The 57,671-nt window shown below is 74.5% G+C and carries 51 protein-coding genes (1 of these 51 running past the window's edge); 36 read left to right on the top strand and 15 right to left on the bottom strand.

The genetic code is table 11. The features are described 5' to 3' along the window. The 3 genes from ACI79C_RS17130 to ACI79C_RS17140 form a co-directional block, all read right to left on the bottom strand. Nucleotides 1-427, bottom strand: a 427-nt coding sequence (locus ACI79C_RS17130) for a CoA transferase subunit A (RefSeq protein ID WP_456946875.1), incomplete at its 3' end; no start/stop codon positions are given. A 42-nt stretch (nt 428-469) separates the two neighbouring features. Then, the gene (locus ACI79C_RS17135) at nt 470-1,261 is read right to left on the bottom strand and encodes a TIGR03089 family protein (RefSeq protein WP_456946876.1); all 792 of its coding nucleotides are present in this window, start codon (nt 1,259-1,261) and stop codon (nt 470-472) included. Further along, entirely contained in the window at nt 1,261-2,829 is a 1,569-nt protein-coding gene (locus ACI79C_RS17140; RefSeq protein ID WP_456946877.1) for an LCP family protein, read from the bottom strand. The genes ACI79C_RS17135 and ACI79C_RS17140 overlap by 1 nt, the downstream gene beginning before the upstream one ends. Before the next feature lie 207 nt (nt 2,830-3,036). Here ACI79C_RS17140 and rfbB point away from each other — a divergent pair, with 207 nt between their 5' ends. The 9 genes from rfbB (at nt 3,037) to glfT1 (ending at nt 16,291) form a co-directional block, all read left to right on the top strand. Next, nucleotides 3,037-4,032 (top strand): dTDP-glucose 4,6-dehydratase, encoded by a 996-nt coding sequence (gene rfbB / locus ACI79C_RS17145; RefSeq protein WP_456946878.1) that lies wholly within the window; start codon nt 3,037-3,039, stop codon nt 4,030-4,032. Beyond that, nucleotides 4,029-4,937, top strand: a complete 909-nt coding sequence (rfbD, locus tag ACI79C_RS17150) for a dTDP-4-dehydrorhamnose reductase (RefSeq protein WP_456946879.1) — start codon at nt 4,029-4,031, stop codon at nt 4,935-4,937. The genes rfbB and rfbD overlap by 4 nt, the downstream gene beginning before the upstream one ends. Nucleotides 4,938-5,112: 175 nt before the next feature. Then, nucleotides 5,113-7,893, top strand: a complete 2,781-nt coding sequence (locus tag ACI79C_RS17155) for an N-acetylmuramoyl-L-alanine amidase (protein ID WP_456946880.1) — start codon at nt 5,113-5,115, stop codon at nt 7,891-7,893. Nucleotides 7,894-8,062: 169 nt separating this feature from the next. Beyond that, the gene (locus ACI79C_RS17160) at nt 8,063-8,680 is read left to right on the top strand and encodes a hypothetical protein (RefSeq protein ID WP_456946881.1); all 618 of its coding nucleotides are present in this window, start codon (nt 8,063-8,065) and stop codon (nt 8,678-8,680) included. Beyond that, nucleotides 8,677-11,550: a hypothetical protein gene (locus tag ACI79C_RS17165; RefSeq protein WP_456946882.1), complete on the top strand. Its 2,874-nt coding sequence runs from the start codon at nt 8,677-8,679 to the stop codon at nt 11,548-11,550. Before ACI79C_RS17160 ends, ACI79C_RS17165 begins: the two co-directional genes overlap by 4 nt. A 298-nt stretch (nt 11,551-11,848) precedes the next feature. Continuing rightward, nucleotides 11,849-13,711, top strand: a complete 1,863-nt coding sequence (locus ACI79C_RS17170) for a glycosyltransferase (RefSeq protein ID WP_456946883.1) — start codon at nt 11,849-11,851, stop codon at nt 13,709-13,711. An 8-nt stretch (nt 13,712-13,719) separates the two neighbouring features. Further along, entirely contained in the window at nt 13,720-14,592 is an 873-nt protein-coding gene (gene wzm, locus ACI79C_RS17175; RefSeq protein WP_456946884.1) for a galactan export ABC transporter permease subunit Wzm/RfbD, read from the top strand. A 13-nt stretch (nt 14,593-14,605) separates the two neighbouring features. Continuing rightward, nucleotides 14,606-15,367 (top strand): galactan export ABC transporter ATP-binding subunit Wzt/RfbE, encoded by a 762-nt coding sequence (gene wzt / locus ACI79C_RS17180; RefSeq protein WP_456946885.1) that lies wholly within the window; start codon nt 14,606-14,608, stop codon nt 15,365-15,367. Then, a complete protein-coding gene (gene glfT1 / locus ACI79C_RS17185; RefSeq protein WP_456946886.1) occupies nt 15,368-16,291 on the top strand; it encodes a galactofuranosyltransferase GlfT1 in 924 nt (307 codons plus the stop codon). Nucleotides 16,292-16,362: 71 nt separating this feature from the next. Here glfT1 and glf read toward each other — a convergent pair whose 3' ends face one another. Beyond that, nucleotides 16,363-17,550 (bottom strand): UDP-galactopyranose mutase, encoded by a 1,188-nt coding sequence (gene glf / locus ACI79C_RS17190; RefSeq protein WP_456946887.1) that lies wholly within the window; start codon nt 17,548-17,550, stop codon nt 16,363-16,365. Between the two features lie 179 nt (nt 17,551-17,729). On the opposite strand from glf, the gene ACI79C_RS17195 reads away from it, so the two are divergent. From ACI79C_RS17195 to ACI79C_RS17210, 4 genes are all read left to right on the top strand, one after another. Then, nucleotides 17,730-18,659: a glycosyltransferase family 2 protein gene (locus tag ACI79C_RS17195; protein WP_456946888.1), complete on the top strand. Its 930-nt coding sequence runs from the start codon at nt 17,730-17,732 to the stop codon at nt 18,657-18,659. Then, nucleotides 18,656-19,753, top strand: a complete 1,098-nt coding sequence (locus tag ACI79C_RS17200; RefSeq protein WP_456946889.1) for a mannose-1-phosphate guanylyltransferase — start codon at nt 18,656-18,658, stop codon at nt 19,751-19,753. The genes ACI79C_RS17195 and ACI79C_RS17200 overlap by 4 nt, the downstream gene beginning before the upstream one ends. Nucleotides 19,754-19,800: 47 nt before the next feature. After that, nucleotides 19,801-20,571, top strand: a complete 771-nt coding sequence (locus ACI79C_RS17205) for an SDR family NAD(P)-dependent oxidoreductase (protein WP_456946890.1) — start codon at nt 19,801-19,803, stop codon at nt 20,569-20,571. 199 nt (nt 20,572-20,770) lie between these two features. Beyond that, a complete protein-coding gene (locus ACI79C_RS17210; protein ID WP_456946891.1) occupies nt 20,771-21,532 on the top strand; it encodes a DNA-3-methyladenine glycosylase family protein in 762 nt (253 codons plus the stop codon). A gap of 115 nt (nt 21,533-21,647) precedes the next feature. Here the strand turns inward: ACI79C_RS17210 and rfbA are convergent, their stop codons facing one another. From rfbA to cofD, 3 genes are read right to left on the bottom strand one after another with little or no spacing between them, the layout of a single operon-like run. After that, nucleotides 21,648-22,520 carry a glucose-1-phosphate thymidylyltransferase RfbA gene (gene rfbA, locus ACI79C_RS17215; RefSeq protein WP_456946892.1) on the bottom strand — a complete coding sequence of 291 codons (873 nt, stop codon included), beginning with the start codon at nt 22,518-22,520 and terminating at the stop codon, nt 21,648-21,650. A 28-nt stretch (nt 22,521-22,548) separates the two neighbouring features. Then, nucleotides 22,549-23,661 (bottom strand): coenzyme F420-0:L-glutamate ligase, encoded by a 1,113-nt coding sequence (locus tag ACI79C_RS17220; RefSeq protein WP_456946893.1) that lies wholly within the window; start codon nt 23,659-23,661, stop codon nt 22,549-22,551. After that, nucleotides 23,654-24,604, bottom strand: a complete 951-nt coding sequence (gene cofD / locus ACI79C_RS17225; RefSeq protein ID WP_456946894.1) for a 2-phospho-L-lactate transferase — start codon at nt 24,602-24,604, stop codon at nt 23,654-23,656. The genes ACI79C_RS17220 and cofD overlap by 8 nt, the downstream gene beginning before the upstream one ends. Nucleotides 24,605-24,947: 343 nt before the next feature. Between cofD and ACI79C_RS17230 the strand changes: the two genes are divergently transcribed. After that, on the top strand, nt 24,948-25,184 hold the full coding sequence (locus tag ACI79C_RS17230) for a WhiB family transcriptional regulator (protein WP_456946961.1): 237 nt from the start codon (nt 24,948-24,950) through the stop codon (nt 25,182-25,184). 171 nt (nt 25,185-25,355) lie between these two features. Continuing rightward, nucleotides 25,356-26,195, top strand: a complete 840-nt coding sequence (locus ACI79C_RS17235) for a hypothetical protein (RefSeq protein WP_456946895.1) — start codon at nt 25,356-25,358, stop codon at nt 26,193-26,195. Here ACI79C_RS17235 and ACI79C_RS17240 read toward each other — a convergent pair. Further along, entirely contained in the window at nt 26,170-27,189 is a 1,020-nt protein-coding gene (locus ACI79C_RS17240; RefSeq protein WP_456946896.1) for a hypothetical protein, read from the bottom strand. The two genes, ACI79C_RS17235 and ACI79C_RS17240, sit on opposite strands and share 26 nt — an antisense overlap. 103 nt (nt 27,190-27,292) lie before the next feature. On the opposite strand from ACI79C_RS17240, the gene ACI79C_RS17245 reads away from it, so the two are divergent. Then, a complete protein-coding gene (locus ACI79C_RS17245; RefSeq protein WP_456946897.1) occupies nt 27,293-28,177 on the top strand; it encodes a phosphotransferase in 885 nt (294 codons plus the stop codon). Between the two features lie 63 nt (nt 28,178-28,240). On the opposite strand, the gene ACI79C_RS17250 is transcribed toward ACI79C_RS17245, so the two are convergent. After that, nucleotides 28,241-28,696, bottom strand: coding sequence for a metallopeptidase family protein (locus tag ACI79C_RS17250; RefSeq protein WP_456946898.1), 456 nt, complete (start codon nt 28,694-28,696; stop codon nt 28,241-28,243). Nucleotides 28,697-28,858: 162 nt separating this feature from the next. Between ACI79C_RS17250 and ACI79C_RS17255 the strand changes: the two genes are divergently transcribed. From ACI79C_RS17255 to ACI79C_RS17295, 9 genes are all read left to right on the top strand, one after another. Continuing rightward, nucleotides 28,859-29,260 carry a DUF3499 domain-containing protein gene (locus ACI79C_RS17255; protein WP_456946899.1) on the top strand — a complete coding sequence of 134 codons (402 nt, stop codon included), beginning with the start codon at nt 28,859-28,861 and terminating at the stop codon, nt 29,258-29,260. A 143-nt stretch (nt 29,261-29,403) separates the two neighbouring features. Continuing rightward, nucleotides 29,404-30,768 (top strand): phosphomannomutase/phosphoglucomutase, encoded by a 1,365-nt coding sequence (locus ACI79C_RS17260; RefSeq protein ID WP_456946900.1) that lies wholly within the window; start codon nt 29,404-29,406, stop codon nt 30,766-30,768. Between the two features lie 55 nt (nt 30,769-30,823). After that, on the top strand, nt 30,824-31,033 hold the full coding sequence (locus ACI79C_RS17265) for a Trm112 family protein (protein WP_456946901.1): 210 nt from the start codon (nt 30,824-30,826) through the stop codon (nt 31,031-31,033). Then, nucleotides 31,030-32,175 carry an SIS domain-containing protein gene (locus ACI79C_RS17270; protein ID WP_456946902.1) on the top strand — a complete coding sequence of 382 codons (1,146 nt, stop codon included), beginning with the start codon at nt 31,030-31,032 and terminating at the stop codon, nt 32,173-32,175. The genes ACI79C_RS17265 and ACI79C_RS17270 overlap by 4 nt, the downstream gene beginning before the upstream one ends. 243 nt (nt 32,176-32,418) lie before the next feature. Beyond that, nucleotides 32,419-33,375, top strand: coding sequence for a DUF808 domain-containing protein (locus ACI79C_RS17275; RefSeq protein WP_456946903.1), 957 nt, complete (start codon nt 32,419-32,421; stop codon nt 33,373-33,375). Between the two features lie 211 nt (nt 33,376-33,586). Next, entirely contained in the window at nt 33,587-35,329 is a 1,743-nt protein-coding gene (locus tag ACI79C_RS17280) for a glycerol-3-phosphate dehydrogenase/oxidase (protein ID WP_456946904.1), read from the top strand. A 113-nt stretch (nt 35,330-35,442) separates the two neighbouring features. Continuing rightward, nucleotides 35,443-36,618: a mannose-6-phosphate isomerase, class I gene (manA, locus tag ACI79C_RS17285; RefSeq protein ID WP_456946905.1), complete on the top strand. Its 1,176-nt coding sequence runs from the start codon at nt 35,443-35,445 to the stop codon at nt 36,616-36,618. A gap of 217 nt (nt 36,619-36,835) precedes the next feature. Next, a complete protein-coding gene (locus ACI79C_RS17290) occupies nt 36,836-37,561 on the top strand; it encodes a class I SAM-dependent methyltransferase (RefSeq protein ID WP_456946906.1) in 726 nt (241 codons plus the stop codon). 55 nt (nt 37,562-37,616) lie between these two features. Continuing rightward, a complete protein-coding gene (locus ACI79C_RS17295) occupies nt 37,617-38,528 on the top strand; it encodes a GmrSD restriction endonuclease domain-containing protein (protein ID WP_456946907.1) in 912 nt (303 codons plus the stop codon). Between the two features lie 36 nt (nt 38,529-38,564). Here the strand turns inward: ACI79C_RS17295 and ACI79C_RS17300 are convergent, their stop codons facing one another. Next, nucleotides 38,565-40,961 (bottom strand): hypothetical protein, encoded by a 2,397-nt coding sequence (locus ACI79C_RS17300; protein WP_456946908.1) that lies wholly within the window; start codon nt 40,959-40,961, stop codon nt 38,565-38,567. Between the two features lie 260 nt (nt 40,962-41,221). Here ACI79C_RS17300 and ACI79C_RS17305 point away from each other — a divergent pair, with 260 nt between their 5' ends. The 9 genes from ACI79C_RS17305 to hpf all read left to right on the top strand — a co-directional run bounded on the left by ACI79C_RS17305 (nt 41,222) and on the right by hpf (nt 51,037). Next, nucleotides 41,222-42,208 (top strand): glycosyltransferase, encoded by a 987-nt coding sequence (locus ACI79C_RS17305; RefSeq protein WP_456946909.1) that lies wholly within the window; start codon nt 41,222-41,224, stop codon nt 42,206-42,208. Then, on the top strand, nt 42,195-42,896 hold the full coding sequence (locus ACI79C_RS17310; RefSeq protein WP_456946910.1) for a class I SAM-dependent methyltransferase: 702 nt from the start codon (nt 42,195-42,197) through the stop codon (nt 42,894-42,896). The genes ACI79C_RS17305 and ACI79C_RS17310 overlap by 14 nt, the downstream gene beginning before the upstream one ends. 2 nt (nt 42,897-42,898) lie before the next feature. Continuing rightward, nucleotides 42,899-43,273 (top strand): DMT family transporter, encoded by a 375-nt coding sequence (locus ACI79C_RS17315; protein ID WP_456946911.1) that lies wholly within the window; start codon nt 42,899-42,901, stop codon nt 43,271-43,273. Between the two features lie 175 nt (nt 43,274-43,448). Continuing rightward, nucleotides 43,449-44,933: an adenosylhomocysteinase gene (ahcY, locus tag ACI79C_RS17320; RefSeq protein ID WP_456946912.1), complete on the top strand. Its 1,485-nt coding sequence runs from the start codon at nt 43,449-43,451 to the stop codon at nt 44,931-44,933. Between the two features lie 272 nt (nt 44,934-45,205). Beyond that, on the top strand, nt 45,206-45,922 hold the full coding sequence (gene mtrA / locus ACI79C_RS17325) for an MtrAB system response regulator MtrA (RefSeq protein ID WP_456946913.1): 717 nt from the start codon (nt 45,206-45,208) through the stop codon (nt 45,920-45,922). Nucleotides 45,923-46,001: 79 nt separating this feature from the next. Then, the gene (gene mtrB, locus ACI79C_RS17330; protein ID WP_456946914.1) at nt 46,002-47,771 is read left to right on the top strand and encodes an MtrAB system histidine kinase MtrB; all 1,770 of its coding nucleotides are present in this window, start codon (nt 46,002-46,004) and stop codon (nt 47,769-47,771) included. Beyond that, nucleotides 47,768-49,492, top strand: a complete 1,725-nt coding sequence (locus tag ACI79C_RS17335; protein ID WP_456946915.1) for an LpqB family beta-propeller domain-containing protein — start codon at nt 47,768-47,770, stop codon at nt 49,490-49,492. Before mtrB ends, ACI79C_RS17335 begins: the two co-directional genes overlap by 4 nt. A gap of 64 nt (nt 49,493-49,556) precedes the next feature. Next, complete coding sequence (locus tag ACI79C_RS17340) at nt 49,557-50,324, top strand: ComF family protein (protein ID WP_456946916.1); 768 nt, start codon at nt 49,557-49,559, stop codon at nt 50,322-50,324. 38 nt (nt 50,325-50,362) lie between these two features. Further along, on the top strand, nt 50,363-51,037 hold the full coding sequence (gene hpf / locus ACI79C_RS17345) for a ribosome hibernation-promoting factor, HPF/YfiA family (protein WP_456946917.1): 675 nt from the start codon (nt 50,363-50,365) through the stop codon (nt 51,035-51,037). A gap of 39 nt (nt 51,038-51,076) precedes the next feature. Here the strand turns inward: hpf and ACI79C_RS17350 are convergent, their stop codons facing one another. Both ACI79C_RS17350 and ACI79C_RS17355 read right to left on the bottom strand, forming a co-directional pair. Further along, complete coding sequence (locus tag ACI79C_RS17350; protein WP_456946918.1) at nt 51,077-51,697, bottom strand: GNAT family N-acetyltransferase; 621 nt, start codon at nt 51,695-51,697, stop codon at nt 51,077-51,079. Nucleotides 51,698-51,707: 10 nt separating this feature from the next. Then, complete coding sequence (locus ACI79C_RS17355) at nt 51,708-52,100, bottom strand: pyridoxamine 5'-phosphate oxidase family protein (RefSeq protein ID WP_456946919.1); 393 nt, start codon at nt 52,098-52,100, stop codon at nt 51,708-51,710. 58 nt (nt 52,101-52,158) lie between these two features. Here ACI79C_RS17355 and secA point away from each other — a divergent pair, with 58 nt between their 5' ends. Beyond that, a complete protein-coding gene (gene secA / locus ACI79C_RS17360) occupies nt 52,159-55,302 on the top strand; it encodes a preprotein translocase subunit SecA (protein ID WP_456946920.1) in 3,144 nt (1,047 codons plus the stop codon). Nucleotides 55,303-55,413: 111 nt separating this feature from the next. Here secA and ACI79C_RS17365 read toward each other — a convergent pair whose 3' ends face one another. Then, nucleotides 55,414-55,968, bottom strand: a complete 555-nt coding sequence (locus ACI79C_RS17365; RefSeq protein ID WP_456946921.1) for an Rv3235 family protein — start codon at nt 55,966-55,968, stop codon at nt 55,414-55,416. A gap of 43 nt (nt 55,969-56,011) precedes the next feature. Beyond that, nucleotides 56,012-56,833 carry a LysM peptidoglycan-binding domain-containing protein gene (locus ACI79C_RS17370; RefSeq protein ID WP_456946922.1) on the bottom strand — a complete coding sequence of 274 codons (822 nt, stop codon included), beginning with the start codon at nt 56,831-56,833 and terminating at the stop codon, nt 56,012-56,014. A 99-nt stretch (nt 56,834-56,932) separates the two neighbouring features. Between ACI79C_RS17370 and ACI79C_RS17375 the strand changes: the two genes are divergently transcribed. Continuing rightward, complete coding sequence (locus ACI79C_RS17375; protein WP_456946923.1) at nt 56,933-57,502, top strand: hypothetical protein; 570 nt, start codon at nt 56,933-56,935, stop codon at nt 57,500-57,502. 6 nt (nt 57,503-57,508) lie between these two features. Here ACI79C_RS17375 and ACI79C_RS17380 read toward each other — a convergent pair whose 3' ends face one another. Continuing rightward, nucleotides 57,509-57,671, bottom strand: the 3' portion of a protein-coding gene (locus tag ACI79C_RS17380; RefSeq protein WP_456946924.1) for a helix-turn-helix domain-containing protein. The gene runs 125 nt beyond the window's last position; the window shows 163 of its 288 coding nt (coding positions 126-288); its start codon lies off the right edge, out of view; its stop codon occupies nt 57,509-57,511.

Here is a 57,671-nt window from a genome sequence, read left to right on the forward strand (position 1 = left end):
CCACGTTGCCGGCGGCGTCGTAGCGCACCGGGATGCCGCCATCGGCGACCATCGTGCCCACGCCGGTGGGGGTGTAGAACGCCGGGATGCCCGCGCCGCCGGCGCGCAACCGCTCGGCCAGCGTGCCCTGCGGGGTCAGCTCCACCTCCAGCTGCCCGGACAGGTACCGGCGGGCGACCTCCTTGGAACCACCCACGAACGAGGAGATCGTCTTGCGGATCCGCCCGGCGTACAGCAACACCCCCAGTGCGGCGTCATCGACCCCGCAGTTGTTGGAGATCGTCACCAGCTCCGTGGCGCCCTTCTCCAGCAGCGCGTCGATCAACGCGTACGGGATGCCGCACAACCCGAACCCGCCCACCGCCAGCACCGCGCCATCGGGCACGTCGGCCACCGCCTCGACGGCGCTGCCCACCACCTTGTCCATGCAGGAGTCCACCGTCCCGTCCGGGCGGCTGGGACTGCTGCGTCAGGCAGGTCGCCCCAGCTCGCGGATGCCGTCGATCGTCAGGCCGAGCGTAGCCGTGACCCGTTCGTCGGCCGCGCGGGCGGGCAGCCGGGCCGGGTCGGCGGAGCGGACCAGCACGATCGATGCGCCGGCGGCCAGCGGGGCGAGCAACCAGGCCACCGGCCCGGCCTCGGCCGCGGTGCGCTCGTCGACGAGCAGCCGGTCCCCGTCGGTGATGCCGAGCCGGCGGGCCAGCTCGCGGGCGGCGTCCACCAGGCCGCCGAGGGTCAGCTCGAGCTCGCCGAGCAGCAGCCCGGGGGCGCCGGGGTCGGGCCGCTGCCACGGGGTGAAGGCGTCGCCGTGCGCCCGGACCTCGAGCGCGAAGTCCCGCGCCGGCCCGGCATACCCGGCCATGCCCATGCCCAGCGGGTGCAGGGAGAGGCCCAGCAGCTCGGGGAGGTCCTGCTCCTCCAGCGGGGGGAGGCGGTCCTGCGCGGCGAGGACGACGTCGGCGTCGTCGAGCCGTCCCTCGTCCTCGGCGGCCGTGTCGAGCACCGTGGCGCCGCAGGCCCACACCCCGAGCAGCACCGCCGCGGTCTGCCAGTGCACCGGCAGCGCGATCGCCACGGTGCTGCCCGTGGTGACGTCGAACTCGTCCTGGAGCAGGTTGGCCGTCTTCGCCACCCAGTTGGCGAGGGTGGCCGCCGAGAGCTCGACCCGCTCGCCGGTCGCGTCGTCGTAGGCGGTGACCAGCGGCGCGGCGGCGTCCCGGCGCAGCCGCGCGGTGAGCAGGTCGGCCGGGACGTCGCCCATCAGTTGATGCACGTCGTGTCGGCGGCGGTGCGCGCGTCCTTGCCCTCGGTGGCCGGCTCCTCGGCGGCGGCCGGCTGCTGGGTGACCGCCTGGCCGACCCCGGTGAAGTCGGAGCCGAGCACCAGCTGCACGGTGCCTGCCGCAGCGTCGGGGGACACGGTCGCCTTGGCGCCCGGGACCACCTGGAGGAGCGCCCGCGCCCGGGCCTCGTCGCCCGTGGCGTAGCGGACCTCGGTCCGCGTGTAGTCGGTGGAGTCGGCGTTGCCGGTGCCGGCGACGGTGAAGCCCGCACCCTGCAGGCCGGTCGCGGTCTCGCCGGCCAGCCCCGGGGTGCCGGAGCCGTTGAAGACGGTCACGGCGACGTCGGCCGGGGCGGCGGTCTCCGGGGCCTGCTGCTCCTCCGCCGGCTGCTCGGCCTGCTCCTGCGGCTCGGCCGACAGGTCGGCGAAGAACCGGTGGAGGGTGTCGACGTCCTCGAGCCGGAGGATGTAGCGGTCCTGCTCGTCGCGGTCGTCGCCCACGTACGGGACGGTCTGGAAGTCGACGCTGCCCAGGTCCACCGACTGCATCTGCTCGGCGAGCTGGAACAGGTCGAGGTCCTGGTCGACGGTGAGCGAGTTCGACGCCGCCTCGACCAGCTGCCGCTGCTTGCCGAGGTCGAACAGGGTGTCCTCGGAGAGGATCTTGCGGACGACGCCGGCGATGAAGACCTGCTGGCGCACGATCCGGTCGAAGTCGCCGCGGGGCAGGCCGTGGCGCTGGCGGACGAACTTGAGGGCGTCGGCGCCGCTGATCGTCTGGACGCCGGCGGGGAACACCGCACCGGAGTACTTGGTGTCGTTCACCGCGGCGCAGAGGTTGACCTCGACGCCGCCGACCACGGAGCTGAGGTTGAAGAAGCCGAGCAGGTCCACCTCGGCGTAGTGGTCGATCTGCAGGCCGGTGAGCTGGCTGATCGTCTGCACCAGCAGGCGGGACCCGGAGGAGCGCTTGGTCGCCTCGTCGGCGTCGGCCGGGGCGTCGCCGTAGCCGTAGGCGAAGGCGGCGTTGAGCTTGTCGTTGCCGTGGCCGGGGATGGCCACGTAGGAGTCGCGCGGGAACGAGACGAAGGAGGCCTTGGAACCGTCGGCCGGCAGGTGGACCAGGATCATCGTGTCGGTGTTGAGCCCGCTCGAGCCACCGGTGTGGAACTCGTTCTCCTGCTCCGGGGTCAGGCTCTCGCGGCTGTCGCTGCCCACCAGCAGCAGGTTCAGCGCCGACCCGCCCCCGTCGTTGCCGGTCGAGGGGATCGCGTCGGTCCGGGTGACGCTGGCCTCGGCCACCTGGCCCAGGTACCAGCCCCAGCCGCTGCCGCCCAGCAGGGCCACCGACAGCAGGCCGACGAGAACGCGGGTGACGACCGCAGCACGCCGGCCGCTGCGCCCCGGGCCGGTCGCGGCCGCGGCGGGGGCGGACGCCGGACGCTCGGCCCCGGCGCTCTTGCGGGAGGGCCGACCAGCACGGGGGTCCAGCCGCGGCGGCAGCGGGCGGCCGTCGCTGCCGGCCTGCTTGTCGTGCTTCCTCGTCACGGCGTCCTCACTGGTGTCCGATGGGCGCGCCGGGCTCCCCGGGCGGCGTCCGCGTGCTGCGGCGTCCACGCCCCACGACGGGCGGCGGCGCGAGCGATGCTAGCCACCAAAGGGGTGAGACGACCCCGTCCGACACCGACGGTTCGCCGCCTGCGCCACTACCGTGCTCACCGACCGCAGTTGTCACACCACAGGAAGGCCCGGGGCATGCGCATCCTCGTGACGGGGGGAGCCGGCTTCATCGGTTCCCACTACGTCCGGACCCTGCTCACCGGCGGGTACCCCGGCTTCGAGGACGCCGAGGTGACGGTCTTCGACGCGCTGACCTACGCCGGCAACCTCGCCAACCTGGCGCCGGTGGCCGACAGCCCGCGCTACCGGTTCGTGCGGGGTGACATCTGCAGCGCCGCCGACCTCGACGCCGCCCTCCCCGGGCACGACGTCGTCGTGAACTTCGCCGCCGAGTCGCACGTCGACCGCTCCATCTCCGGTGCCTCGCAGTTCGTGCTGACCAACGTGCTCGGCGCCCAGCAGGTCTTCGAGGCCGCGCTGCGGCACGGCGTCGGCCGGGTGGTGCACGTCTCCACCGACGAGGTCTACGGCTCGATCGACGAGGGGTCCTGGACCGAGGGGCACGTCCTCGAGCCGAACTCGCCCTACTCCGCGGCCAAGGCCGGCGGCGACCTCATCGCCCGCGCCTACGCGAAGACCTACGGGCTCGACATCTCGATCACCCGGTGCAGCAACAACTACGGCCCGTACCACTTCCCGGAGAAGGTCATCCCGCTGTTCGTCACGAACCTGCTCGACGGGGAGAAGGTGCCGCTCTACGGCGAGGGCGCCAACGTCCGCGACTGGCTGTTCGTCGACGACCACTGCCGGGGCATCCAGCTGGTGCTGGAGAAGGGCCGGCCGGGGGAGTTCTACAACATCGGCGGCGGGCGGGAGCTGTCCAACCGGGAGCTCACCGAGAAGCTGCTCGAGGCCACCGGCCGCGACTGGAGCTACGTGGAGAACATCGTCGACCCGCGCGGCGGCGGCCACGACCTGCGCTACTCGGTCGACTACTCCAAGACCGCCGGGCTCGGCTACGCCCCGCGGATGTCCTTCGAGGAGGGCCTGGCCCTCACCGTGCAGTGGTACCGGGACAACCGGTCGTGGTGGGAGCCGCTCAAGGCCGCCGCCGCGACGGCGCACGCATGACGACCGCCTGGCTGGTCACCGGCGCGAACGGCCAGCTGGGCCGGGAGCTGCTGGCGGTCCTCGCCGGGCGGCCCGGGGACGCCGTGACGGCGGCGGGCCGGCACGAGGTCGACCTCACCGACGAGCGGCAGCTGCGCACGGCCGTCCGGACCTGGCTGGCCGACGCCCGGTCGCGCGGCTCCCGCGCGGTGGTGCTCAACGCGGCCGCCTACACCGCGGTCGACGCCGCGGAGGACGACGAGGCCACCGCGACCGTGGTCAACGGGTACGCGCCAGGCTGGCTGGCCGAGGAGCTGGCCGGCCGGGGGCGGCTGGTGCACGTCTCCACCGACTACGTCTTCGACGGGACGGCCACCGCGCCCTACCCGGTCGACGCCCCGGTCGCCCCGCGCAGCGCCTACGGGCGGTCCAAGGCGCTGGGGGAGCGGGCCGTGGCCGCGGCCGGCGGCGAGGCCACCGTCGTCCGGACCGCGTGGGTGTACGGGCGGCACGGCACGAACTTCGTCCGGACGATGATGCGGCTCGAGCGGGAGCGGGAGACCGTCAGCGTGGTCGACGACCAGGTCGGCTCGCCCACGTGGTCGGCCGACCTCGCCGCCGGCCTGGTCGCGGCCGGCGCGCGGGAGGAGCCGCTGCCCCCGGTGCTGCACTGCACCAACGCCGGGCACACCTCCTGGCACGGACTGGCCCGGGCGGTGTTCGAGGAGCTGGGCGCCGACCCCGCCCGCGTGCTGCCCACCACCACCGACGCATTCCCGCGGCCCGCGCCGCGGCCGGCCTGGTCGGTCCTTGACCCGGCCTCGTGGCAGGCGGCGGGCCTGCCGCCGATGCGGTCGTGGCGGGCCGCCCTCCACCGCGCGATGCGCACCTTCGACCCGGCACCGGCGGGCTCCCCGGCCGGGTGACCGACCGGTCCGCCACAGGGGAGGGCGGTGTGACCCCTGTGCGCCGTGGGATTGCCGTTTCAGTACGACCGCGTGTCGTGGGCACAAGGTCACCGTCTGCTACCTCGATGCTCTAGGGGACAGCCGGTGGCCCTCCGTGGTCGCCGGACCACGGAACCCTGGAGGACAACTCCTCGTGCGACGCCTCCTCACCGGCTCCCTCGCCTTCGTCGCCTTCACCGGCACCGTCCTCGTGCTGCCGGTCTACGCGTCGCCGGGCCCCGAGGCCGAGCCGGTGGCCACGTCCACCGAGGAGGTGGAGCTGGGGTCGGTCGAGGACCCCGCCCCCCAGGCCGACGTGCAGGAGGGCACCTCCGAACCCGTCGCCGGGGTCGCGGACACCGCGCCCACGCTGACGGTCACGAGGACCGACGTCCCGGAGTTCTCCCTGGTCGGCGTCACCTGGCGGTACGACCCGGCGGTGACCGACACGGTGGTCAAGGTGCGGGTGCAGGACGGCGCCGGTGCGTGGGGCGAGTGGACCGAGGTCGGCATGGAGGACGCCGAGCAGGACCCCGGCGCGGACGCCGACGCCGACGTCCGCGGCGGCACCGCACCGCTGTGGACCGGGCCCAGCACGGGCGTGGAGGCCGAGCTGGTGACGCGCTCGGGAGCCGCTCCCACCGACGTGCAGCTGGACCTGGTCGACCCGGGTGAGAGCGCGGCCGACGGCTCGCTCCGCAGCCCCGACATCCAGGCCACCGCCGACGCGGCGATGGCCATGCCGGCGGTCTACTCGCGGGCCCAGTGGGGAGCCGACGAGTCGATCATGGGGTGGGACCCCGAGTACGCCCCCACGATCAAGGCCGCGACGCTGCACCACACCGCGGACAGCAACAACTACACCGCCGACCAGGTGCCGGCGATCATGCGCTCCATCTACCGCTACCACTCGGTCAGCCGGGGCTGGGGCGACATCGGCTACAACGTGATCGTCGACAAGTTCGGCCGGCTCTGGGAGGGCCGCTACGGAGGGCTGTCCCGTCCGGTCGTCGGTGCCCACGCCGGCGGCTTCAACACCGGGACCTTCGGCGTCTCGATGCTGGGCACCTACGAGAGCGTCACCGTCCCGCAGGCGACGGTGGACGCGGTCGCCGCGGTCATCGGCTGGAAGTTCTCCCTACACGGGGTCGACCCGCGGGGCACCACCGTGCTGACCTCCGGGGGCGGGGGGACCGCCAGGTACAGCGCCGGGACGCGGGTGACGCTGCCGACGATCTTCGGCCATCGGGACGTCGGGAGCACCTCCTGCCCCGGCACGCAGGGGTACGCCCGGCTCGGCGAGATCCGCAACCAGGTGGCGTCGCGGCTGTCCGCCAACTGGAAGCCGATCGCGGACCGGTACGCCAGCGACCCGGGTCTGCGCCAGATGCTCGGCTCGCCGGTCGGGAGCGAGCAGTCCTACGGCAGCGTCCGGTGGCAGGTCTACCAGTACGGTCGCCTCTACTACTCGCCCGTGGGCGGGGTCCGCCTGGTCCGCGGGGCCATCCTCGACACCTACCTCGCCGCCGGTGGTCCGGCGGTGCTCGGCCCGCCGATCTCCGACGACGCGCCGGCGGCAGGCGGTGCCGGTGCCTTCGTCAGCTTCGAGCACGGCGACGTGTACTGGTCGCCGTCCACCGGCACGCAGATCGTCCGCGGGTCGATCCTGACGACCTGGCTGGCGTGGGGCGGCGCGGGCGGGGCGCTCGGCTTCCCGACCACCAGTGACGCCAAGACCCCGGAGGGGAAGGGGTACTTCGTCCGGTTCCAGCGCGGCGGGGTCTACTACTCGCAGGCCACCGGCACGCAGGTGGTGCTGGGCGGGATCCACGACACCTGGCTCGCCGCGGGCGGGACGCGCAGCTCGCTGGGCTTCCCGACGACCAGTGACACCCCGGCGGCCGGCGGGGCCTACGTGCGGTTCCAGGGCGGCGACGTGTACTGGTCACCGTCGACCGGCATCCGGGTGGTGCGCAACGGGATCCTCGCCGCCTACCGCGCCTCGGGCGGGCCGACCGGCCCGCTGGGGTACCCGACCACCAGCCACATCGCCACCCCCGACAAGCGCGGCACGTACGTCCGGTTCCAGAACGGCGGGGTGTACTGGTCGGCGGCGACCGGCGCGCGCGCGGTCGTCGGCTCCATCCACGACACGTGGCTGGGCACGGGCGGTCTGGCCGGGCCGTTGGGCTACCCGACGACGAGCGACACCCCGGCACCGGGCGGGGCCTACGTGCGGTTCCAGGGCGGCGACGTGTACTGGTCGCCCTCGACCGGCACCCGGGTGGTCCGCAACGGGATCCTCGCCGCCTACCGCGCCTCGGGCGGGCCGACCGGTCCGCTCGGCTACCCCACGACCAGCAACACCGCCACCGCGGACAAGGGCGGCTCCTACGTCCGGTTCGAGCACGGCGGGGTGTACTGGTCCGCGGCGACCGGCACGCGGGTCGTGCTCGGGTCCATCCACGACACGTGGCTGGCCACGGGCGGTCCGACCGGTCCGCTGGGCTACCCGACCACCGGTGACACCCCGGCGGCCGGCGGGGCCTACGTGCGCTTCCAGGGCGGCGACGTGTACTGGTCGCCCTCGACCGGCACCCGGGTGGTCCGCAACGGGATCCTCGCGACCTACCGCGCCTCCGGTGGTCCGGCTGGTCCGCTGGGCTACCCCACGACCAGCAACACCGCCACCGCCGACGGGCGCGGCTCCTACGTCCGGTTCCGGGGCGGGGACATCTGGTGGTCCGCCGGGACGGGCACCCGCATCGTGCGGGAGCCGGCCGCCGCGGCCTACCGGGAGATGGGCGGGAGCTCGTCGCGGCTGGGCTTCCCGACGCGGTCGACCTACGCCGTCGGGGCGCTGCAGCGGACCGACTTCCAGCACGGGTCCATGACCGTCGACCCCGCGACGGGCGCCGTCACGACCTCTCCCTGACCTCATCCACCCCGCGGCGCGCGTTGCTCCCCGGACCGACCCGTCACAGCCAGTAGCCTCCCGATCACGGGGACGACAGGTCCGCCGCGCGCCGCTGCGGTGTCCGGTCGGTGGTCCCCGGTCCGGACGCCGATGACCGGCACCACCGTCGGTCGACCTGGGAGCTGCCATGTCCCGCACCACCCGCCGGCGGAGGCCCGTCCTCGTCGTGCTGGCCATGCTCGTCCTCGCCGGAGCCGCCGCGCTGTACCTGTGGCCCCGGCCCGACGACGGTGCGGCCGCGGCCGGGTCCGCCGTGGACGCGGCGCCGTCGGCAACGGCGCCGTCGACCGGTGGACCGGCCGCCGACACGTCCTCCGCCCCGTCGACCGAGCCGTCCGCCGAGCCGGCCGAGGACGACGCGGCCGAGGCCGACCCGGTGGCCACCGAGGAGCCGGCCGAGCAGACCCCGCAGCCGCTGGAGTCGTCCAGCCCGGCCCCGGCCGGTCCGGCCGCAGTGGGCGTGGTGCTCACCTACTCGGGCTGGGACCCATCGGCAGGGGCCGTGGTCGTGGGCGGCTACGCCGACGTCCTCGAGGACGGCGGCACCTGCACGCTCACGCTGACGCGGGGCGACGTCGTCCTGACCGGGGAGTCCACCGCCACCGCCGACGTGACGACCACCAGCTGCGGCGAGCTGCGTGTGTCCGACGGGGCCCTGACCTCGGGCCCCTGGCAGGCCGTGGTGTCCTACCGCTCGGCCGGGTACGAGGGGCAGTCCGACGCCGGCGAGGTGGTCGTGCCGTGAGGCTGCGGCTCCGGCTGGCCACCGCGTCCCTGTTCGTCCTCGGCCTGGCCTTCGTCTTCGCCGTCGGTTCCTCGCCGCAGCAGCCGGACCTGACCGAGTCCGCGAACCTCGACCTCTTCAACCCGGGCAACATCATCAGCGACGGGGTCTTCTACAACTCCTCGACGATGAGCACCGCGGAGGTGCAGTCCTTCCTCCAGACCAAGGGGAGCGGCTGCTCGGGCAGCTACTGCCTGAAGACCTACCGCCAGGACACCTGGACGCGCGCCAAGGACAGCTCCTGCGCGGGCTACCAGGGCGTGGCCGGCGAGACGGCCGCGCAGATCCTGTCCAAGGTCGCGCGCTCGTGCGGGGTCAACCCGCAGGTGCTGCTGGTGATCCTGCAGAAGGAGCAGTCACTGGTCACCGCGACGGCGCCCACCAGCGCCCGGCTGCGCAGCGCGATGGGCTACGGGTGCCCGGACACGGCACCGTGCGACGCCCAGTACTACGGCTTCTACAACCAGGTCTTCAGTGCCGCCCACCGGTTCAAGGAGTACCGCGCCGACCCGTCGCGGTGGAACCACCGGGCCGGCGTCACCGTGAACGTCCGCTACCACCCCAACGCCGCGTGCGGGACCCTGCCGGTCTACATCCAGAACCAGGCGACGGCGGGGCTGTACAACTACACCCCCTACACGCCCAACAAGGCCGCGCTCGCCGCCGGGTACGGCGAGGGCGACGCGTGCTCCGCGTACGGCAACCGGAACTTCTTCCAGTACTTCGTCGACTGGTTCGGCAGCACCCAGTCCTCGGGCGGTGCGGCCATCGTGGAGAAGTACGACTCCCTCAAGGCCTCCGGCATCGACCTGGCCGGCGCCACGTCCGAGGTGACCTGCAACCTGCCCTACGGCGGGTGCTGGCGGGCCTACCAGGGCGGCACGATCTTCTGGCACCGCGACAGCGGCGCCCACGTCGTCCGGGGCGCGATCCTGGCGCACTACTGGACCCTCGGTGGCCCGGCCAACATCGGCTACCCGGTCGGGGACGACACGGCGGCGCCGTGGAACTCCGGCTGGTACACCGACTTCCAGGGCGGCTCGATCTACTGGTCGGCCGCGACGGGGGCGCACGACGTGCGGGGCGCGATCCGCGACCGGTGGCGGGCCTGGGGCGCGCAGGCCGGTGCGCTCGGCTACCCGGTCGGCAACGACACCCGTGTCGCGCACGGGTACAAGTCCGACTTCCAGGGCGGCTCGATCTACTGGTCGGCCGACACCGGGGCCCACGTCGTCCGAGGAGCGATCCGGGACGTCTTCCTCGACGGTGGCGGCCCGGTGTGGCTCGGCTTCCCGACCATCGACGACGGGCCCACCAAGGCCCAGGACGGCGCCTACGCGGACTTCGCCGGTGGGTCGATCTACTGGTCGCCCGACACCGGGGCGCACGTCGTGCGCGGCGCGATCCTCACGCGCTGGCGGGCGCTGGGGGCCGAGGCCGGTGCGCTCGGCTACCCGACCGGGGACGACGCGGCGACGCGCGGTGCCGCCGGGTTCCTCACCTCGTTCGAGGGCGGGACCATCTACTGGTCGCAGTCCACCGGCGCCCGGGTCGTGCGCGGCCCGGTGCTCGCGAAGTACGTCGCGGCCGGGGGCCCGGCGACGCTGGGCTTCCCGTCGGCCGACGACGTCGCCGCGGCCGGGGGCGGACGGCTGCTGCGCCTGCCCCACACGGTGATCGCCTGGTCGCCGTCCACGGGGGCACACGTGGTGCGCAACGGGATCCTGGCGCGCTGGCAGGCCCTCGGCGGCGAGGGTGGGGCGCTGGGGTACCCGACGAGCGACCAGACCGGCACCCCGGGGGCCGCCGGGTCGTCCACCCGGTTCACCGGCGGCACGATCTACTGGTCGCAGGCCACCGGTGAGCGCGTGGTCCGCGGCGCAGTGCTCCAGAAGTACGTCGCTCTCGGCGGGCCGGCGGCGCTGGGCTTCCCGAAGACCGACGACGTCGCCGCGTCCGGCGGAGGCCGCAAGGTGGAGCTGCAGCGCGGGGCGATCTACTGGTCGTCGTCGACCGGGGCGCACGTGGTGCGCAACGGCATCCTGGCGACCTGGCGGGCCTGGGGCGCGGAGGCCGGCGAGCTGGGCTACCCGACCTCCGACCACGCCGGGACGCCGGGGGCCGTCGGGTCGTTCGCGCAGTTCCGCGGCGGGTCGATCTACTGGTCCCAGGCGACCGGGGAGCGCGTCGTGCGAGGGGCGATCCTCGAGCGCTACGTCGCGTTCGGCGGCCCCCGGGTGCTGGGCTTCCCCAAGACCCACGACGTCCCCGCCGCCGGGGGCGGGGCCAAGGTGGAGCTGCAGCGCGGGGCGATCTACTGGTCGGCCTCGACCGGGGCGCACGTGGTGCGCAACGGCATCCTCGCGACCTGGCGGGCCCGCGGGGCCGAGGCCGGCGAGCTGGGCTACCCGACCTCCGACCACGCCGGGACGCCGGGGGCCGCCGGGTCGTTCGCGCAGTTCCGCGGCGGCTCGATCTACTGGTCCCAGGCGACCGGGGAGCGCGTGCTGCGCGGGGCGGTCCTGCAGAGGTACGTCGCCGCCGGCGGGCCCCGCGTGCTCGGCTTCCCGACCACCGACGACGTGGCGGCCGGCAGCGGACGGAAGGTCACCCTGACCGGTGGTGCCATCTACTGGTCGCAGGCGACCGGGGCGCAGGTCGTCCTGGGCGCCGCCGCGACGGAGTACGCCCGGCTGGGAGCCCAGGCCTCCTACCTCGGGTTCCCCGTGTCCTCGACGACGGTCAGCGGCAGCGAGACCCGCACCCAGTTCCAGGGCGGCTACGTCCTCGTGGACCACGAGGGGAGGGCGACCGCCCACCGCAACTCGTGACCGCCCGCCCCGTGGCGCCCGCCCGGCTCACCTCGAGCCGGACGGGCGCCGCGGGCGTTCCCGGGGCCGTCGTCCTCCTCTCGGCCGGGGCCGCATCAGGAGCAGGCGGGCGGGTGTGACGGATGGGGTCCCGTACCGGTCGGGATCCGGCCCCCACAGGGGGACACGGTTATGCTGCTGTTATCGACACCGGCCGTGGGGCGTGCAGCGCCGCCGTGGCCGGTGGGTGGTCCGTGTCCGGCGAGACGCCGCGGAGCACGGGCCCGTCATGCCGTCGTCCTGAGGACTGCAGATCTCAATGACCACCACTTCCGCCGAGCCCACCACCGGCGGCGAGGCCCCCACGCTGGACCTCGCCAGCCTGGCGCAGCGGGTGCTGACCCTGCCCCCGGCCCTGGGTCTGCCGGTCGAGCTGTACGCCAAGGAGGTGCAGGGGCGGGTCCACCCCGAGCGGACCTCGTTCACCCTCGACCCGCACTCGGCGCTCACGACCAACACCTACTTCGGCCGGGTGCCCGCCTCCTACTGGCAGCGCTGGACCGGCGTCACTGAGATGACGTTCGAGGCGGAGTTCACCGGCGAGGGCGTCATCGAGCTGTTCGCCAGCGACTTCAGCGGCGAGAGCCGGACCGTGGGCGGCCAGGAGCTGCGCGGCTCGGGTCGGGTCGCGCTCCCCGTCGCGGTCGACAAGTTCGTCGACGGAGGGGCCATCTGGGCCGACTTCCGGTCCGGCGAGGGCAGCCTCACGGTCACGTCGGCGCGGTGGACGATCCCGCACCCCCCGCGGCCGCGGAAGACCGCCGTCGTGATCTGCACGCACAACCGGCCCGACGACTGCATCAAGACCCTCCAATCGATCGCCGCGGACCTCCCGGCCCTCGACGAGCTGGACACCGTCTACGTCGTCGACCAGGGCGACAAGCGCGTCTCCGCGCACCCCGGCTTCGAGCAGGTCTCCGCGGCCCTGACCGGCCGGCTGCGCTACATCACCCAGGCCAACCTGGGCGGCGCCGGCGGGTTCACCCGGGGCATGTACGAGATCGCCGAGGTCCAGGCCGAGCAGCACGCCAACGTCCTGTTCATGGACGACGACATCATCCTCGAGCCCGAGTCGATCATCCGGCTGACCGCGTTCGCCAACTCGGCGCGGCAGCCGATCATCGTGGGCGCCCAGATGCTCTACGCCCTGCACCCCAAGCGGCTGCACACCGGGGCGGAGTACGCCGACCTGAACACCCTCGAGGCGGGCAAGGTCGTGAGCGGCGCGCTCTGGAACGAGGACATGACCGAGGAGAACCAGGAGCGCCGCGTCGACGCGGTCTACAACGCCTGGTGGAGCGCCATCCTCCCCTCGGAGATCGTCTCGGCCACCGGCTACCCCCTGCCCGTGTTCTTCCAGTGGGACGACATCGAGTACGGCTACCGGGCCCGGGAGAACGGCTTCACCACCGTCACGCTGCCCGGCGCCGGCGTCTGGCACGCGGACTTCACCTGGAAGGACCAGGACGACTGGGCGCGGTACTTCAGCGTCCGCAACGGCCTGATCACCGCGGCCCTGCACTCCGACTTCTCCGGCAAGGGCCTGGGCCGGGTGCTCTTCGGCCGGATCACGGCCTTCGTCACGGCGATGCAGTACGGCCTGGCCGCCACGGTCATCAAGGGCATCGAGGACTTCCTCGCCGGTCCCGAGCTGCTGCGCGACGGCGGCCAGGAGGCCCTCAGCGAGGTGCGTGAGCTGCGCAAGGCCTATCCGGAGACCGTGCGGCACTCCGCCTCCGACGTCCCCGGCATGTCGCTGCGCGGCGAGGCCACCGAGCGCGCCCTGCCGCACCCGTCGATGCTCAAGGCCGTCCTGGCCAAGCGCCTCCTCCAGCAGCTCACCGGTCGCACCACCGGGGCGGCGGCGGTTCCCCTCGAGGACTCGCACTGGTGGCACGTCTCCCGGTTCACGAAGGTCGTCGTGACCGACGCCTCCCAGGAGGGCGTGCGGATCCGGCAGTTCGACCGGGACACCGGCCTGCGGCTCCTCCGCGAGGGCGCGGCGGCCTGCTACCGGCTGGCCCGGCAGGGCCCGGCCGTGGCCGCCCGCTACCGCGAGGCGCTGCCCGAGCTGACCAGCCGGGAGAACTGGCGGCGGTTGTTCGACGGCGGGACCGAGTAGGCGCCGGCATGTCGACGAGCGGCACCACGAGCACGGCCACGGCCCCGGAGATCCCGCCGCACGTCCGGCCCCCCGGCCGCGACTTCCGCTCCGCCTTCCGCGACCTCGGCCGCGGCTGGTCCCAGCGGGAGCTGTGGCTGCAGCTGGGCTGGCAGGACATCCGCCAGCGTTACCGGCGCTCGGTCCTCGGCCCGATGTGGATCACCATCAGCATGGCGGTCACGGCCGTCGCGCTCGGGATCCTCTACTCGGGGCTGTTCGGCATCGAGCTGGCGACGCTGCTGCCCCACGTCCTCGTCGGGATGATCGTCTGGGGTTTCATCTCCGGCTGCATCTCCGAGGGGTCGGAGGTGTTCGTCGCCAACTCCGGGCTGATCACGCACCTCCCGGCACCGATCAGCATCCACGTGTACCGGCTGGTGTGGCGGCAGACGCTGTTCTTCGTCCACAACCTGATCGTCTACGCGGTCATGCTCGTGGTGTTCCCGCAGCCGCTGCGGTGGACCGACCTGTCGGCCTTCCTGGCCTTCGGGCTGCTGGTCGTCAACGGCATGTGGGTGGCGCTGCTCATCGGCATCGTCAGCACCCGGTTCCGCGACCTGCCGCCGGTGACGCAGAGCGTCGTCCAGCTGCTGTTCTTCCTGACCCCGATCGTCTGGATGTACGACGTCCTGCTGGAGAACCCGGCCGTCGCCGAGCGGGCCCGCCTCGTGGAGCTCAACCCGCTGTTCCACTTCGTGGAGATCATCCGCCGCCCGATGCTGGGCCAGGACCAGGAGTGGCGCACCTGGTTCATCGTCATCGGGATCGCCGTGGTCGGCTGGGCCCTGACCTTGCTGGTCATGCGTCGCTATCGCAGCCGCGTCGCGTACTGGGTCTGAGGAGGACGCCACCATGGTCAGCATCGACGTCCGCGACGCGAGCGTGGACTTCCCCATCTTCGACGCCAAGTCCCGGTCGCTGAAGCACACCGTGCTCGGTGTGGTCGGTGGCAACGTGGCGGCCAACGAGCGCAAGGTCGTCGTCATCGAGGCCCTGCAGAACATCAACCTGCACCTCCAGGAGGGCGACCGGCTGGCGCTCGTCGGCCACAACGGCGCCGGCAAGTCCACGCTGTTGCGGCTGCTGTCGGGGATCTACGAGCCCACTGGCGGTCAGGCGCTGGTCAACGGGCGGGTCGCCCCGGTGTTCGACCTGGGTGTGGGGATGGACCCGGAGATCTCCGGGCTGGAGAACATCATCGTCCGGGGTCTGTTCCTCGGGATGAGCCGCAAGCAGATGGAGGCCCGCGTCGACGACATCGCGGAGTTCACCGAGCTGGGGAACTTCCTGCAGATGCCGCTGCGCACCTACTCCACGGGCATGCGGGTGCGGCTGGCCCTCGGCGTCGTCACGAGCATCGACCCGGAGATCCTGCTGCTCGACGAGGGCATCGGCGCGGTCGACGCGACGTTCCTCGAGCGGGCCAAGGGGCGGCTGAAGGACCTCGTGGACCGTGCCGGGCTCCTGGTCTTCGCCTCGCACTCGAACGACCTGCTCCAGCAGTTGTGCACCTCGGCGCTGTGGATGGAGCACGGCACGATCAAGCAGCACGGCCCGCTCGACGAGGTCCTCGACGCCTACAAGGGCCGCGAGCACGCGCCCTCGGGGGGCTGAGTGACCGCGGGGGGACAGCGCGCCGGGGGACCGGACACCGACCGGGTCGTCGCGGTCATCGTCACCCGGCACCGGCCCGAGTCGCTGGCGGAGGCGCTCAAGGCGCTCGCCGTCCAGACCCGGCCGGTCGACTCCGTGGTCGTCGTCGACAACGGGCCCGACCAGCCGGCCGAGGAGGTCGTCCGCGCCAGCGAGCTGCCGCACACCTACCTGCTCTCGCAGGCCAACCTCGGCGGGGCGGGCGGCTTCGCCCTCGGCATGCTCACCGCCCTCGCCGAGGGCGCCGACTGGATCTGGTGCGCCGACGACGACGGCCGTCCCGCGGACGAGCACGTCCTGGCGACCCTGCTCGCCGTCGCGCGCGAGCGGGGCCTGGCCGAGGTGTCGCCGGCGGTCGCGGACATCGACGCGCCGGAGAGCTTCGCCTTCCCCGTGCGGACCGGGCTGCGGTGGAAGGGGGAGCGGTCCGGCCTCGGCGGGGAGGACTTCCTGCCGGGCTACGCCTCGCTGTTCAACGGCGCGCTGTTCGCCGCCGGCACGCTGAGCCGGGTCGGCGTCCCGGACCTGCGCCTGTTCGCCCGCGGCGACGAGACCGAGATCCACCGCCGCCTGGTGCGGGCGGGGCTGCCCTTCGGCACCGCGCTGCGCGCGGTCTACCTGCACCCCAACGGCCGGGACGAGTTCCAGCCGATCCTCGGTGGTCGGCTCTCCGCGCAGTACCCCGAGTCCGCCTGGAAGCGGTTCTACACCTACCGCAATCGCGGCTACCTGATGCGCCAGCCGGGGATGCGCTGGCTGTTCCCCCTGGAGCTGGTCCGCTTCAGCTGGTTCTTCCTGGTCACGCGGCGGGACCCGGCAGGGTGGCGCGAGTGGCTGCGGCTGGTGCGCGCCGGCCGGCGGGAGCGCTTCACCCCCGCCGGCTGAGGCCCGGGACCCCGCACCGACCACGGTCGGCACGGGGTCCCGGGGCCCGCTGGAGGGCAGGGGGTCCTTCCTCAGTCCTCCAGGCGGCCGTCGAGCGAGCCCCCGCGGTCGAAGTACGGGCGGATCCGGTTGTCGAACATGGTCAGCGCCGAGCCGATGGCCATGTGCATGTCCAGGTACTTGTAGGTGCCCAGCCGGCCCCCGAACAGGACGTGCTTCTCCGCGGCCTCCTTCTTCGCCAGCTCGCGGTAGCGGTCCAGCTTGGCGCGGTCCTCGGGGGTGTTGATCGGGTAGTAGGGCTCGTCGCCGGTCTGCGCGAACCGCGAGTACTCGCGGACGACCACGGTCTTGTCCGTGGGGTAGTCGCGCTCCGGGTGGAAGTGCCGGAACTCGTGGATCCGGGTGTAGGGCACGTCCTCGTCGGCGTAGTTCATGACCGACGTCCCCTGGAAGTCGCCGATCGGCAGGACCTCGGTCTCGAAGTCCAGCGTCCGCCACCCGAGCTCGCCGGCCTCGTAACCGAAGTACTTGTCGATCGGCCCGGTGAAGACCGTCGGGACGTCCTGGGGCAGGTCGTCCCGGACGTCGAAGTAGTCGGTGGACAGCCGCACCTCGATGTTCGGGTGGTCGGCCATCCGGGTCAGCCAGGCGGTGTAGCCGTCGACCGGCAGGCCCTCGTAGGTGTCGTTGAAGTACCGGTTGTCGAACGTGTACCGGACAGGGAGGCGGGCGATGACCGCGGCCGGGAGCTCGGTCGGGTCGGTCTGCCACTGCTTCTTGGTGTACCCGCGGATGAAGGCCTCGTAGAGCGGGCGGCCGATCAGCGAGATCGCCTTCTCCTCCAGGTTGGCGGCCTCGGCCGTGTCGATCTCGCCGGACTGCTCGGCGACCAGGGCCCGGGCCTCTTCGGGGGAGAAGCTGCGGCCGAAGTACTGGCAGATCGTGGCCAGGTTGATCGGCAGCGAGTAGGTCTTGCCGTCGTAGATGCTGAACACCCTGTGCTGGTAGTTCGTGAACTCGGTGAACTGGTTCACGTACTCCCACACCCGCTGGTTGGAGGTGTGGAACAGGTGGGCGCCGTAGACGTGCACCTCGATCCCGGTCTCCGGCTCGGGCGCGGAGTAGGCGTTGCCCCCGATGTGGTCGCGCCGGTCGAGGACGAGGACCCGCTTGTCCAGCTGGCTGGCCACCCGCTCGGCGACCGTGAGGCCGAAGAACCCGGAGCCGACGACGACGAGATCAGGACTGGGTGAAGTCACGCCTCGCGACTGTACCGGCGGACGGTGCGCCGACCGGCCCGCGGCGGGGGTGGGCGGGCCCCGTGCGACGGACGCGTCCGCCTCCGTCACAACCGTCCCAGGCGTCCGGCACCTCGCCCCCGGCAGCCGCCTCCCCGTGCTGCCACGGGCGCGGGGGAGGGGACTCTAGGGTGCTCGACGTGAGTCCACGCTCGGGAGCCGAGACCCTGCGGGTGGTCGTGGTGACCTACTCGCCCGGAGAGGCCCTCGAGGGCTTCCTCGACTCCCTGGCGGAGGCGACGACGCGGCCGCTCGAGGTGGTGCTGGCCGACAACGGCTCCACCGACGGGGCCCCGGAGCGGGCGGTGGAGCGCCACCCGGGGGTCCGGCTGCTGCGCACCGGGGGCAACGTCGGCTACGGCGCGGCGGTGAACATGGCGCTGGCCGGCCTGACCGAAGGCCACGCGATCGTGGCCAACCCCGACGTCCGCTTCGCCCGCGGGGCGATCGACGAGCTGCTCGCGGTCGCCGCGCGCTGGCCCCGGGCCGGCACGGTCGGCCCGGCGATCCTGACCCCGGCCGGCGACCTCTACCCGTCGGCGCGGGACCTGCCGCGGCTGTCCACCGGCGCCGGGCACGCGCTGCTCGGCTGGGTCTGGCCCGGCAACCCCTGGACGGCGAGCTACCGCCGCGAACGCGAGGCGCCGCAGGAGCGACCGGCCGGGTGGCTGTCCGGGTCGTGCCTGCTCGTGGACCTCGAGGCGTTCTGGTCGGTCGGGGGCTTCGACCCCGGCTACTTCATGTACTTCGAGGACGTCGACCTCGCCGAGCGGATGGGCCGGCGGGGGTGGCTGCACGTCTACGCGCCGTCGGCCGTCGTCGTGCACGAGGGCGGGCACAGCACCCGGCGGGAACCCGGGCGGATGCTGCGGGTGCACCACGAGAGCGCGCTGCGCTACATGTCCCGGCAGTACCCGGGCTGGCGGTACGCCCCCCTGCGGCTCCTCCTGCGGGGCGGGCTGTCGGCGAGGCTGCTCCTCTCGCACGTCAACGGCCGGATCGTCAGCGGGGCGACCTTCGTCCGCCGACTCGATCCACCGGAGGTGCCCGGCCGGGCGGACCGCCGGTGAGGCACGCGGTCGTCATGGCCGGGGGCTCGGGCACCCGGCTGTGGCCGCTGTCCCGCGCCGGCCGGCCCAAGCAGCTGCTCGACGTCGTCGCCGGGGACGGCGGGTCGACGCACAGCCTGCTCGCCGAGGCGTTCGGCCGGCTGGAGACGGTGCTGCCGGCCGAGCGCATCTGGGTGTGCACCGCCGCGCGGTACGGCGCCCAGGTGCGCGCCGCCCTCCCGCGGCTGCGCCCGGACCGGCTGGTGCTCGAGCCGGTCGCCCGCGACACCGCCAACGCCGTCGGCCTGGCCGCGGCGCTGGTCGCCGACGTCGACCCCGACGCCGAGCTCGCCGTCGTCAGCGCCGACCACGTCATCCGGCCGGTCGAGCGGTTCGCCGCGGCGCTGGAGACCGCCTTCGACGCCCTGGCCGCCCGGCCGCACGCGCTGGTCACCCTCGGCATCCGGCCCACCGCGCCGGCGACCGGGTTCGGGTACGTCCAGAAGGGCGCGGCCACCGAGGTCCCCGGGGTCGCCGAGGCCGCGGCGTTCCGCGAGAAGCCCGACCGCGCCACCGCCGAGGAGTACCTGGCCTCGGGGCGGTACCTGTGGAACTCGGGCATGTTCGTCTGGCGGGCGCGGACGGTGCTCGACGCGCTCGCCGAGCACCTGCCCGAGAGCGCCGACGGGCTCGCCCGCGTCCTCGCCGTCCCCGCCGGCGCCCAGCGGGACGCCGTCCTGGCCGAGGTGTTCCCCACGCTGCCGAAGACCAGCATCGACTACGCCGTCCTGGAGCCGGCGGCCACCGAGCCGGGCCGGGTGCTGGTGGCCGACCTCGACGTCGACTGGCTCGACGTCGGCTCGTGGCCGGCGTTGGCCGCCACCCTCGAGACGGTGGAGGGGAACGCGGTGCGCGGCCTGGCCGTGACCCTCGACAGCGCGGGCAACATCGTCTTCAGCGACGACCCCGAGCACCTGGTCGCCATCGTCGGGGTGCGCGACAGCGTCGTCGTCCACACCGCCGACGTCACGATGGTCTGCCCGGTGGCCGATGCCGAACGGGTCAAGCAGCTCCTGGCGGTGGTGGAGGAGCGACACGGGTCCCGGTTCAGCTGAAGGAGGACCTCCCTGCAGGGAGGCCGCTCCGAGATAGCTTGCTGGGCATGAAGGACTTCGACGTCGCCGCTGTCGTCTCCGGAGGGGCCTCCGGCCTCGGGGAGGCCACGGTGCGGGCCCTGACCGCGCGGGGCGCGGCCGTGACCATCCTCGACCTGCAGGAGGACAAGGGGGAGAAGCTCGCCGCCGAGCTCGGCGGGCACACCACCTTCGTCCGGACCGACGTCACCGACCCCGCGTCGGTGGAGGCGGCGGTCGCCGAGGCCACCGGCAAGGACCGGCCGCTGCGGATCGCGGTCAACTGCGCCGGCATCGGCTGGGCGCAGCGCACGGTGGGCAAGGGCAACGTGCCGCACGACTTCGACCCGTTCGTCCGCACGGTGATGGTCAACCTGGTCGGCACCTTCAACGTGCTCCGGCTGGCCGCCGCCGCGATGGCCGCCACCGAGCCCGGGGAGGACGGCGAGCGCGGCGTGGTCGTCAACACCGCCTCGATCGCCGCCTACGACGGGCAGATCGGGCAGATCGCCTACTCCGCCTCCAAGGGCGGCATCGTCGGCATGACCCTGCCCGCGGCGCGCGACCTGGCCGGCGTCGGGGTGCGCGTGTGCACCATCGCCCCCGGGCTGGTGGACACCCCGCTGCTGGGCAGCCTGCCCGAGGAGGCGCGCCAGAGCCTGTCGGCGGGCATACCCTTCCCCAAGCGCCTGGGGCGACCCTCGGACTTCGCCGAGCTGGCCCTGGACATCGTCGAGCACGGCTACCTGAACGGCGAGGTCATCCGGATGGACGGCGCACTCCGGATGGCGCCCCGCTGAGTCCCTCTTCCCCGGGGAGCACCACCTGAGCACCACCACCCTCGACGTCCCGGTCTTCGAGGACGTCTGGCGGCCGGACTGGCCGCTGGACGTCCGCCGGGCCCTCTTCCCGCACCAGCGCAGCGCGAGCGACCCGACCCTGCGGCACACCGACGGCGCCACCTGGCGCACGGTCAGCACGCCCGACGGGGCGGCCACCGTGCGCATCTCCGTCTGCGCCGGCGAGGTCCGGGTCGCCGCCTGGGGGCCGGGGGCGGAGTGGGCGGGGACGGCGGTCCCGTCCTGGCTGGGCGCGGACGACCGCCCCGACGAGTTCGACCCCGGTGGCCACCCGCTGCTGTCCCGGCTGCACCGGACCACGCCCTGGCTCCGGCTGGGCAGCACCGGCCGCACCTGGGACGCGCTGGTGCCCGCCGTCCTCGAGCAGAAGGTCACCGTCGTCGAGGCGCACCGCGTGTGGCGGGCGCTGCTGCGGCTGGCCGGCGAGCCGGCCCCCGGCCCCGCGCCGGAGGGGATGCGGGTGATCCCCTCGCCGCGGCGGCTGCTGGACGTCACCGACTGGGAGTGGCACCGGTGCGGCCTCGACGGCGCCCGTCGCCGGGCGCTGCGCGCGGTGGCCGGCGTCGCCTCGCGCCTGGAGCCCGACCACGCGCCGGACTCGCCGACCCTGCAGCGCAAGATGCGCACCGTGCCGGGCATCGGCGTCTGGACCGCGGCCGAGGTGGTGCAGCGGGTGTTCGGCTGCCCGGACACGGTCAGCTACGGCGACTACCACCTGAAGAACCAGGTGGGGTTCGCGCTGACCGGCGCGGCCCGGACCGACGACGACGGGATGATGGCGCTGCTGGAGCCCTGGCGCGGGCAGCGGCAGCGGGTGGTGCGGCTGCTGCTGGCCGGGGGAGCGGCGCGGGCGCCGCGGTTCGGCCCGCGCAACGCCCCGACCGACCACCGCCGCATCTGAGGAGGGCTCAACCCCACGCCCCGATCAGGCGACCTGATCGGGAAGCGTCCTCCCTCGCGGTGCACGGTGCGGGAGGACACCACGGGACCAGGTCACCCGGTCATCGCCGGCGTCCTCAGGTCAGCGGGTCGTCCAGCAGGCGCAGCAGGTAGTCGCCGTAGCCGCTCTTCCCCAGCGGTTCCGCGGCGCGGCGCAGGCCGTCGTCGTCCAGCCAGCCCTGCCGCCAGGCGACCTCCTCGATGCACCCGATCTTGAGGCCCTGCCGCTCCTCGACCACGGAGACGAACTCGGTGGCCTGCCGCAGCGAGGCGAAGGTGCCGGTGTCGAGCCAGGCGGTGCCGCGGTCGAGCGCGGTGACGGTGAGCTTCCCCGCGCGCAGGTAGTGCTCGTTGACCGCGGTGATCTCCAGCTCGCCGCGGGCGCTGGGGGAGATGCCCCTCGCGACCTCGACGACGTCACTGGCGTAGAAGTACAGCCCCGGCACGGCGTAGGAGCTCTTGGGCCGGGCCGGCTTCTCCTCGATGGACAGGACCCGGCCCTCGGCGTCGAACTCCACCACGCCGTAGTCCTGCGGGTTGGCCACGTGGTAGGCGAAGACGTGCCCGCCCTCGGGCTCGGGCAGCCGGCCCAGCGCCGTGCCCAGCCCCGCGCCGTAGAAGATGTTGTCACCGAGCACCAGGGCCACCGACTCGCCGCCGATGAACTCCGCGCCGATGAGGAAGGCCTGGGCCAGCCCCTCGGGCCGGGGCTGGACGGCGTACTCGATGCGCATCCCCAGCCGGCGGCCGTCGCCGAGCAGGTGCCGGAAGGCCTCCTGGTCGCCGGGCGTGGTGATCACCAGCACCTCCCGGACGCCGGCCATCATCAGCGTCGAGAGCGGGTAGTACACCATCGGCTTGTCGTAGACCGGCATCAGCTGCTTGCTGACCGCCTGGGTGATCGGGAACAGGCGGCTGCCGGTGCCCCCGGCCAGGATGATCCCCCGCATGATCGCGAACGCTACCGGCGGGCCGCGGTCACGACGCCGGGGAACCGAGCCACAACCTCCCGACGAGTGAGGTCCCCCCGGGCGTGCCGACCGGCTCCCAGCGGGTCGTCCAGCCCTCGGCGTGCAGCTGCACGATGACCGCGCCGACGAGCGCGCCCACGTTCAGGGCGCTGGTCGTGGTCGCCCGCTCGGGTAGGTGGACGTCGACCACGCCGTCCTCCTCCCCGCCGTAGCGCAGGACCACGGGGAACTCCGGCAGCGCGGCGACCGCGACCCGGAACGCCTCCCTGACCGCGTCGAGGTCTCCCGGGCGCGGCACCAGGTCCTCGCCCGGTACCCGGCTGGGCACGAGGTCCCGGCTGCCGTACGGGAAGAGGTCGCCGGGGCCGAGCCGGACCAGCGGCCGGGTGCCGGCGTCGTGCTCCGGGGCCTGGAACCGCAACCCGCGGACGACGGCGACCGGGATGCCCCCGAGCTTGCCCTTGACCAGGTCCGCGGCGGAGGCCAGCTCGTCGACGACGGCGACCTGCGTGGTCTCCAACCGGTTGCCGTGCGCGTCGACGTCCCCCCGGTGGTCGGTGAGCGCGGCGATCCCGGCCGATCCCACCGCCACGTCGGTGAGCCCCTCCCGCCAGGTCCGGCCGAAGGTGTCACTGACGATGACCGCCACCTCGACCCCGAGCAGCTCCCGCAGCCGGCCGCGGAGGGCCCGCGCCGAGGCGTCGGCGTCCTCGGGCAGGAGGACGAGGGCGTCGCCGGGCACGTTGGAGGCGTCGATGCCCGCCGCGGCCACCACCCAGCCCTGCGGCGTCTCGACGATCTTCAGCGGTCCCCGGCGGGCCACCACCCGCACCGTCTCGGCGTCGATGGCCCGCTGCCGGGCGGCCTCCCGGTCGGCGCCGGGCTCGACCCGCACCAGCCGCCCCTCCACCTTGGAGACGACCTTGGAGGTCACGACGACGACGTCGCCGTCGGCCAGCCACGGCGCCGCACCGGCCACCGCCGCGGCCAGGTCGTCGCCGGGGGAGAACTCGGGCAGCCCGGCGACCGGGTGCACCGAGATCCCGGCGGCAGGCCCGCCTGCAGGGGCCCGCTGCGAGCTCGCGAGCGGTGGGGGGCAGGAGGGTCCTCGGTCAGACACGGGCGGCGTCCAGCGCGGCGCGGGCGAGCGCGGTCGTGGCCTCCGGGTCGGTCATGAGCAGGGGCACGCTGCGGACGTCGACCCCGGGCACCTCGGCGACGTCGCCGGTGTGAACGAGCCAGGCGTCGAGCAGCCCGCCTTCGACCCGGGCCCCGTAGTGCCGCCCGACGCCCTCGGCGCTGACCTCCACGCCGAGGACCGGGAGGCACCGGTCGGCCATCCCGCGGACCGCCGCACCGGACACGATCGGCGAGACCCCGACCACGCGGCCCGGGGTGGCCAGCAGCGCCGCCCGCAGCCCGGGGACGCCGAGGACGGTGCCGATCGACACGACCGGGTTGGACGGCGCGAGCAGCACCGCGTCGGCCGCGGCGAACGCCTCGGCCACCCCGGGTGCCGGGCGGGCGGCGTCCGCTCCGACCTGGACGAACGCCGAGGCGTCGAGCGCGGCCCGGTGGCGCACCCACCACTCCTGGAAGTGGATGGCCTGCTGCCGGCCGCTGTCCGGGTCGGTCACGACGACGTGGGTCTCCACCCGCTGGTCGCTCATCGGCAGCAACTCCACGCCGGGCTGCCAGCGGTCGCACAGCGCCGCGGTCACCTGGGACAGCGGGTAGCCGGCGTCGAGCATGCGGGTGCGGACCAGGTGGGTGGCGAGGTCCCGGTCGCCGAGGCCGAACCAGGTCGGTTCGGCGCCGTAGGCGGCCAGTTCCTCCTTCACCGTCCAGGACTCGCCGGCACGGCCCCAGCCGCGCTCGGGGTCGATGCCCCCGCCGAGGGTGTACATCACCGTGTCCAGGTCCGGACAGATCCGCAGGCCGTGCATCGTCACGTCGTCCCCGGTGTTGACGACGGCGGTGATGCGGGCGCCGGGGACGGCGGCCCGGACACCGGCGAGGAACCGGGCCCCACCGACCCCTCCGGCGAGCACGACGATCTGCACGAAAGTCATCGTGCCCGATGGGCAGTTGTCGACTGTTTGGCGGGCGTGTCGAAGGGTGGGACGAGAAGTGACGAACACCCCGTGACGAATGGGGCTGGTGTGGCGAGCCGCTTACACCGAGCGAAGTTGACGACTACGCAACGACACGCGTGTAATTCCCGCGGTGTCATCGAGTGCTGAGCGGCCCGGGATCGTCCCGCGGAGCGCACTTCGGGACGAGAGCGAGAGGGGACGCATCGTCATGGCAGAGATCTCGTGGCTGAGTGACTACGTCAGCGCGTCGGAGCGCAACGCCGACGGGGGGACGGGCGCGGGCGGCCAGGTCTTCGCCGGCCTGTGGAGCATGGGCCTGGAAGCCGATGCGCAGTCGTGGCAGGAGCGCGCGCTGTGCGCCGAGACCGACCCCGAGGCGTTCTTCCCGGAGAAGGGTGGTTCCACCCGCGAGGCCAAGAAGATCTGCACCGGCTGCGAGGTCAAGGCCGAGTGCCTCGAGTACGCCCTGGCCAACGACGAGCGCTTCGGCATCTGGGGCGGGCTCTCCGAGCGTGAGCGCCGCCGCCTGCGCCGCCGGGCGGTCTGACGCACGACCCCGTCCTCCCCTCCCGCTCGCAGGCCCGGGCGGGACCCGCGACGGGCCACGCACACAGCGCGGTGTGACACCAGCCCAGGGCTGTCCCACAGCCGCCGACGGATCACCGTCGGCGGCTGTGGTGCTATTCGGGGCGTGACGGCAGGGGGGACGAGCACGCGGGTGGCCGCCGGACGGGCCGAGGTCGTCCGGGAGCTGCGCGCGGCCGGGCCCCTGCTGGCCCGGGTCCGCGCGCCGATCCCCGCCCGCCCGCCCTGGCTGACCGCCGTGCTCTACGTGCAGGCCCCGCAGCGCTGGGCCGGTGTGCGACCGGTGGCCGTCGTCGTGGAACGACCCGGCGCCGGCGCGGCGGGGGAGACGGCGGCCCTGGCCGCGCTCGTCCTGCGCGGCCGCGGGCCCCGCGTGGAGGTCGCGCTGCTCGGGGCCGGCGCCACCCCCGTGCCACCGGGGGCTGCCCCGGCCCGCCTGCCCGTGGCGGACGACGCGGCCGCGGCGGAACTGGCCACCGGCGTCCTGGACCTGCTCGCGCGCCTGCGCCGGCCGTGGACCCTCCGCCTGACCGGCCTGCCGCTCGGCGACCCCACGACCCGCGAACTGGGCCGGCTGCGACCCGAGACCGCGTTCGCCACCACCCGCAGCGCCGCCCTCGTCGACGCCCTGTCCGAGGTGGGCCCGGTGTGCCGCAGCCGCGACCCGCGGGAGGTCGAGCGGTGGCTGCCGCAGCTGCTGGCCCGCGAGCCCGACCCCGGGGCCCGGCTCCTGCTGCGGGCGGCGGCCCGGCTGCACGCCGCGATCGGGCAGCTGGAGGTCGCGGTGCTCGCCGACGGCGACCGGCTGCGGGCGGGGCTGCTCACCCTCGACGACGGCCTCGAGCGCCGTCCGTGGTGGGGCTTCTCCGACGTCGGCGGGCTCCGGCGGGAGATGGGCGCGCCGCTGGTGACGGTGACCCTGGACGGTGGGCGGCTGACCGAGCGGCTCAGCCGCCGTAGCCGACGACGTTGAGCCCTGGCTCGTCGACCGTCGCCGCCCGGTCGGTGCCGAGGAAGAGGGTGCCCTCGGCGGCCGCGCGGCCGTCGCGCACCGGCTCCGCGGGGGAGACGGTCACGGTCAGGTCGTAGACCCGCCCGGTGTAGGTGGGCGCGGTGCCGATCGGGCGGGTGTAGGTCGGGAACCGTCCGGTCAGCCGCACGTCGTCACCGTCGCGGGTCACGGTCAGCGCCGGTGAGGGCAGGTCGGCGTACTCCGTTCGTGACCGCACGCAGCCGGCGGCCTGCGGATCGGCCGGCGCCCCGTCGGTCATGCAGTTCCACGTCGGCAGCCGCACGTGCGCGAGCGCCACGGCGTCCCCTCCGGCGTCGGCGGCCGTCACGCTCACCGAGGGGTAGGCCACGGTCACGCCGACGGCGTGCTCCTCGACGACGACGCCACCGAAGCCCAGCGTCGCGGTCACGCCGTCGTCCCCGAGGGGGATCGACCGGCTGGCCAGCGCGCCCGCGCCGCTCTCCCCGGGCAGCGGGTCCGACGGGACACCGGGCAGCTCCGGCAGGGGCTCGGCCGTCGTCGGGGCGGCGGTCGGCGAGGGCACCGGTGCGGGGGAGGGTGCGGGGTCGGGCCGGTCGGGGTCCCCGCGCACGACGCCGGCCAGCAGCGCCAGGGTGGCGACGAGCACCAGTGCGCCGGCCGCCATCCCGGCGACGGCCCGGCCGGCGCCGGTCGCGCTCCCCGCCGGGGGAGGCGCCGCAGGCGAGGAGGGTGGCGTCGGGACCGGAGCCGTCGGCGTACCGGGCGGCGCGTCCAGGAAGCCGGGCAGGTCGTCGTGGGGATAGCGGCTCCGTGGCCGCCCGGGAGGCGGCGGGGGGTGCTCGGCAGCCGGGGTGGAGGGCGTCCGCGCCCGGTCGCGGCGGCCGCGCACTTCCACCGCGGCGAGCCCGACGAGCGCGAGCAGGGCCACGCCGAGCACGACCCAGGGCACGGCGGCCGGCGCGGAGGAGTCCATCCCGGCAAGCATCGCAGGGGCCCGCGGGGCCCCCGGGAGGCCGACCGGCCGCGGCCCGCGCACCCCCGTGCGCGGCGGGAGAGGGGCTGGGACGATCCCTCCGGTGAGCAGCAGCAGCGGGGCGACGACCGAGGGTGCGGCGCGGGAGAGGGTGAGCGCGCTGCTGGCCGAGCTCGGGGTCGACCAGCCGCTGACCGGCGCCACCGACCTCTCCGCCTCGCTGGGCGTGGTGCGGGGCGTGCTGGCCGACCGGGTGGTCGACCTCGCGGTCACCGAGAGCGGGCGCCGGAGACTGCGGGCGGAGCTGCGGGGCCGCCGCTGGGCGGAGGAGCGGCAGATCGGCGTCCCCGAGGTCGTGGCCGCCGCGGACGACGGCCGGTGGCTGCTCTCGGGGCGGATCCACCCCGTGCCGACCGGTGGACCGCGGTGGACCGAGGCCGCGGTCGACGCCGCTGTCCGCATCGCGCCGCTGCCCGGGCCGTCGGGCAGCCCCTGGCAGCCGCCGGCCCGCCCCGCGCTGCGCCGGGCCCGGGCCACGGTCGGCGATGCCGGGCGGCTGGTGCGGGGCGGGATCCGGCTCGGGGAACTGCGCGCGGTGCGGGCCGCGGCCGCCCAGCTGCCGCTGTCGGAGGTCTCGCACGGGGACTACCGGGCCGCCAACGCCGTCCTCGACGACGAGGGGCGGATGGTGGTGCTCGAGTGGACCGGCGTGCGCCCCGGCCCGCGCCACCGGGACCTGCTGACCCTGTGGGCGAGCACCGTGGGCGACGAGGACCGGGCACGGATCGCCCGGGTGGTCCTCGACCGGACCGCGGGGTGGGAGGAGCCCGACGTGGGACTGCTGTGGCACGCGGTCGCCCTCGAGCAGCTGGTCGGGCGGATCACCCGGTCCGACCGCGGTGACGGGCTGGACCTGGCGTTCTGCCGGGCGCGGCTGGCCGACGCGCGGGGCATCGCCGCCGAGCTGGGCAGCCCGGTGGCGACGTGACGGAGCGGCCCCCTGCAGCGGCCCGCCGCGAGCTCGCGAGTGGTGGGGGCAGGGGGTGCGTGCTCAGCCCGTGGGGTCGATCTCCTCGGGGTCCCGGCCCAGCAGCACGGCGACCTGGTCGACGACGACGTCGCGCACCAGGTCGGCGAGGTCGTCGCGGTCGTGCGCCCGCAGCTCCAGCGGCCGCCGGTAGACCACGATGCGCGGGGCGATCTCGCGGCCGTTCTCGCGGTGGGCGGGCAGCACCCGGGCCAGCGGGACGCTGCCGTCGTCGAGCACGTCGGCGTCCAGGACGACCTCGTCGGGGCTGGTGTGCTCCACCCATGGGACGTCCTCGACGGCGAACTCCACGCCGGCCAGTTCCTTCTCCCAGCGGCGCTCGAGGTCCTCCACCGCGTCGAGGACGAGGTCGTCGAACTGCTCGGCGCGGCTGCGGGCCAGCGGGACGCCGTCAGGGACCAGGCGCCCGCGCAGGCCGCGACCGTGCCGGTCGCGGCGGGAACGGGCGGGTCGGCTCATGGCGAGTGCGAGCGTACGGCCGGGCGCACCGGCGTGCCCTCCCCGGGAGCGTCCCCGGTCCCGCCGGGGAACCCCCGCCGAAGGCACCTGCCGGGACCGCCGTGGCCGTCGTGCAGGATGTGGCTCCTGCTCCGCCGGGACCCGAGAAACCCGGTGCGCCTGATGCCAACCGACCGGGTACGCGTCTACTGTGCCGTTCGTGAGGAACCGGTGGTGAGGCAGTCACGTCGCTGCTCGCGCAGCGGCTGCGCGCAACCGGCGGCAGCGACCTTGACCTACGTGTACGCGGAGTCGACCGCTGTCGTCGGCCCGTTGGCGACGTTCTCGGAGCCGCACAGCTACGACCTGTGCGAGTTCCACGCGGAGCGGCTGACGGTGCCCCGCGGCTGGGAGGTCGTGCGCCACGAGATCGATCTCGAGGACTCCGGCCCGACCGGCGACGACCTGCTGGCCCTGGCCGACGCCGTCCGCGAGGCGGCCCGGCCCGAGCCCCCGCGCAACCCGGCCGACGACGGCAGCGGCACCCGCCGCGGCCACCTGCGGGTGCTCCCCGACATCACCTGAGAGCCGACCCCGCCGGCCCACCGGAGGAGGACCCCGTCCTCCCACCCCTCGCACGCTCGGGGCGGGACCCGGGACGGGGCCACGGTGGGCCGTGGAGCGGCCACACTGCGCCGCCCGGCAGGCGCGTCGTTAAGGTCGCTCGCGTGGCGGACCTCTCCTCGATCATCAAGGCGTACGACGTCCGCGGCGTCGTGCCCGACGAGTGGGACGAGGACGTCGCCCGGCGGATCGGTGCCGCGTTCGCCGAGTTCGTGACCCTGGAGAGCGGCGCGACGGCGATCGTCACCGCGCACGACATGCGCGACTCGTCGGTGCCGCTGTCGCGGGCCTTCGCCGAGGGCGCGCTGCGCCGGGGCGTCGACGTGCTGGAGGCCGGGCTCGGGTCCACCGACATGCTCTACTTCGCTGCCGGCTCGCTCGGCGTCCCCGGCGCGATGTTCACCGCCAGCCACAACCCGGCCCGGTACAACGGCATCAAGCTCTGCCGCGCCGGCGCCGTCCCCGTGGGGCAGGAGTCGGGGCTGGCCACCATCCGCGAGTGGGCCGAGCGGGACGCCTACGACCGCGTCCCCGCCCGCACGGCCTCCATCGCCCAGCGCGACGTCCTCGCCGAGTACGCCGCCCACCTGCGCTCGCTGGTCGACCTGTCGGCCATCCGGCCGCTGCGGGTGGTCGTGGACGCCGGCAACGGGATGGGCGGCCACACCGTGCCGGTGGTCCTCGCCGACCTCCCGGTGGAGGTCGTGCCGATGTACTTCGAGCTCGACGGGTCCTTCCCCCACCACGAGGCCAACCCGCTGGACCCGGCCAACCTCGTCGACCTGCAGGCCGAGGTGCGCCGCACCGGCGCCGACATCGGCCTGGCCTTCGACGGCGACGCCGACCGGGTGTTCGTCGTCGACGAGCGGGGAGAGCCGGTCAGCCCCTCGGCGATCACCGCGCTGGTCGCCGTCCGGGAGCTGGCCAAGGGCCACGGGACGACGATCATCCACAACCTGATCACCTCCCGGGCGGTGCCCGAGATCGTGCGGGAGCACGGCGGCGAGCCGGTGCGCACCCGCGTCGGCCACTCGTTCATCAAGGCGGAGATGGCCCGCACGGACGCCGTCTTCGGCGGCGAGCACTCCGCCCACTACTACTTCCGGGACTTCTGGCGCGCCGACACGGGCATGCTCGCCGCCATGCACGTCCTCGCCGCGCTGGGGGAGCAGAGCCGGCCCCTGTCGGAGCTGACCGCCGGCTACAGCCGCTACGCCGCCTCCGGCGAGATCAACTCGACCGTGGAGGACGGCCCCGGCCGGGTGAAGGCCGTCCGCGAGGCGTTCGAGGGCGAGGACGGCGTGACCGTCGACGAGCTCGACGGGCTGACCGTCGACCTCCCCGACGGGTCCTGGTTCAACCTCCGGGCGAGCAACACCGAGCCGCTGCTGCGGCTGAACGTGGAGGCCCCCGACGCAGCCCGGATGGCCGAGCTGCGGGACCGAGTGCTGGAGATGGTGCGCGCATGACCCGACCCCACGAGGACGCTCCGCCCTCGCTCTCCGTCTCCGCGGGAGCCCCGGCATGACGGCCCCGAGCGGGCCGCTGGGGTTGGACCCCGCGCTGCTGGAGATCCTCGCCTGCCCCGACACCCACCACAGCCCGCTGACGGTGGACGAGGCGGCCGGCGAGCTGCTGTGCACCACCTGTGACCGGGCCTTCCCGGTGCGCGACGGCATCCCCGTGCTGCTGCTCGACGAGGCGCGGCACCGGGGTGGCGGGTCCACCCCATGACCTCGCCCGAGCTCGCCGAGGAGGTCCTCGACGACCTCGCCGTGCTGCGCGCCCGGGACCCGCGTGGCCTGCTCCCGGCGGTCGCCGGTGCCGGGGCGCAGGTGCGCGAGACCGCCCGGCTGGCCGAGGAGGCGGGCCTGGAACGGGTCACCGCCGGCGGCCGGCCGCGCGGGCTGGTCATCGTGGCCCGCCGCGAGGGCGCGGTCGCCGCCCAGGTGCTCCGGGCTCTGCTCGGGCCCTCCAGCCCGGTCACCGTGGACGTCGTCCCCGGCCCCGACCTGCCGGTGTGGACCGGACCGAGCGACATCGCCGTCGTCGCCACCCGGACCGGTGCCGGCCGGTACGCCGTCACGCCGGCCTACGAGGCCGCCCGCCGGGGCGTGACGCTCCTCGGCATCGGGGCGGACGACGCGCCCCTGCGCGCGGCCTGCTCCACCGCCCGGGCGCCCTACGTCCCGCTCCCGCGCTCGCGCGTGCGGCACACGACGCTGTGGTCGCTGCTCACGCCGCTGCTCAAGCTGGCGACCGACCTGGAGCTGGTCTCACCCGCCACGGCCGACCTGGCGGCGGTCGCCGACGCGCTCGACGAGGTCGCCGGCGAGTGCGGACCGGCGCAGGAGTCGTTCGTCAACCCGGCCAAGACCCTCGCGCTGGAGCTGCTCGACGCCCTGCCGGTCATCGCCGCCGAGGGGCCCCTGGCCGGCGCAGCCGCCACCCGGATCGCCGACCAGCTGGCCACCCTCGCCGGTCTGCCGGTCACCACCTTCCGCATGCCCGACCAGCGGGTCGCCGCCTGCGCGGTGCTCGGCGGACCGCTGGCCCCGCGGGGTGGCGAGGACGACTTCTTCCGGGACCGCGCCGAGGAGACCGGCCGTCGGCTCCGGCTGCTCACCGTCCGCGACACCCACGCCGGCGAGCACGACGGCGCCGGGGAGCGGGAGCCGCGCTCGGCCCGCGAGGCGCTCCAGGAGAGCCTGCGGACGGCGGCGTCGGCCAACGTGCCGGTGAGTGGACTGGCCGAGCACGGCGACCCCGAGCGCTACGGCCGGATGCCACGCCTGGCTCGCCAACTGGCCGTGGCCGACTTCACCGCCGTCTACCTCGCGCTCGCGCTGGACTCCGAGCGGGCTGCCCACCCGTGAGCCCGCGACCCGGGCGTCCACCGGCCCATCGGGCGCGCAGCCGCCTGGGGCCGTGGCGACGGGGGTCTCTCTCGGCGGGGGACGCCCGGGGCCGCGACACCGAGCCGCTCCAGGCGGTGGTTCGACCTGCGCGGCCGGGTACTCCCGCCCGGAGGGTCGAGCGGGGAACAGCGCACCGTACGGCCGGACAGACCAGGATCAGCCAGACAGCACCCGGGTGCTGACCGACCGGAAGGACATCCCGTGGCGGGTGGACTCGTAGCCCTGTTCGACGACGTGGCGACGCTGGCGAGGGCGGCCGCCGCCTCCGTCGACGACATCGGTGCCGCTGCCGGGCGGGCCAGCGCGAAGGCCGCCGGCGTCGTCGTCGACGACACCGCCGTCACGCCGCAGTACGTGCACGGCCTGGCCGCCGAGCGCGAGATCCCGATCATCAAGCGCATCGCCATGGGCTCGCTGCGCAACAAGCTGCTCATCCTGCTCCCGGCGGTGCTGCTGCTCAGCCAGTTCCTGCCCTGGCTGCTCACCCCGATCCTCATGGTCGGGGGCGCCTATCTCTGCTACGAGGGAGCGGAGAAGGTCTGGCACAAGCTCCGCGGCCACCACGACTCCCACGGGGAGGGTGAGGCGGCACTCCCGGACGAGGACACCATCGTCTCCGGCGCCGTGCGCACCGACTTCATCCTGTCCGCCGAGATCATGGTCATCTCGTTGAACGAGGTGGTCGACGAGCCGTTCCTGTCCCGAGCGGTGATCCTCGCGGTCGTCGCGATCGGGATCACCATCCTCGTGTACGGCGTCGTCGGCCTCATCGTGAAGATGGACGACGCCGGGCTGCGCCTGTCCGAGCGGCCCGCGAAGGCCGTGGCCTCGATCGGCCGCGGGATGGTCAAGGCGATGCCGCGGCTGCTCGCCGTCATCACCGTCGTCGGGACCGCCGCGATGCTGTGGGTGGGCGGTCACATCCTGCTGGTGGGCACCGAGGAGCTGGGCCTGCACGTCCTGTACGAGACCGTGCACCACTGGGAGGAGGCGGCGCACGAGGCGACCGGGGCGCTCGGCGGGGTCGTGGGCTGGCTGGTCAACACGCTGGCCAGCGCGGTCCTGGGGCTCGTCGTCGGCGCGGTGATCGTGGCCGTCCTGAGCGTCACCCTCCACCGGCGCAAGGCCCGGGCCGCGAGCGGGACCGACGCGCACTGAAGGACCCCGTCCTCCCCACCCTTCCCAGGCTCAGGGCGGGACCCGGGACGGGCCAGCGGGGCCTCGAAGGGTGGCCGTCCGGTAGGTCACGGTGCTCGGGGCGGGACAGCCCTCCCCCCGCCTCGCAGGTCGGAGCACGCCACGGGGGCCCCGGCCCGCCGGTGCGCCCCGCCTGCCGCGACCGGTCCCCGTGTCGGGGGAGAGTGGAGCCATGGACCGCACGCACCTGTCACCGGCGCGCCGCCGGGCCGACCGAGCCCGGCTGGCCGACGAGGTCGTCGACGTGCTCGTCGTCGGTGGCGGGGTCACCGGGGCGGGGACCGCGCTGGACGCGGCCAGCCGCGGTCTGTCGGTGGGGCTGCTGGAGGCCCGGGACTGGGCGGCCGGCACCTCGAGCCGCTCGAGCAAGCTGATCCACGGCGGCCTGCGCTACCTGGAGCAGCTCGCGTTCCCGCTGGTCCGCGAGGCCCTGCACGAGCGGACCCGGCTGCTGCAGACGATCGCGCCGCACCTGGTCCGGCCGTTGCCGTTCCTGCTGCCGCTGACCGCGCCGGCCTGGCAACGGGCGTACTACGGCGCCGGGGTGGCCCTCTACGACGTCCTCGGTGCCGCGCTCGACGCCGACCGGGCGCTGCCGGCGCACCGCCACCTGTCCCGCCGGGCGACCCTCGCCGCGTTCCCGGCGCTGCGGGCCGACGCCGTGGTCGGGGCCATCCGCTACTGGGACGCCCAGGTCGACGACGCCCGGCACACCCTCGCCGTCGTCCGCACGGCGGCCGGCTACGGAGCCCGGGTGCTCTCCAGCGCCCGCGTGACCGGGCTGGTGCGGGACGGCGAGGGCAGCGGGGCGCCGGTGGTGGGCGTGCGGGCGACCGACCTCACCGACGGGTCCACGTTCACCGTCCGCGCCCGCAGCGTCGTGGCCGCCACCGGGGTCTGGAGCGACGACGTGGGCGCGATGCTCGGCACCAGCGCGCCCAGCCTGCGGGTGCGCGCCTCCAAGGGGGTGCACCTGGTGGTGCCGCGCTCGGCGATCGACGCCGGGGACGTCCCGGACGACGCGCGGGCCGGGCTGATCCTGCGGACGCCGACCAGCGTGCTGTTCGTCATCCCGTGGGGCGACCAGTGGATCATCGGCACCACCGACACCCCGTGGAAGCTCGACCGCGACCACCCCGCGGCCAGCAGCGCCGACATCGGATACCTGCTCGACCAGGTCAACCGGGTGCTGTCCAAGCCGGTCACCACCGACCAGATCGTCGGCGTCTACGCCGGCCTGCGCCCGCTGCTGGCCGGGGAGGCCGACCAGACCAGCCGGCTCTCCCGCGAGCACGCCGTGGTCACGCCCGTCCCCGGGCTGGTCCTGGTGGCCGGCGGCAAGTACACGACCTACCGCGTGATGGCCGCCGACGCCGTGGACGCCGCCACGGCCGCGCTCCCGGGCGTGCCGGCCTCGCGGACCGCGCACCTGCCGCTGGTCGGCGCGCACCGCTGGGACGCCGTCCGCGGCACCGGACCCGCGCTGGCCGCCGCCACCGGCCTGCCCGGCGACGCCGTCGACCGGCTGTTGCACCGGCACGGCGACGAGGTGGAGCAGGTGCTCGACCTGGTGCGTGCCGACCCGGCGCTGGGTCGGCCGCTGCCCGGGGCGCCGGCGCACCTGGCCGCCGAGGTCGTGCACGCGGTGCTGGTGGAGGGGGCGCTGCACCTGGACGACGTCCTCACCCGGCGCACGCGGATCTCCATCACCACCCCCCACCGGGGGACGGAGACCGCGCCGGCGGTCGCCGAGCTGATGGCCGGGCCGCTGGGGTGGGACCGGGAGCGCACCGAACGGGAGGTCGCGCACTACGCGGCCCGGGTGGCGGCCGAGCGGGAGTCGCAGCGGATGCCCGACGACCGCACCGCCGACGCCGCACGGCTGGGCGCCGCGGACGTACGCTCCGCTGTCTGAGGACCGGCGGGGCCGCTCCCTCGACAGGGGGAGGACTCCCGGCGGCGGCTCCATCAGCACATGGGAGTTCCGACATGTCCGGTGTGCTCGACCCACCCGTAGCCTCGTCCGTGATGTGGCAGCTCACCAGCGGGGTCCGCTTCTACCCATGGGGCAGCCGCACGGTCATCCCCGAGCTGCTCGGCCGGCCCAGCCCTGCGGACCGGCCGCACGCGGAGCTCTGGATCGGCGCCCACCCCGACGAGCCGAGCCTGCTGGCCGACGGCCGTCCCCTGGACAAGGCCATCGCCGAGGAGCCCGAACGGCTGCTCGGGACGCGGGTCGTCGACCGCTTCGGGGAGCGGCTGCCCTTCCTCATGAAGGTGCTCGCCGCCGACCGGCCGCTGTCCCTGCAGGCCCACCCGACCACGGAGCAGGCCGCCGCCGGGTACGCCGCCGAGGAGGCCGCGGGCGTCCCGCACGACGACCCCACGCGGACCTTCAAGGACCCGTGGCACAAGCCCGAGCTGTTGCTCGCGCTGACCACGTTCGAGGCGCTGTGCGGCTTCCGGCCGGTCGAGGAGTCGCTGCACTGCCTGGCCAAGCTGCAGCTGCCCGAGCTCAAGCCGACCATCGCCGCGCTGGCCCGACGCGGCCTGCGGGCGGCGATCCCGCAGCTGCTGGCGCTGTCCGGCCGGCGCCGGGTCTCGCTGGTCGAGGCCGTCGCACAGGCCGCTGCCCGGTTCGTGGCCGCCCACGACCCGGAGTTCATCAACACCTACCGGTGGGCCGCGACGCTCGCGCAGGCCTATCCCGGCGACCCCGGCGTGGTCATCTCGCTGATGTGCAACCACCTGAAGCTCGCGCCCGGGGAGGCGGTGTTCCTGCCCGCCGGCAACCTGCACGCCTACCTGTACGGAGCCGGCGTGGAGGTCATGGCATGCTCCGACAACGTGCTGCGGGGCGGGCTGACCAGCAAGCACGTCGACCTGGCGGCGCTGATCGAGGTGCTCGACTTCAGCGACGGCAAGGTGCCGGTCATCCACCCGGTGCTCGGACCCGGCGGCCTGCGCTACCCCGTGCCGGTCGAGGACTTCGACCTCACCCGCGTCCAGCTGGGCACCGACCGGGGGTCGCTCACCACGCGCGGCCCGCAGGTCCTGCTGTGCACCGAGGGGAGGGCCGTGCTGGGCGACGGTGACGGCGAGCTCGTCCTGGCGAAGGGGATGTCGGCCTTCGTCCCGGCGGGGGAGCCGGTGACCGCCCGCGGACCGGCCGTCCTGTACCGGACCACCACGAACCTCGCCTGATCCGGGCGGGCGTGTCGCCGGCGCGGGGCAGGACCGGGCCGTCCTGGTCGTGTACCGCCCCCCGGCGGAGGGCAGTCCCCGGACGGGGCTCGCGGCGGGCTGACCGCGGAGGGGGGGCACGCGCGTGTCGGGGAGACCGTGGGGCCGACGGAGGGACCGGCCCGGGGGAGCGGTGTGGCGCGGGCTGTCGGCGCGGCTCGAGGCACGGTTGGCGGGCGTGGTCCGAGAGGCCGTCCGTGAGGTCGTCCAGACCGAGGTGGACCGGGCGATCGACGCCGTCCACGACGTGGAGTTCCGCGCTCGGCGGGACCTGCTCGCTGCGGGGGAGCGCGACGCCGCGAGCGCGTCGGCCCGGTTCGCCGCGCGGGCGATGCCGACCGCGCGCGCGTTCCACGACCCGCGCGGCACCCTGGAGCACGGCCTGCGCATCGCGCCCCGGGGTGGCCTGGCCCTGGAGTTCGGCGTCTTCGAGGGGCGGTCGCTGGAGGTCATCGCCCAGCATCGGGCACGCCGCCGCGTGTTCGGCTTCGACTCCTTCCAGGGCCTGCCCGAGGACTACCGGCCGCACGTGCGGGCCGGCGCCTTCGCCGTCAGCGAGCTCCCGGACGTGGAGGGCGCCGAGCTGGTGGTCGGCTGGTTCGAGGACACCCTGCCCGGCTTTCTGGCCACCCACCCCGGCGTGGTCGACTTCGTGCACGTGGACGGAGACCTGTACTCCTCGGCGGTCACGGTCCTCGACCTGGTCGGCCCGCGACTGGCCGCCGGGGCGGTGCTGGTGTTCGACGAGTTCTTCAACTTCCCCGGCTGGGAGGACCACGAGTTCCGCGCCTGGCAGGAGTGGCTCGACCGTACGGGGGCCGAGGCCCGGTACGAGGCCTACACCTCCAACAACGAGCAGGTCGTCGTCCGCGTGACCGTCCCCGGGGCACCGCCGGCCGGCTGACGCGGGCGTGTCGCCGGCGCGCGTCCTGTCCTCGCGGCCTAGCGTTCGATGGGTCGTGTCCGTCCCCGCCCGCCCGCCGCTGCGCCGGCTCGCCGCCGGTGCGGTCGCGCTCGCCCTCGCCACGGGCCTGACCGGCTGTGAGCTGCTCACCGGTACCGGCGGGGTGGACGGTGGACCGCTCACCGGCGTCCTCTCCGACGAGGCCGCGGACGAGGTCGTCGCCACCGCGCCGCCCGGCACCGCGCTGGCCGCGCTCGGCGAGATCGACGTCAAGGGCCGGGCTCCCCGGACCGGCTACGAGCGGGAGCGGTTCGGGGACGGCTGGGTGGACACCGACCGGAACGGGTGCGACACCCGCAACGACGTCCTCGCCCGGGACCTCGAGGAGGAGACGTTCCGGCCGGGCACGAACGACTGCGTCGTCCTGAGCGGCACGCTCGAGGACCCCTACTCGGGGGACACCATCGCGTTCCGTCGCGGGGAGGACACCAGCGACGACGTGCAGATCGACCACGTCGTCGCGCTGTCGGACGCCTGGCAGAAGGGCGCCCAGGGCTGGGACACCGCCCGGCGCACCGCCTTCGCCAACGACCCGCTCAACCTGCTCGCCGTCGACGGCCCGCTCAACATGCAGAAGGGCGACGGCGACGCGGCCACCTGGCTGCCGCCCAACAGCGCCTACCGGTGCGCCTACGTCGCCCGGCAGGTCGCGGTGAAGGCCGGCTACGGGCTGTGGATGACCCGCGCCGAGCGCAACGCCGCCGCCACCGTGCTGTCGGGCTGCCCGGACCAGCGGCTGCCCGGCAACGGCGGACCGGCAGCTCCGGAGTCGGTGCCGGCCGGGGAGGTGTCCTACCCCGACTGCGCGGCGGTCCGGGCGGCCGGGGCCGCGCCGATCCGCCGCGGCGAGCCGGGCTGGCGGGACACCTTCGACGGCGACGGGGACGGCGTCGGCTGCGAGTCCTGACCCCGGCCCCTCCCGGCCGGGGCCCGCCGGCTCGAGCTAGCTCGCCGCCGGTGGCTCCGCTGCGGCCGGCCGGGCGCTCCCGGAGCCGTCCTCCGACCGTGGAGCGGTCCCGACGGCGGCCTGGGCCCCGGGCCCGGCGGCCGGTGACCGGCGCCGGCGGTGGGCGACCACCTGGGCGACGGCCAGCCCGACGACCACGGCGACCGCCAGGCCTGCGAGCGGCACGAACCCGGGCGAGCGGTAGGAGAGGACCAGCTCCCCGTCGGTGCCCGGGGGCAGGTCGACAGCGACCAGCGTGCCGTCGTGCCGGACGACGTCGACCGGCTCCCCGTCGAGCGTCGCGGAGTAGCCGGGGAACCACAGCCGGGCGAACACGACCCGGCCCGGGTCGTCACCGGCGACGGTGACGCCCACGCACTCCCGGGAGTGCTGGAGCCGGCAGGACTCCCCGGCTGCCACGTCCACCCCGGGCGCGGCGTAGGACACCAGCCCCGGCAGGTCGTAGGGAGCCCGGCGGTAGATCGAGGTGTGCTCACCCTCGCCGACGCGCCGCCAGGAGTCGTCCAGCTCGCCCGCCAGCAGCACGTCGGCCGGCCCGAACACGGCGATGACCTGGTCGACGCGCAGCAGCTCGAGCCAGGTCAGGCCGGTCTCCGGGTCCACGGCCGTGAACGCCTGGGCGTCCTCCTCGTCGTCGAAGTTGCCCTGGTCGTCCAGCGGCACGTGCTCGCGCAGGTAGCGGTGGGCCAGCGGGCTGTACCCGTTCACCTGCCGGTCGCCGGTGAGCAGGCCCGTGGAGGAGGGGCGGTACTCGGCGTAGAAGTCGGCCACCTCGTCGACGGGCGAGGGCAGCTCGGTCGGGTCCGCGAGCGGGGGGTAGGAGCCGTACCACAGCGTGTAGTCGCGCTGGCTCAGGGACTGGACCGTCGACAGGTCGTGCGGGAAACCCCAGTCGGCGCCCCGGGCCATCGGGTTGGCGAGGGCCACGACCACCATGACCACGACCGTGCCCGCGGCCGCGGTGACACCCGCGGAACGGCCCGGCGCGGCCCGCCCGAGCAGCCGCGGGCGGCTCCCTGCCGAGCGGGCGACGCGGACGCCGACCAGGCCGAGGCAGAGCGCCGCGACCAGGGCGTTCATCCCGAGGACGCGGCCGACGCCGTCCGGGTCGGCCTGCAGCGCGTTGACCGTGACCAGGGCGAGGACGCCGCCCAGCGCCGCCAGCCTCCGCCGCGTGAAGGCGAAGCTGCCGTGGGCCACCAGCAGCGCGACCAGGAGCAGCAGGAAGAACCCCTCGTACTGCAGGAAGCGGGTCGGGAACCGGAAGACCGAGAGCCGCTCCGGTCCCAGCGTGCCGAGCACCGTCAGCAGCAGCAGGACGCCGGTCGCGACCAGGAGGGCGCGGACCCTCGGCAGCCGCATCGCCGGGCCCGGCCGCCAGAAGAGGAGCACCGGCACGACGAACCAGGCCACGTAGAAGTGCGGGAGGTCCTGCAGCCGGTAGCCGTCGAAGTTCATGAACCAGCCCCAGTAGGACGGGTCACCGGCGTGCAGCAGGCCCTCGAGCGGCGCGACGTTGAAGTTGCGCGCGTTGGTGATCGAGGAGCTGCGGGAGGCGAACTCGAAGGAGGTGACCAGGGGGTACAGCCCGACGAGCGACGTGAGGACGCCACCCCCGTACCAGGCGGCGATCCACGCGGTCCTCCCGCGGGGCTGACCGGTGAGCAGGCGGGCTCCGACGAGGACGGCGACGAACGCGCCCAGGACCGGGATGGCCAGGGGCCAGCCGCTCTGGTGGCACATGTACGTCGCCACCAGGAGCACCCACCCGTGGCGCTGCCGGCCCCTCAGGTGGAGCGCCACGGCCGCGGCGACGGCCGGCACGAACCACGAGAACGAGATGATCGCCTGGTACCAGTTCGCTCCCCAGAACACGGTGTACGGACCGAAGCCGACCGAGACGGCGAAGGCCACCGCCCAGGGCGTGGACAGGCCGACCAGTCGTCCCAGCCACGCGGCCGCGGCGGTGAGCAGCACGAGGTGGGCCAGGAGCTGCAGGAAGGAGCCGAGGGCAGCGTCGTCGAGGTGCCCCATGAGCACGCCGAAGGCGAGGTTGACCGGGTTGAAGACGCCGTTCTGGTACTCGACCGCGTAGCCGCCGCTGTTGACGACGTCCGTGCTCAGCCACGGCCACTCGCCGGACTCCAGGATCCGGCCCATGTCGACGAGCTTGGCGACGCCGTCGGCCTGCCGGTCGTCGATGAAGGCGAACCGGTGGTTGCGCAGGAAGAGGATCGTGAACAGCCCCGCCACCACCACCGTCGACAGCACGACCGCCGGCCAGGTCCTCGGCGGGGCCGGCGGGCGCGGCCGGTCCACCACGCCGCGGGGAGCCGGCTCGGTGTCCCGCAGCGGCGGGAGGGGAGTGCGCATGCGTCCTCTGCAGTCGGTGGTGGGTGGCGCCGGTGGGCCGTCGGCCGGTCGGCGGGACCGCTGTCCGCTGCTGGACGCCCGGAGCGCCGACCCCACGGCAAGTTACCGCGCGGTGATCCCCGAAGCGGGCGACGAGCCCACCGTTGGGGGAAGGAGGGATCCGGCGCCCGCCGTTATAGTCCGATCATGGAGTCGGATCACCGCGTGCTCGGCACCGGTGAATGGGTCGGCCCCCGCACCGCCGTCGGCCCGGGCGCGGCATGACCGGACCGCCGGCGTCGAGGCCGTGCCTGACCGTGGTCGTCCCCTGCTACGACGAGTCCGAGGTCCTGCCGCTGCTCGTGGGCCGTCTCCGCCCGGTCCTCGACGGGCTGGGCGAGACCTACGAGGTCGTCATGGTCGACGACGGCTCGCGGGACGGCACCGCCGAGGTCCTGCGCACGATCGCCCGGACGTGGCCGCAGCTGCGCCCGCTGCTGCTCGCGCGCAACGTCGGGCACCAGATGGCGCTCACCGCCGGGCTGGACCACGCCTGCGGCGACTACGTCGTCACGATGGACGCCGACCTGCAGGACCCGCCCGAGCTCATCCCGGTGATGCTCGACCGGGCCGTCACCGACGGCGTCGACGTCGTCTACGCGCGGCGGTCGGACCGCAGCAGCGACTCTCGCTTCAAGCGCTGGACGGCGGCGGCGTACTACGACCTCATGCGCCGCAGCGCGGGCGTCAGCCTGCCCGACAACGTCGGCGACTTCCGGCTGCTGTCCCGGCGGGTGGTGCTGGCGCTGCGCATGCTGCCGGAGCGCCACCGGGTCTACCGGCTGCTCATCCCGTGGCTCGGCTTCTCCAGCGCCGTGGTCGAGCACCCGCGCGAGGCCCGTGCCGCCGGCCGGACCAAGTACTCGCTGCGCAAGATGGTGAGCCTCGCCTGGAGCGGCCTGTCGTCGTTCACGACCTCGCCGCTGCAGCTGGCCACCACCGTGGGCGCCTCGGCCGCCGTGCTGGCGCTGCTCGGCGCGGTCGCCGTCATCGTCTCGTTCGTCCTCGGGCGGACGGTGCCCGGCTGGGCCTCGGTGTCGGTGGCGGTGCTGTTCCTGGCGGCTGTGCAACTGCTGTGCCTGGGCGTGCTGGGCGCCTATGTGGGCCGGATCTACGAGGAGGTGCAGCGTCGGCCGTTGTACCGGGTGCACCAGGAGGCGCGTGCCGACGTCCTCGACGACGACGAGGAGTTCCGTGGACGCCGCTGAGATCGACAAGCTCGCCCGGCTCGAGGACCGCCACTGGTGGTACGCGGAGCGGCGGACCGTCCTGCGCAGGATCCTGCGGGACCGTCGCACCGGCGGCTGGGCCGCCGACATCGGCGCGGCCGCGGGCGGCAACACCCGGGTGCTCGAGTCGCTCGGCTGGCGCACGCTGGCCTTCGAGTACTCCGAGACCGGCGCCGAGCTGGCGCGCTCCCGCGGCCTGCAGGTCAGCCGGGCCGACGCCCACGGCCTGCCGCTGCGGGACGGGTCGATGAGCGTCGTCACCGCCCTCGACGTCCTCGAGCACCTCGAGGACGACGACCGGGCCGCCCGCGAGCTGCGCCGCGTGCTGCGCCCGGACGGCGTCCTCGTCGTCGCCGTCCCCGCCGATCCCGCACTGTGGTCGGCCCACGACGACGCCGTCGGGCACCTGCGCCGGTACACCGCCGAGAGCCTGCGCGACCTCCTCGCCGGCGCCGGGTTCGAGGTGCAGCGCCTCTGGTCGTGGAACGTCCTGCTGCGGCCCGTGGCCGTCCTGCGGCGCAGCAAGAGCTCGGGCAGCGACCTCGAGGAGGTGCCCGCCGTGGTCAACGCCGGCCTGCGTGCCGTCGTCGCCCTGGAGCGCCTGCTCCCGGTCGGCCGGCGGCGGGGCGTCAGCCTGTTCGCCGTCGCCGTCCCGTCGGGGGCCTGAGGGTGCTGGTCCAGCGGCTGTCGGCCGGGGTCCTGGGCGCCTTCGCCGGCTACGTGGTGCTCGGCGTCGTCGGACTGGTGCTGCTGCGCGCGAACCTCGCCAGCGCCGGGGCGCTCGTGCGCGCCGGCGAGATCGCCCGCGGCCCGGTGCTGCTCGCCGGGCTCGGTGCGGCCAGCTACGCCGCCAGCTTCCTGCTCTGGCTGGTCGTGCTCGCGCGCGTGCCGCTCTCGGTCGCCTATCCGATCGCGGTCGGGGTGACGATCGCCTTCAGCACGCTGCTGGCGTGGCTGGTGCTGCACGAGCCGATGACCCCCCGCCTGCTGCTCGGGCTGGTCCTGATCGTCGCCGGCGTCACGCTCGTCTCGACCGCGACCTGAGCCGGTCCCGTCCCGACCCCGGCGGGGGACGCGTCGTGGTCCGGAGGGCCTCGGCGGGCCTGCCGTAGACTGGCCGGCGGTACGAGCCCCGCCGAGGCCTCGGCATGCTCGCTTCGAACCCCGACCCCGAGATCCGTCCGCGGCCCGTCGCGGCGGCCGCGGATGCAGGAGCGACATGACCGCCAGCACTGGCACCCGTGTACTGACCGACGGCGACTTCAAGGTCGCCGACCTCTCCCTCGCCGGCTTCGGCCGCAAGGAGATCACCCTCGCCGAGCACGAGATGCCCGGCCTCATGGCGCTGCGCGCCGAGTACGGCGACCAGCAGCCCCTGGCCGGCGCGCGCATCGCCGGCTCGCTGCACATGACCGTGCAGACCGCCGTCCTCATCGAGACGCTGCGGGCGCTGGGCGCCGACGTCCGCTGGGTGAGCTGCAACATCTTCTCCACCCAGGACCACGCCGCCGCCGCGATCGTCGTCGGCGACGGCACCCCCGAGGAGCCCACCGGCGTCCCGGTGTTCGCCTGGAAGGGCGAGACGCTGGAGGAGTACTGGTGGTGCACCCAGCGGTTGTTCGAGTTCCGCGACGAGAGCGGCGACGTCGTCGGCCCCAACATGCTGCTCGACGACGGCGGCGACGCGACCCTGCTGGTGCACCTGGGCACCCGCTTCGAGGCCGACGGCGTCGTCCCCGACACCACCGAGGCCGACTCAGAGGAGTACGGCGTCATCCTCGAGGCGCTGCGCGGCACCCTCGCGCAGGACGGCGGCTACTGGACCCGGATCGGCCAGGGGATCAAGGGCGTCACCGAGGAGACCACCACCGGCGTCATGCGCCTGTACGAGCTCGCCCGCGAGGGCCGGCTGCTGTTCCCGGCGATCAACGTCAACGACTCGGTCACCAAGAGCAAGTTCGACAACCTCTACGGCTGCCGGCACTCGCTCATCGACGGCATCAACCGCGCCACGGACGTCATGATCGGCGGCAAGGTGGCCGTGGTCTGCGGCTACGGCGACGTCGGCAAGGGCTGCGCGGAGTCGCTGCGCGGCCAGGGCGCCCGGGTGATCGTCACCGAGATCGACCCGATCTGCGCGCTGCAGGCGGCGATGCACGGCTACGAGGTGACCACGCTCGACGAGGTGATCGGCAAGGCCGACATCATCATCACGGCCACGGGCAACAAGGACATCATCACCGCCGAGCAGCTCGGCCGGACCAAGCACCAGGCGATCGTGGGCAACATCGGCCACTTCGACAACGAGATCGACATCGCCGGGCTGGCCCGGACGCCGGGCATCGAGCGGACGACGATCAAGCCACAGGTCGACGAGTGGCGGTTCGCCGACGGCCACACGATCATCGTGCTCTCCGAGGGCCGGCTGCTGAACCTGGGCAACGCCACCGGGCACCCCAGCTTCGTGATGAGCGCGTCCTTCTCCAACCAGGTGCTCGCCCAGATCGAGCTGTGGACCAACCGCGCCGCCTACGAGGGCCAGGCCCCCACGGTCACCGTGCTGCCGAAGAAGCTCGACGAGCACGTGGCCCGGCTGCACCTGGACGCGCTCGGCGTGAAGCTGACCGAGCTGACCAAGGTGCAGGCCGACTACATCGGCGTGCCGGTCGAGGGTCCGTTCAAGAGCGACCACTACAGGTACTAGAAGGACCCCCCTGCCCCCCACCGCTCGCACGCTCGCGGCGGGGCCCTGCAGCGGGGCCGCCCCTGCCCCCCACCGCTCGCACGCTCGCGGCGGGGCCCTGCAGGGGGGCCGCCCCTGCCCCCCACCGCTCGCACGCTCGCGGCGGGGCCCTGCAGAGGGGCCGTTCCAGTACGTCGCCTGGGCAGTACCACTGCGACGGGCGACACCCGTGGGGCACCCGTCCGGTCGACGACCGGGCGGGTGTCCCCGCTTTTGCGCGCGGTCAGCGCAGAATGGTCGCCGTGCCACCCACCGCTCCCCAGAACGGGTCCAGCCGCGGCCGAGTCCTGGTCGTCGACGACGACGCCGCCCTCGCCGAGATGCTCGGCATCGTGCTCCGGCGCGAGGGGTACGAACCCGCCTTCGTCTCCGACGGGAACCGGGCGGTGGGCGTGTTCCAGCAGACCCGCCCCGACATCGTGCTGCTCGACCTGATGCTGCCCGGCCGCAACGGCCTGCAGATCTGCCAGGACATCCGCACCCAGTCGACGGTCCCGATCGTCATGCTCACCGCGAAGGGCGACACGATCGACGTCGTCCAGGGCCTCGAGGCCGGCGCGGACGACTACGTCACCAAGCCGTTCAAGCCGGTCGAACTGGTCGCGCGGGTGCGTGCGCAGCTGCGCCGCGGCGAGACCGGGCAGGCCGAGAACCTCTCCATCGGCGACGTGCAGATCGACGTCCCGGCCCACCAGGTCACCCGGGACGGCGTCCCGATCGCGCTCACGCCGCTGGAGTTCGACCTGCTGGTCGCGCTGGCCCGCAAGCCGCGGCAGGTGTTCACCCGCGAACTGCTCCTCGAGCAGGTGTGGGGCTACCGGCACGCGGCCGACACCCGGCTGGTCAACGTCCACGTCCAGCGGCTGCGCGCCAAGATCGAGCGCGACCCGGAGAAGCCGGAGATCGTGCTCACCGTGCGCGGTGTCGGCTACAAGGCCGGGCCCCCGTGACCGGCTCCGTCGTCCTGCCGGACGGTCGTGGACCGGAGGGCGCCGGGACCGGCCCGGTGGTGGGCCGCCCGGTCCGACCGTGAGCACGACCCGGTCGGAGTCCCCGTCGGTCCCCGCAGGGACCCACGCCGACGTGCCGCCGGCCGAGCCGGCCGCGGTGTCGTCGTCCTCGGCCGGGGTGGTTGCGCCGGCGACCGAAGAACGCGGCCGGTTGTCGGGCGACCTGGAGTCGTTCCGGCGACAGCTGCGCGGCCGGGCGGGCCGCGCCCAGCGGGTGACCCGGCGGCTGGGCGCCCGGGCGCTGCACGCCTGGCGCTCGTCGCTGCACGTGCGCATCGGCGCGATCACGATGGTCGTCGCCGGCACGGTCGTGGTGATCGTCAGCATGGTGCTGTTCAGCCAGATCCGCGACCAGCTGCTGTCGGTGAAGCGGCAGGCGGCCATCGACCAGGCGCAGGCCGGGGTCCTGTACGCGCAGACCGAGGTCGCCGGCATCGCCACCGGGGACGCCGCGAGCGTGCGCTCCACGCTCGACCGCACCGTCAAGAGCCTCCTGGAACGCGGGGGGCCGGCCGGTGACTTCGACGTCGTCATGGTGCACCGCAGCGGGGACACCGAGCGCACGGCCACCAGCCGCCGCTACGTCTACCCGGCGATCCCGGCCGACCTGCGCTCCGACGTCGCCTCCGGCGGCCAGTTCTCCCAGTACGCCATGGTCCCCGACGCCACCGGGGAGCCGCGGCCGACCCTGCTGATCGGCGCCCCCGTGCCCACGGACGCCTCGTCGGTCGAGCGCATCGAGCTCTACTACGCCTTCCCCCTCGACCAGGAGGAGGAGAGCCTGTCGCTGTTCCGCAGCACGGTGGTGATCAGCGGCATCGCCCTCACCCTGTTCGTCGTCGGGATCGCCGTGCTGGTGACCCGGCTGGTCGTCGACCCGGTGCGCCAGGCGGCCGGCACCGCGCAGCGGCTGGCCGAGGGGCAGCTCGAGGAACGGATGGCGGTGCGCGGCGAGGACGACCTCGCCCGGCTGGCCACCAGCTTCAACGCGATGGCCGACAGCCTGCAGAGGCAGATCACCCAGCTGGAGGGCCTCTCCCAGCTGCAGCAGCGGTTCACCTCCGACGTGTCCCACGAGTTGCGGACGCCGTTGACCACGGTGCAGATGGCCGCCGAGATCCTCTACGAGTCGCGGGGGGACTTCTCGGCGTCGGTGGCCCGGTCGGCGGAGCTGCTGCACACCGAGCTGGACCGGTTCGAGGCCCTCCTGACCGACCTGCTGGAGATCAGCCGCTACGACGCCGGAGCCGCCGTCCTGGACGCGGCGCCCACCGACCTCGGGGCCCTGGTAAGCCGGGTGGCGGCCGGGATGTCGGCGCTCGCCGAGCGGCACGCCTGCGAGCTGTCGGTCACCGGCCCCGACCAGGAGGTCATCGCCGAGGTCGACGCCCGGCGGGTCGAGCGGATCCTGCGCAACCTGGTCGGCAACGCGATCGAGCACGGCGCCGGCAAGCCGGTGGAGATCACCTGGGCGGCCAACCGGACGGCGGCCGCGGTCACCGTCCGGGACCACGGGGTGGGGCTCTCCTCGGCGGAGGCCCAGCACGTGTTCGACCGGTTCTGGCGAGCCGACCCCTCGCGGGTGCGCACCGTGGGCGGCAGCGGCCTCGGCCTGTCGATCAGCCTGGAGGACGCCCGGCTGCACGGCGGCTGGCTGCAGGTGTGGGGCCAGCCGGGTGCCGGCGCGCAGTTCCGGCTGACCCTGCCGCTGACCGCGGGCGCGGACCTCACCAGCTCGCCGCTGCCGCTCCGGCCGGCGGTCGCCCGAGGTCCCGGGGGTACGGCGTGACGCGCCGCGCGGCGGTCCGCGGAGGTGCTCTGGTCGCCGTCGTCCTCGCCCTGACCGGGTGCTCGACGGTGCCGACGAGCTCGCCGACGGTGCAGATCACCCAGGCGCCGACCCGCCCCGACGGGGACGTCGGCATCGAACCGCTGTCGCCGGAACCGGGGGCGACCCCGGAGGAGATCGTCCGGGGCTTCGTCGAGGCCGCGGCCAGCGCCGTCCGCGGCCACCCGGTCGCCCGCGAACACCTCGCCCCGGACGCGGCGGGGTCGTGGTCGGACGAGGCGGGCATCACCGTCCTCGGCCAGGACTACGCGACGGTGACCACCGACGCCGGCACGGTCGTGGTCACCGCCAACCAGCTCGGCACGATCGACCAGCGCGGCGTGTTCACCGTGGCACCGCAGGAGGTCTACACCCGGGAGTTCACGCTCTCGCAGGTCGACGGCGAGTGGCGGATCACCGACCCGCCGGACGGCCTGCTCATCCTCGAACCGGACTTCGAGCGCCTGTACGAGCGGCGGGACCTCTACTTCGTCGACCCCACCGGGCAGCGCGTGGTGCCCGACCCGCGGTACCTGATCAGCGGCGAGGCGCAGCCGACGGTGCTGGTCGAGCGGCTGCTCGACGGGCCGTCGTCGGTGCTCTCGGCCGGGGTGGGCAACCAGCTGGCCGGCGCCTCGCTGCGCAGCACGGTCACCGCGTCGGCCCAGACGCTCACCGTCGACCTGACCGGGCTGACCGACGCCTCGGAGGCGCAGCTGTCGCAGCTGTCGGCGCAGCTGGTCTGGACCCTGGAGCCGCTCACCGTCCGGTCGGTGGAGATCCTCGTCGACGGCGAGCCGCTGGGCCTCGACGGCGTCCCGGTCGAGCAGACGGTGGACACCTGGGCGGCGTTCGACCCGGACGCGGTGCCGGTGGACGCCGTCGGGCACTACGTCGACGGCGGCGCGCTGCGCACCGTGGACGCCGCACCGGTGCCCGGCCCGGCCGGGACCGGCGCCTACCGGCTCACCAGCGCGGCGGTGTCCAGCGCGCGCACCGGCGAGCTCGGGGAGATGGTCGGCGTCACCGACGCCGAGGGTCAGGCCACCCTGCTCGCCGGGCCCTACGGCGGCGACCTGACCCCGGTCCTCTCCGGAGGCACCCTCAGCGTGCCGACGGTGGCCGCCACGCGGGCGGAGTTCTGGGTCGTCCGGGACGGCGGTGCGGTGGTGCGGGTGCCGGCGGGCGGCACGGCGCAGCCGGTCAACGCCCCCACGCTGCCGGGCCTGGGGCGGGCCACGGTGCTGCAGCTGTCCCCGGACGGGGTGCGGGCGGCCGTGGTCGTGGAGAACGGGCAGCGGGAGAGCCTCTACGTCGGGACGGTGGTGCGCTCCGACGAGGGCCCGGTGGCGCTGCGGGACCTGCGCGAGGTGGCCCCGACGCTGTCCTCCGTGGTCGACGTGGCCTGGCGGACGGCGGGCAGCCTGCTCGTCCTCGCCGGGGACGCCGGCGAGGACCGCATCGACCCCTACGTCGTCGGCGTGGACGGCTGGGGCCTGAGCGAGGTGCCGACCGCGGGCCTGCCCAGCCAGCCGACCCGCGTGGCCGCCGCGCCGGGCCGGGCACCGCTGGTGAGTGCTGGCGGCACCATCTGGCAGTGGCAGGTGGCCGGCGGGACCTGGGTGACCCTCGTCCGCGGCGCCCAGCCCCTGCCCGGCGACGAGCCGTTCTACCCGCTGTAGGCCGGCCGTCCACAGATCGCCCGCCCCCCTGGGCCGCCGGCGGACCGGGAGCGACGCTGGGGGAGTGGACGGCGGGGTGGTCGCGGCGCTGGCCGACCTGCTCCTCCCGCGCACCTGCGCAGGGTGCGAGCTGCCCGGGGCGGTGCTGTGCGGCCGCTGCGCCGCGCTGCTCGCGGTGCCGCACCTGGCCCAGCCGCGCCGCTTCCCGGCCGGGTTCCCGCCCACGGTGGCCGCCGGGGCCTACACCGGTCCGGTCCGCCCGGCGGTCAACGCCTTCAAGGAGCGCGGCCGCGCCGAGCTGGCCGGCCCGCTGGGCGCCGCCCTGGCCCTGGCGGTCGCCGGCGTGCTGGCCGGCCTGCCGGTCGTCCCCGCGTCCGCCCGGCTGGTCCCGGTGCCCAGCTCGCGGGCGGCGCTGCGGACGCGCGGGCGCGACCACGTGCGCGAGCTGACCGGGCGCGCGGTCGTCGAACTGCGCGCGGCCGGCCTGCCCGCCGCCGAGGCGCGTCTGCTGCGCCGCACCGGCCGGGCCCGGGACTCCGCGGGTCTGTCAGCGGCGCAGCGCCGGGCCAACCTCGCCGGGACCTTCGCCCTGCGCGACCACGTCCCCCCGCTCCCCGCGGGCACGGCCCTGGTCCTGGTCGACGACGTCGTGACGAGCGGCGCGACGCTCGCCGAGGCCGCTGCCGTGCTGGCGCCCACGGCTGCCCTCGACGGCCCGCCGGTGCTCGCCGCGGTGGTGGCGGCGACGCCCCGGCGCGCGCTCCCGACTGGTGTGGAGCGGCGCGCCGGAGGGGCCGGAGGTCGACTGTCGGGACCTGGGAACGGCGACTAGCGTGGAACCGATCACAACCCGAACTACCGGGAGGTCTCATGGAGATCGTGGTCCGTGGCCGGAACGTCGAAGTCCCCGAGCACTACCGAACACACGTGGAGGACAAGGTCGGCCAGCTCGAACGATTCGACGGCAAGCTCAAGATCCTCCGCCTCGACGTGGAGCTCTTCCACGAGAAGAACCCGCGCCAGTCCGCACAGTGCCAGCGTGTGGAGATCACCCTGCGGGGCAAGGGCCCCGTCATCCGGGCCGAGGCCAGCGCCCCCGACTTCTACGCCGCGCTGGACATCGCCTGCGGCAAGCTCGACCACCGGCTGCGCAAGGCGGCCGACCGTCGCCGCGTGCACCACGGCCGGCGCACCCCGGCCTCCGTCCGGGTCGGCGGGGGCACCGACGCCGGCGTCCTGGAGTCCCTGGACCGCGACCGTCAACTCGCCGAGGGGCCGCACGTCACCGACCTCGACGAGCACCTGCCCGGGCAGATCGTCCGCGAGAAGCACCACCCCGCCACACCCATGACCGTCGACCAGGCGCTGCACGAGATGGAGCTCGTCGGCCACGACTTCTACCTGTTCATGTGCGCCGACACCGGCCAGCCGACGGTCGTCTACCGCCGGCACGCCTACGACTACGGCCTCATCCGGCTCGTCGACGCCCCCCTGGACGGCAAGGCCGTCCGGCAACCCGCCGAGCCAGCGGCGGCCCCTCTGTAGCCCCTCGCGGAGGCGGGGCGCGCCGCGCCCCGCCTCCGCTCAGTCGCCGGCCACCCGGCCGAAGAGGACCGCGTCCCCCCGGGTGCCGTCGCGGCGGTCGAGGCACGAGCGCACCACGCCCTCCCGCCGGAAGCCCGCCCGCACCGCCACCGACTGCGAGGCGGCGTTGTCGACGTCGGCGACCAGGTGCACCCGCGGCGCCCCGAGGCCCAGCGCCCACTCGGCGAGGGCGTGCGCGGTCTCGGCGGCGTACCCCCGGCCGCGGGCCCACGGCGCGATCCAGTAGCCCACCTCGGGGCCGAACCGGCCGTCGCGCAGGTGCAGCCCGGCCGAGCCCACGAACTCGCCGTCGGCCTCGACCGCCACCGGCAGGCCCCGGCGCTCGGCCCGCTCCCGGTGAGCGACCTCGCTCACCCAGCCGCGGGCGTCGGCCCGCGTGTAGGGGACGGGCATCGCGGTGATCCAGCGCTGGATGCCGGGGTCCTGGCAGGCGGTCAGCACGGCGTCCTCGTCCTCGGCGCGGTGCGGGCGCAGCACCAGACGCTCGGTGCGCACCACCTCGGTGGTCAGGTCGATGCCGGAGAGCGAGAGGACCCCGGCCCCCTCACCACTCGCACGCTCGCGGCGAGCCTCTGGCCCGGGCCGTGGAGTCGAAGGCATGCAGCGATGATCAGGCGTTGCCCAGCACGCGGTCGACCGAGATCTCGAGCACCACCCGCGCCGGGTTCTCCCGGGGCTGCCTGTAGCGGCGGGCATAGCGCTCCTCGGCGTCGGTCACCGAGGCGGGGTCGTCGCGCACCACCGCCGTCCCCTCGAGGGTCACCCACCGCCGGCCGTCGACCTGGCAGACCGCCACCCGACACCGGCCGGCACGCACGTGCCGGGCCTTGGCCGAGGTGCCGGAGGTGATGACCCGGGCGGTGCGGGTGGTCGGGTCGTAGGTCACCCCGACCGGGACGACGTGCGGGGTGCCGTCCGGCCGCAGGGTGGTCAGCGTGGCGAGGTGCCGCTCGGTGAGGAAGGTGAGGAGGCCGGGGCCCAAGTCGTCCAGGTCGTGCGCCACCGGGGGATTGTGGGGCATTGGCCGGGGTCCGGCGCGCGGGCCGCCTACGCTGGTGTCCGTGGTGTTCTCGAAGATCCTCCGTGCCGGCGAGGGCAAGATCCTCCGGCGACTGAACAAGATCGCTGATGCGGTCGAGTCGCTGGCGGACGACGTGGCCGACCTCACCGACGCGGAGCTGCGGGCCAAGACCGACGAGTTCAAGGAGCGCCTGGAGGAGGGGCAGACCCTCGACGAGCTCCTGCCCGAGGCCTTCGCCGTCGTCCGGGAGGCCGCCACCCGCACCCTCGGCCAGCGGCACTTCCGCGTCCAGATCATGGGCGGTGCCGCGCTGCACCTGGGCAACATCGCCGAGATGAAGACCGGTGAGGGCAAGACGCTGACCGGCGTCCTCCCCGCCTACCTCAACGCGCTGACCGGCCAGGGCGTGCACGTCGTCACGGTCAACGACTACCTGGCCAAGCGCGACGCCGAGTGGATGGGCCGGGTGCACCGGTTCCTCGGCCTCTCCGTGGGCACGATCCTCTCCGGCGAGCGGCCGGCGCACCGCCGCGAGCAGTACGCCTGCGACATCACCTACGGCACGAACAACGAGTTCGGCTTCGACTACCTGCGCGACAACATGGCCTGGAACAAGGCCGACCTGGTGCAGCGCGGGCACCACTACGCGATCGTCGACGAGGTCGACTCGATCCTCATCGACGAGGCCCGCACCCCGCTGATCATCAGCGGCCCGGCCGAGTCGGCGGGCAAGTGGTACGTCGAGTTCGCGCGGATCGTGCCGCTGATGAAGCGTGACGTGCACTACGAGGTGGAGGAGGCCAAGCGCACGGTCGCCGTCACCGAGGAGGGCGTGGAGTTCGTCGAGGACCAGCTCGGCATCGAGAACCTCTACGAGGCGGTCAACTCGCCGCTGATCAGCTACCTGAACAACGCGCTCAAGGCCAAGGAGCTCTACCACCGCGACCAGCAGTACATCGTCAGCAACGGCGAGGTGCTCATCGTCGACGAGTTCACCGGCCGCGTGCTGGCCGGGCGGCGCTACAACGAGGGCATGCACCAGGCCATCGAGGCCAAGGAGAGGGTGCAGATCAAGGACGAGAACCAGACCCTCGCCACGATCACGCTGCAGAACTACTTCCGGCTCTACGAGAAGCTCTCGGGGATGACCGGCACCGCGCAGACCGAGGCGGCCGAGCTCTCCCAGACCTACAAGCTGGGCGTCGTCCCGATCCCGACGAACCGGCCGATGGTCCGCGAGGACCGCTCCGACGTCATCTACAAGACGGAGAAGGCGAAGTTCGACGCCGTCATCGACGACATCGCCGAGCGGAACGAGGCGGGCCAGCCGATCCTGGTCGGCACGGCGAGCGTGGAGAAGTCCGAGGTCCTCTCGAAGCTGCTGCTGCGGCGCGGCATCCCGCACGAGGTCCTCAACGCGAAGAACCACGCGCGGGAGGCGCACATCGTCGCCCAGGCCGGGCGGCTGGGCGCGGTCACCGTGGCCACCAACATGGCCGGCCGCGGCACCGACATCCAGCTCGGCGGCAACCCGGAGTTCATCGCCGACGAGGACCTCCGTGCCCGCGGCCTGTCGCCGTCGGAGACGCCGGAGGAGTACGAGGCGGCCTGGGACGGCGCGCTGGAGAAGGCCAAGGAGCAGGTCAAGGCCGAGCACGAGCAGGTGACCGACGCCGGTGGCCTCTACGTGCTGGGCACCGAGCGGCACGAGAGCCGCCGGATCGACAACCAGCTGCGCGGCCGGTCGGGCCGGCAGGGTGACCCCGGCGAGTCGCGGTTCTACCTGTCCCTCGGCGACGACCTGATGCGCCGGTTCAACGGCCCGATGCTCGAGTCGATGATGACCACGCTGCGCGTCCCCGACGACCAGCCGATCGAGTCCAAGATGGTCACCCGGGCGATCCGCTCGGCGCAGACCCAGGTCGAGCAGCAGAACTTCGAGGTCCGCAAGGACGTCCTCAAGTACGACGAGGTCCTCAACCGGCAGCGCACCGTCATCTACGACGAGCGGCGCAAGATCCTGCACGGCGAGGACCTGCACGAGCAGGTCCGGGCCATGGTCGACGACGTCATCGGCGCCTACGTCGACGGCGCGACCGAGACCGGCTACGCCGAGGACTGGGACCTCGACCAGCTGTGGAGCGGCCTCAAGGCGCTCTACCCAGTGGGCTTCTCGGTGCAGGAGCTGCTCGACGAGGTCGCCGACGGGGAGCAGGCGGCGCTGTCCGCCGACGTCCTCAAGGAGCGGCTGACCGACGACGTCCACCGCGCCTACGAGGAGCGGGAGGCCGCCCTCGGCGCGGAGGTCATGCGCGAGCTGGAGCGGCGGGTGCTGCTCAGCGTGCTCGACCGCAAGTGGCGTGAGCACCTCTACGAGATGGACTACCTGCGGGCCGGCATCCACCTGCGCGCGATGGCCAACCGCGACCCGGTCGTGGAGTACCAGCGCGAGGGCTACGACATGTTCAACGTGATGCTCGACGGCATCAAGGAGGAGTCGGTCGGTTTCCTGTTCAACCTGGAGGTCAAGACCAAGGAGCAGCAGGCGGCCGAGGCGGCGGCCAAGCAGGCCGAGGCCGAGGCGCGTGCGCTGGCGGCCGCTCAGGCGGGGACGGCGAAGGTGCTGGCCCGCCGGGCGGCGGCCGCGGGCGCGTCGGCACCTGCTCCATCCGCCCCTGCCGCGCCCGCGTCCGCTCCGGTCGCCTCGGCGTCCGCTCCGACGACCCCGGCGTCCGCGCCGGTCGTCGCGGACGGCGACGGGACCGGGCCTGCGGCGGCCGCGGCCGCTCCCGCCCCGGCTGCGCCGCCGGCTCCGGGACCTGCGGCGGCCTCGGCTCCTGCTGCGGCTCCCGCTCCTGCCCCGGCGGGGGCACCGGCCGCCCGTCGGTCCCCTGCTGCGCAGAAGGCCCGGTCGGCCGCGGCGGCTCCGGAGGTCGCGGAGGCCGAGCCGGCGGGCACGGGGCCCGAGCTGGCGGTCAGGGGGCTCGACGAGCCGCGGCGCAGCGCCGAGAACCTCACCTACTCCGCGCCGAGCCTGGACGCGTCGGCCAAGGACGCCGGCCGGGCCAAGGCCGCGAAGTCGGCCACGGTGACCGGCACCAAGGAGCCGGCACGCAACGCGCCCTGCCCGTGCGGTTCGGGCAAGAAGTACAAGGTCTGCCACGGAGCGCCGTCCCGCTCCTGACCGAGGACCCCACGAGGCCCCCGCCGGTTCGCCGGCGGGGGCCTCGTCGTCCGGGCGGCCCACCAGCGGGGCACCGCGGGACACGCGAGCGGTGAGGTGGCCGGGGCCGTCTCAGCCGATCTGCAGGGCGGTGCACCGCCAGCGCCCGTCGATGCCCTCCAGCCGGGCGGCGACCGCGTGCGCCCGGCCGGAGCGGCGCGCCACCGCGCTGATCTCCGCGACCCCGTCCACGGGCTCGCAGACGTACACCTGCCCGAGCAGCAGGGGTGCGGTGCCGCCGGAGCACCAGCGGGGGCGGCGGCCACTGCTCAGCGCGGCGAAGACACCGGCCGAGGTCAGTGGCTGAACCTGGGTGAGCGGTCGTCGTCCGGCCAGCGCCTCCAGGGTCAGGGTGAGCAGTCGTCGCCCGGCGAGGCGTGGGTCGGGGAGGTCGGCGCGCCTGGACCAGGTCGGCCCGAACCCCGCCGGGTAGCCGTCGGGCGTGGCCTCGGGGCGCGGTCGGGGACCGGGCCGGTGCGCCGGGCGAGGCACGGGCACGCCGGGGAGGACCAACCGGGCCGCCGGCCCCTCGTCCAGCGGTGGCTGCGGGGTCGGCACGACGACCAGTCGCAGGGTCGCGGCGCTGAGGGTCTGCCGCTGGGCGTCGGCGGGGGAGGGGGCGGTCATCACGGTGCTCCGGTGTTCGCGGGTGGGACGTGGGTCGGGTCGGTCATCGCGCGGGTGGGTGCAGGACCTGGCCGGGCAGCAACAGGTCGGGGTCGGGGCCGATCACGGCGGCGTTGGCCTGCCACCAGGCGTGCACCGCGGGGACGATCTCCGCGGCGGTCGGCTCCCGCCCGGAGTCGCTCCGCAGGTGGCCCGCGGCGATGTCCCACAGGCACTCGCCGCGGAGGACGACGTGGTCACCCGGTGCCGGCAGGGGCCAGTCGGGGGCGGGGTCGGGAGAGGCCGGCGCGGACGGGGCGGGCGTGGAGGGGACCGGCGTGGACGGAACGGGCGTGGACGGGGCGGGCGTGGACGGGACCGGCGCGGGTGCGGCGTCCGGCCAGTCGGCCACCGGTCCTGCGGACGTCGTCACCGGTGCTCGGTCGTCGGCCGGGCGCTCCGGCACCGCGTCCTCCGTGGCGGCGGTGAGGGTGACCACCGTGGCACCCGGCTGGGCCGGTCCGGCGGTGCAGCCGGCGAGGAGCGGACCACCGGTCACCAACCCCACGCCCAGTGCGAGGGCGGCGGCCCGGCGCGCGCTGGCCGGCAGCAGTCCCCGCGCCAGGACCCGGGCCGCGGCGCCGGCCATCCCGGGCAGGGCGGAGAGCGCCGTCAGCAGCAGGCCCAGCACACCCCACGCCCAGATGCCCCACGCCAGCGCCGCGACCCCGCCCAGCAGCAGGGACTCCGGGCCGCGCGCGTCCACGACCTGCTGCAGGTCCAGGCCGGTCCCGATCAGCCAGGAGAGGTCCGGGGTCAGTGCGTGCAGGGCTGCGGCTGTCGCCGCCATCACCGCGGCCGTGCCCAGCAGGCGCCGGATCGACATGTCTCCTCCTCGACTCGTTCGGCGAGGCATGACGAAACCATGCAAATGCATCCAAACGCAAGATCTGGCATGGACTAGGCTGTCTGCAGGAGGTGCCGGATGCGCTGGCAGCAGCTGTTCGCGGATCTGCAGGCGGAGTTCGACGAGGCCGAGGCGGCTGCCGAACGCGCCGAGGACGGCTCGCGCCGGCGCGCGGAGACGGGGGCGATCCGACTGGCCGACCGGCTGGCCGGGGCACGCCGGCTGCAGGTGGTCCTCCGGTGCCGGGGAGCGGGAGACGTGAGCGGTGTGCTCGCCGACGTCGGCAGCGACTGGCTGCTGCTGGTGGACGACCGGCGCCGTGACGTCCTCGTCGCGCTCTCCGTGGTGCGCACGGTGACCGGCCTGGTGCGGACGACGGCGCCGCTCGATTCCGGGGGAGCGGTGCGCGCGCGGCTCGACCTGCGCCGGGCGCTGCGCGGCCTGGCTCGCGACCGCAGCGTCGTCCAGGTGGTCCTCGACGACGGGTTCACCCACGTCGGGACGGTGGACGCCGTGGGTGTGGACTTCGTGGAACTGGCCGAGCACGCAGCCGACGAGCCACGGCGTGCTGCGGCGGTGCGCGGGGTGCGGACCGTTGCGCTGCCGGCGGTCGCGGTGGTGCGGACCCTCGCCCCGGGTCTGGACTGAGCCGGCTCAGCGCCGGCGGCGACCTCCGGTGGCGGGTGCGCTGTCCTCGGCGTCCTGGGCCGGCTCGGCGTGCTCCTCGGGCGCCGGTGCCGCCGGGACGGTGCCCGCCCGGGCCTCGGCGTACTTCTGCTGGATGAAGCGCTCGAGCTCGTCGACCTCGACCCGCCAC

Source organism: Geodermatophilus sp. SYSU D00697, from assembly GCF_054050175.1.

Excerpts from the sequence above, each read along its gene's own strand:
- ACI79C_RS17305 (WP_456946909.1), top strand. The coding sequence starts at position 41,222 with ATGACCGGACCGCCGGCGTCGAGGCCGTGCCTGACCGTGGTCGTCCCC.
- ACI79C_RS17300 (WP_456946908.1), bottom strand. The coding sequence starts at position 40,961 with ATGCGCACTCCCCTCCCGCCGCTGCGGGACACCGAGCCGGCTCCCCGC.
- wzt (WP_456946885.1), top strand. The coding sequence starts at position 14,606 with ATGGTCAGCATCGACGTCCGCGACGCGAGCGTGGACTTCCCCATCTTC.
- ACI79C_RS17135 (WP_456946876.1), bottom strand. The coding sequence starts at position 1,261 with ATGGGCGACGTCCCGGCCGACCTGCTCACCGCGCGGCTGCGCCGGGAC.
- ACI79C_RS17280 (WP_456946904.1), top strand. The coding sequence starts at position 33,587 with ATGGACCGCACGCACCTGTCACCGGCGCGCCGCCGGGCCGACCGAGCC.
- ACI79C_RS17255 (WP_456946899.1), top strand. The coding sequence starts at position 28,859 with ATGCCAACCGACCGGGTACGCGTCTACTGTGCCGTTCGTGAGGAACCG.
- ACI79C_RS17270 (WP_456946902.1), top strand. The coding sequence starts at position 31,030 with ATGACCTCGCCCGAGCTCGCCGAGGAGGTCCTCGACGACCTCGCCGTG.
- ACI79C_RS17250 (WP_456946898.1), bottom strand. The coding sequence starts at position 28,696 with ATGAGCCGACCCGCCCGTTCCCGCCGCGACCGGCACGGTCGCGGCCTG.
- hpf (WP_456946917.1), top strand. The coding sequence starts at position 50,363 with ATGGAGATCGTGGTCCGTGGCCGGAACGTCGAAGTCCCCGAGCACTAC.
- ACI79C_RS17240 (WP_456946896.1), bottom strand. The coding sequence starts at position 27,189 with ATGGACTCCTCCGCGCCGGCCGCCGTGCCCTGGGTCGTGCTCGGCGTG.
- wzm (WP_456946884.1), top strand. The coding sequence starts at position 13,720 with ATGTCGACGAGCGGCACCACGAGCACGGCCACGGCCCCGGAGATCCCG.
- ACI79C_RS17205 (WP_456946890.1), top strand. The coding sequence starts at position 19,801 with ATGAAGGACTTCGACGTCGCCGCTGTCGTCTCCGGAGGGGCCTCCGGC.
- ACI79C_RS17375 (WP_456946923.1), top strand. The coding sequence starts at position 56,933 with ATGCGCTGGCAGCAGCTGTTCGCGGATCTGCAGGCGGAGTTCGACGAG.
- ahcY (WP_456946912.1), top strand. The coding sequence starts at position 43,449 with ATGACCGCCAGCACTGGCACCCGTGTACTGACCGACGGCGACTTCAAG.
- ACI79C_RS17350 (WP_456946918.1), bottom strand. The coding sequence starts at position 51,697 with ATGCCTTCGACTCCACGGCCCGGGCCAGAGGCTCGCCGCGAGCGTGCG.
- mtrA (WP_456946913.1), top strand. The coding sequence starts at position 45,206 with ATGGTCGCCGTGCCACCCACCGCTCCCCAGAACGGGTCCAGCCGCGGC.
- ACI79C_RS17365 (WP_456946921.1), bottom strand. The coding sequence starts at position 55,968 with ATGACCGCCCCCTCCCCCGCCGACGCCCAGCGGCAGACCCTCAGCGCC.
- manA (WP_456946905.1), top strand. The coding sequence starts at position 35,443 with ATGTGGCAGCTCACCAGCGGGGTCCGCTTCTACCCATGGGGCAGCCGC.
- ACI79C_RS17370 (WP_456946922.1), bottom strand. The coding sequence starts at position 56,833 with ATGTCGATCCGGCGCCTGCTGGGCACGGCCGCGGTGATGGCGGCGACA.
- rfbA (WP_456946892.1), bottom strand. The coding sequence starts at position 22,520 with ATGCGGGGGATCATCCTGGCCGGGGGCACCGGCAGCCGCCTGTTCCCG.
- rfbD (WP_456946879.1), top strand. The coding sequence starts at position 4,029 with ATGACGACCGCCTGGCTGGTCACCGGCGCGAACGGCCAGCTGGGCCGG.
- ACI79C_RS17265 (WP_456946901.1), top strand. The coding sequence starts at position 30,824 with ATGACGGCCCCGAGCGGGCCGCTGGGGTTGGACCCCGCGCTGCTGGAG.
- rfbB (WP_456946878.1), top strand. The coding sequence starts at position 3,037 with ATGCGCATCCTCGTGACGGGGGGAGCCGGCTTCATCGGTTCCCACTAC.
- ACI79C_RS17160 (WP_456946881.1), top strand. The coding sequence starts at position 8,063 with ATGTCCCGCACCACCCGCCGGCGGAGGCCCGTCCTCGTCGTGCTGGCC.
- ACI79C_RS17170 (WP_456946883.1), top strand. The coding sequence starts at position 11,849 with ATGACCACCACTTCCGCCGAGCCCACCACCGGCGGCGAGGCCCCCACG.
- ACI79C_RS17230 (WP_456946961.1), top strand. The coding sequence starts at position 24,948 with ATGGGCCTGGAAGCCGATGCGCAGTCGTGGCAGGAGCGCGCGCTGTGC.